This is a genomic window from Ruminococcus sp. MCC718 (assembly GCF_018783905.1).
Lineage (GTDB): Bacteria > Bacillota > Clostridia > Lachnospirales > Lachnospiraceae > Hominisplanchenecus > Hominisplanchenecus faecis.
Genome location: NZ_WQNP01000032.1, coordinates 1 through 57,671 on the forward strand (window position 1 = coordinate 1; position 57,671 = coordinate 57,671).

49 protein-coding genes and 1 tRNA gene (1 of these 50 running past the window's edge) are annotated in these 57,671 nt (G+C 46.2%); 4 read left to right on the plus strand and 46 right to left on the minus strand.

Annotated features, from left to right (window positions below):
• Positions 1 to 188: 188 nt before the first annotated feature.
• The 29 genes from GPK60_RS03975 to GPK60_RS04115 all read right to left on the minus strand — a co-directional run bounded on the left by GPK60_RS03975 (position 189) and on the right by GPK60_RS04115 (position 31,348).
• The gene (locus GPK60_RS03975; protein ID WP_215658896.1) at positions 189 to 1,091 is read right to left on the minus strand and encodes an SH3 domain-containing protein; all 903 of its coding nucleotides are present in this window, start codon (positions 1,089 to 1,091) and stop codon (positions 189 to 191) included.
• Between the two features lie 45 nt (positions 1,092 to 1,136).
• Positions 1,137 to 1,209 (minus strand) — tRNA-Arg (locus GPK60_RS03980).
• A 119-nt stretch (positions 1,210 to 1,328) separates the two neighbouring features.
• Positions 1,329 to 2,225, minus strand: coding sequence for a DUF5688 family protein (locus tag GPK60_RS03985; RefSeq protein WP_173865624.1), 897 nt, complete (start codon positions 2,223 to 2,225; stop codon positions 1,329 to 1,331).
• 645 nt (positions 2,226 to 2,870) lie between these two features.
• A complete protein-coding gene (locus GPK60_RS03990; protein WP_215658897.1) occupies positions 2,871 to 3,662 on the minus strand; it encodes a PPC domain-containing protein in 792 nt (263 codons plus the stop codon).
• 194 nt (positions 3,663 to 3,856) lie between these two features.
• Positions 3,857 to 4,414: an elongation factor P gene (gene efp, locus GPK60_RS03995; protein WP_022119940.1), complete on the minus strand. Its 558-nt coding sequence runs from the start codon at positions 4,412 to 4,414 to the stop codon at positions 3,857 to 3,859.
• A gap of 120 nt (positions 4,415 to 4,534) precedes the next feature.
• Positions 4,535 to 5,602, minus strand: coding sequence for an aminopeptidase P family protein (locus GPK60_RS04000; protein WP_022119941.1), 1,068 nt, complete (start codon positions 5,600 to 5,602; stop codon positions 4,535 to 4,537).
• Entirely contained in the window at positions 5,599 to 6,117 is a 519-nt protein-coding gene (locus GPK60_RS04005; protein WP_248835794.1) for a YqeG family HAD IIIA-type phosphatase, read from the minus strand. Before GPK60_RS04005 ends, GPK60_RS04000 begins: the two co-directional genes overlap by 4 nt.
• A gap of 58 nt (positions 6,118 to 6,175) precedes the next feature.
• A complete protein-coding gene (locus tag GPK60_RS04010; RefSeq protein ID WP_147631733.1) occupies positions 6,176 to 7,027 on the minus strand; it encodes a patatin family protein in 852 nt (283 codons plus the stop codon).
• Between the two features lie 192 nt (positions 7,028 to 7,219).
• The gene (locus tag GPK60_RS04015) at positions 7,220 to 7,624 is read right to left on the minus strand and encodes a hypothetical protein (protein WP_215658898.1); all 405 of its coding nucleotides are present in this window, start codon (positions 7,622 to 7,624) and stop codon (positions 7,220 to 7,222) included.
• 42 nt (positions 7,625 to 7,666) lie between these two features.
• Entirely contained in the window at positions 7,667 to 9,049 is a 1,383-nt protein-coding gene (locus GPK60_RS04020) for an RNA-binding domain-containing protein (protein WP_215658899.1), read from the minus strand.
• Between the two features lie 11 nt (positions 9,050 to 9,060).
• Complete coding sequence (locus tag GPK60_RS04025; RefSeq protein ID WP_022119946.1) at positions 9,061 to 9,984, minus strand: amidohydrolase family protein; 924 nt, start codon at positions 9,982 to 9,984, stop codon at positions 9,061 to 9,063.
• A gap of 24 nt (positions 9,985 to 10,008) precedes the next feature.
• Positions 10,009 to 11,463: a TrkH family potassium uptake protein gene (locus GPK60_RS04030; protein ID WP_147631729.1), complete on the minus strand. Its 1,455-nt coding sequence runs from the start codon at positions 11,461 to 11,463 to the stop codon at positions 10,009 to 10,011.
• A gap of 10 nt (positions 11,464 to 11,473) precedes the next feature.
• Entirely contained in the window at positions 11,474 to 12,919 is a 1,446-nt protein-coding gene (gene trkA / locus GPK60_RS04035; protein ID WP_330592699.1) for a Trk system potassium transporter TrkA, read from the minus strand.
• Positions 12,920 to 12,967: 48 nt separating this feature from the next.
• The gene (locus GPK60_RS04040) at positions 12,968 to 13,390 is read right to left on the minus strand and encodes a C-GCAxxG-C-C family protein (protein WP_215658900.1); all 423 of its coding nucleotides are present in this window, start codon (positions 13,388 to 13,390) and stop codon (positions 12,968 to 12,970) included.
• A 68-nt stretch (positions 13,391 to 13,458) separates the two neighbouring features.
• Positions 13,459 to 14,733, minus strand: a complete 1,275-nt coding sequence (locus GPK60_RS04045) for an ATP-binding protein (RefSeq protein ID WP_215658901.1) — start codon at positions 14,731 to 14,733, stop codon at positions 13,459 to 13,461.
• Positions 14,724 to 15,434 (minus strand): LytTR family DNA-binding domain-containing protein, encoded by a 711-nt coding sequence (locus tag GPK60_RS04050; protein ID WP_022119951.1) that lies wholly within the window; start codon positions 15,432 to 15,434, stop codon positions 14,724 to 14,726. The genes GPK60_RS04045 and GPK60_RS04050 overlap by 10 nt, the downstream gene beginning before the upstream one ends.
• A 471-nt stretch (positions 15,435 to 15,905) precedes the next feature.
• The gene (gatB, locus tag GPK60_RS04055; RefSeq protein WP_215658902.1) at positions 15,906 to 17,345 is read right to left on the minus strand and encodes an Asp-tRNA(Asn)/Glu-tRNA(Gln) amidotransferase subunit GatB; all 1,440 of its coding nucleotides are present in this window, start codon (positions 17,343 to 17,345) and stop codon (positions 15,906 to 15,908) included.
• A 1-nt stretch (position 17,346) separates the two neighbouring features.
• Positions 17,347 to 18,831: an Asp-tRNA(Asn)/Glu-tRNA(Gln) amidotransferase subunit GatA gene (gene gatA, locus GPK60_RS04060; RefSeq protein WP_173865634.1), complete on the minus strand. Its 1,485-nt coding sequence runs from the start codon at positions 18,829 to 18,831 to the stop codon at positions 17,347 to 17,349.
• A 10-nt stretch (positions 18,832 to 18,841) separates the two neighbouring features.
• Positions 18,842 to 19,135: an Asp-tRNA(Asn)/Glu-tRNA(Gln) amidotransferase subunit GatC gene (gene gatC, locus GPK60_RS04065; RefSeq protein ID WP_147631723.1), complete on the minus strand. Its 294-nt coding sequence runs from the start codon at positions 19,133 to 19,135 to the stop codon at positions 18,842 to 18,844.
• Positions 19,136 to 19,217: 82 nt separating this feature from the next.
• Entirely contained in the window at positions 19,218 to 20,546 is a 1,329-nt protein-coding gene (aspS, locus tag GPK60_RS04070) for an aspartate--tRNA(Asn) ligase (protein WP_173865672.1), read from the minus strand.
• A gap of 479 nt (positions 20,547 to 21,025) precedes the next feature.
• A complete protein-coding gene (locus GPK60_RS04075) occupies positions 21,026 to 22,240 on the minus strand; it encodes an LL-diaminopimelate aminotransferase (protein WP_022119956.1) in 1,215 nt (404 codons plus the stop codon).
• 115 nt (positions 22,241 to 22,355) lie between these two features.
• On the minus strand, positions 22,356 to 23,195 hold the full coding sequence (gene dapF / locus GPK60_RS04080; RefSeq protein WP_022119957.1) for a diaminopimelate epimerase: 840 nt from the start codon (positions 23,193 to 23,195) through the stop codon (positions 22,356 to 22,358).
• 37 nt (positions 23,196 to 23,232) lie between these two features.
• Entirely contained in the window at positions 23,233 to 23,781 is a 549-nt protein-coding gene (locus GPK60_RS04085) for a response regulator (protein WP_173895998.1), read from the minus strand.
• 58 nt (positions 23,782 to 23,839) lie between these two features.
• Complete coding sequence (gene glnA, locus GPK60_RS04090; RefSeq protein WP_022119959.1) at positions 23,840 to 25,168, minus strand: type I glutamate--ammonia ligase; 1,329 nt, start codon at positions 25,166 to 25,168, stop codon at positions 23,840 to 23,842.
• A gap of 310 nt (positions 25,169 to 25,478) precedes the next feature.
• Positions 25,479 to 27,113, minus strand: coding sequence for an NlpC/P60 family protein (locus GPK60_RS04095; protein ID WP_215658903.1), 1,635 nt, complete (start codon positions 27,111 to 27,113; stop codon positions 25,479 to 25,481).
• Positions 27,114 to 27,449 (minus strand): hypothetical protein, encoded by a 336-nt coding sequence (locus GPK60_RS04100; RefSeq protein ID WP_215658904.1) that lies wholly within the window; start codon positions 27,447 to 27,449, stop codon positions 27,114 to 27,116.
• Positions 27,450 to 27,526: 77 nt separating this feature from the next.
• A complete protein-coding gene (gene galE / locus GPK60_RS04105; protein WP_022119961.1) occupies positions 27,527 to 28,543 on the minus strand; it encodes a UDP-glucose 4-epimerase GalE in 1,017 nt (338 codons plus the stop codon).
• Positions 28,544 to 28,669: 126 nt separating this feature from the next.
• Entirely contained in the window at positions 28,670 to 30,166 is a 1,497-nt protein-coding gene (gene galT / locus GPK60_RS04110) for a UDP-glucose--hexose-1-phosphate uridylyltransferase (protein WP_022119962.1), read from the minus strand.
• A 15-nt stretch (positions 30,167 to 30,181) separates the two neighbouring features.
• Positions 30,182 to 31,348 (minus strand): galactokinase, encoded by a 1,167-nt coding sequence (locus GPK60_RS04115; protein ID WP_147632031.1) that lies wholly within the window; start codon positions 31,346 to 31,348, stop codon positions 30,182 to 30,184.
• 192 nt (positions 31,349 to 31,540) lie between these two features.
• Between GPK60_RS04115 and GPK60_RS04120 the strand changes: the two genes are divergently transcribed.
• Positions 31,541 to 32,455, plus strand: coding sequence for an AraC family transcriptional regulator (locus GPK60_RS04120; RefSeq protein ID WP_173895992.1), 915 nt, complete (start codon positions 31,541 to 31,543; stop codon positions 32,453 to 32,455).
• Here the strand turns inward: GPK60_RS04120 and GPK60_RS04125 are convergent.
• On the minus strand, positions 32,421 to 33,323 hold the full coding sequence (locus tag GPK60_RS04125; protein ID WP_215658905.1) for a DMT family transporter: 903 nt from the start codon (positions 33,321 to 33,323) through the stop codon (positions 32,421 to 32,423). The two genes, GPK60_RS04120 and GPK60_RS04125, sit on opposite strands and share 35 nt — an antisense overlap.
• A 238-nt stretch (positions 33,324 to 33,561) precedes the next feature.
• On the opposite strand from GPK60_RS04125, the gene GPK60_RS04130 reads away from it, so the two are divergent.
• Complete coding sequence (locus tag GPK60_RS04130) at positions 33,562 to 34,452, plus strand: SseB family protein (protein ID WP_022119966.1); 891 nt, start codon at positions 33,562 to 33,564, stop codon at positions 34,450 to 34,452.
• 72 nt (positions 34,453 to 34,524) lie between these two features.
• Here the strand turns inward: GPK60_RS04130 and rpoD are convergent, their stop codons facing one another.
• From rpoD to GPK60_RS04150, 4 genes are all read right to left on the minus strand, one after another.
• On the minus strand, positions 34,525 to 35,652 hold the full coding sequence (gene rpoD, locus GPK60_RS04135) for an RNA polymerase sigma factor RpoD (RefSeq protein WP_022119967.1): 1,128 nt from the start codon (positions 35,650 to 35,652) through the stop codon (positions 34,525 to 34,527).
• 81 nt (positions 35,653 to 35,733) lie between these two features.
• Positions 35,734 to 36,192 carry a signal peptidase II gene (locus GPK60_RS04140; protein ID WP_022119968.1) on the minus strand — a complete coding sequence of 153 codons (459 nt, stop codon included), beginning with the start codon at positions 36,190 to 36,192 and terminating at the stop codon, positions 35,734 to 35,736.
• Position 36,193: 1 nt separating this feature from the next.
• Complete coding sequence (clpX, locus tag GPK60_RS04145) at positions 36,194 to 37,582, minus strand: ATP-dependent Clp protease ATP-binding subunit ClpX (RefSeq protein ID WP_173897399.1); 1,389 nt, start codon at positions 37,580 to 37,582, stop codon at positions 36,194 to 36,196.
• 94 nt (positions 37,583 to 37,676) lie between these two features.
• Positions 37,677 to 38,621: an AEC family transporter gene (locus GPK60_RS04150; protein WP_022119970.1), complete on the minus strand. Its 945-nt coding sequence runs from the start codon at positions 38,619 to 38,621 to the stop codon at positions 37,677 to 37,679.
• 340 nt (positions 38,622 to 38,961) lie between these two features.
• Between GPK60_RS04150 and GPK60_RS04155 the strand changes: the two genes are divergently transcribed.
• The gene (locus GPK60_RS04155) at positions 38,962 to 39,351 is read left to right on the plus strand and encodes a BlaI/MecI/CopY family transcriptional regulator (RefSeq protein ID WP_022119971.1); all 390 of its coding nucleotides are present in this window, start codon (positions 38,962 to 38,964) and stop codon (positions 39,349 to 39,351) included.
• A 172-nt stretch (positions 39,352 to 39,523) separates the two neighbouring features.
• Here the strand turns inward: GPK60_RS04155 and GPK60_RS04160 are convergent, their stop codons facing one another.
• The 6 genes from GPK60_RS04160 to GPK60_RS04185 form a co-directional block, all read right to left on the minus strand.
• Positions 39,524 to 41,410, minus strand: coding sequence for a trypsin-like peptidase domain-containing protein (locus GPK60_RS04160; RefSeq protein ID WP_022119972.1), 1,887 nt, complete (start codon positions 41,408 to 41,410; stop codon positions 39,524 to 39,526).
• A gap of 114 nt (positions 41,411 to 41,524) precedes the next feature.
• Entirely contained in the window at positions 41,525 to 42,472 is a 948-nt protein-coding gene (locus GPK60_RS04165) for a glycosyltransferase family 2 protein (protein ID WP_022119973.1), read from the minus strand.
• A gap of 19 nt (positions 42,473 to 42,491) precedes the next feature.
• Positions 42,492 to 43,796 (minus strand): LCP family protein, encoded by a 1,305-nt coding sequence (locus tag GPK60_RS04170; protein ID WP_215658906.1) that lies wholly within the window; start codon positions 43,794 to 43,796, stop codon positions 42,492 to 42,494.
• A gap of 14 nt (positions 43,797 to 43,810) precedes the next feature.
• Positions 43,811 to 45,211, minus strand: coding sequence for an undecaprenyl-phosphate glucose phosphotransferase (locus GPK60_RS04175; RefSeq protein ID WP_215658907.1), 1,401 nt, complete (start codon positions 45,209 to 45,211; stop codon positions 43,811 to 43,813).
• 126 nt (positions 45,212 to 45,337) lie between these two features.
• Positions 45,338 to 46,294 (minus strand): glycosyltransferase family 2 protein, encoded by a 957-nt coding sequence (locus GPK60_RS04180; RefSeq protein WP_215658908.1) that lies wholly within the window; start codon positions 46,292 to 46,294, stop codon positions 45,338 to 45,340.
• A 12-nt stretch (positions 46,295 to 46,306) separates the two neighbouring features.
• Entirely contained in the window at positions 46,307 to 48,109 is a 1,803-nt protein-coding gene (locus GPK60_RS04185; protein ID WP_215658909.1) for a glycosyltransferase family 2 protein, read from the minus strand.
• Positions 48,110 to 48,516: 407 nt separating this feature from the next.
• Here GPK60_RS04185 and GPK60_RS04190 point away from each other — a divergent pair, with 407 nt between their 5' ends.
• Entirely contained in the window at positions 48,517 to 49,545 is a 1,029-nt protein-coding gene (locus GPK60_RS04190; protein WP_215658910.1) for a YfhO family protein, read from the plus strand.
• A 61-nt stretch (positions 49,546 to 49,606) separates the two neighbouring features.
• Here the strand turns inward: GPK60_RS04190 and GPK60_RS04195 are convergent, their stop codons facing one another.
• The 6 genes in view from GPK60_RS04195 to rfbB are tightly spaced (at most 21 nt apart) and all read right to left on the minus strand, a layout consistent with a single transcriptional unit that may run on beyond the window.
• Positions 49,607 to 52,300 carry a glycosyltransferase gene (locus GPK60_RS04195; protein WP_215658911.1) on the minus strand — a complete coding sequence of 898 codons (2,694 nt, stop codon included), beginning with the start codon at positions 52,298 to 52,300 and terminating at the stop codon, positions 49,607 to 49,609.
• Positions 52,301 to 54,388 carry a class I SAM-dependent methyltransferase gene (locus GPK60_RS04200; protein WP_215658912.1) on the minus strand — a complete coding sequence of 696 codons (2,088 nt, stop codon included), beginning with the start codon at positions 54,386 to 54,388 and terminating at the stop codon, positions 52,301 to 52,303.
• A gap of 13 nt (positions 54,389 to 54,401) precedes the next feature.
• Positions 54,402 to 55,661, minus strand: a complete 1,260-nt coding sequence (locus GPK60_RS04205) for an ABC transporter ATP-binding protein (RefSeq protein WP_215658913.1) — start codon at positions 55,659 to 55,661, stop codon at positions 54,402 to 54,404.
• 21 nt (positions 55,662 to 55,682) lie between these two features.
• Positions 55,683 to 56,486 carry an ABC transporter permease gene (locus GPK60_RS04210; RefSeq protein ID WP_022119982.1) on the minus strand — a complete coding sequence of 268 codons (804 nt, stop codon included), beginning with the start codon at positions 56,484 to 56,486 and terminating at the stop codon, positions 55,683 to 55,685.
• A 15-nt stretch (positions 56,487 to 56,501) separates the two neighbouring features.
• Complete coding sequence (gene rfbA, locus GPK60_RS04215) at positions 56,502 to 57,371, minus strand: glucose-1-phosphate thymidylyltransferase RfbA (protein ID WP_022119983.1); 870 nt, start codon at positions 57,369 to 57,371, stop codon at positions 56,502 to 56,504.
• A gap of 14 nt (positions 57,372 to 57,385) precedes the next feature.
• Positions 57,386 to 57,671, minus strand: partial view of a dTDP-glucose 4,6-dehydratase gene (rfbB, locus tag GPK60_RS04220; protein WP_022119984.1) — the final stretch only. Its footprint extends 794 nt past the window's final position; only the last 286 of its 1,080 coding nucleotides appear in the window; its start codon lies beyond the right edge, outside the window; the stop codon is at positions 57,386 to 57,388.

Consider the following 57,671-nt stretch of genomic DNA (forward strand, 5'->3'; position numbering starts at 1 on the left):
TGAGTATACTATAATTTCTGATTTTTGGCTACCTTAACCCACCGTCTAAAGCCAGTGGGATTGCGGTAGCCTTATTTCAAGTCGAACGCACGTGAGACTTAGCACGCGATTCTGGTCAGCTTTGCTGACATTCACAATCCGCTTCTCTGCGTTCAAAAAAACATCCTCCCCGCAGGAAGGATGTTTCTTTACTTCACATCTTTCAGATATTTGTTTAATACATAGCCGGTCGCTTCGCCATATTTGATTTCTGCCCATCCATTATCCAGAACTCTGACTCTGGTCACTTTGTCACCTTTGTCGAGCATACCGATAATCTCTGCATCTTCGGAAGAATCTGCACGGACATTCAGCACATCTTTTGCTTTCATGACTTTATTGGCTTCCACACCGCTATCTTCTGCATCCGGAATCGCAATCTCTGTCTCCGGCTGATCCATCTCCTGGACAATCTTCTGAAGCTCATCGTTGCCGGAAACGATCTCCTGATACTTGTCATTTACATCTTTGATAAGAGCCTGTACATCGGAATTCTGGATTACTTTCTCGATATAATCGTTGGTGTCCTGATCAGACTTCCAGTCAGCAACACACAATCCGCCGTTCTCATCTGGTTTCAGATACAGACAGACCACACTCGGAACCAGTTCCTCGACATCGCCTACTTTTGCTTCATAATAAGCAAATACAACATAGGAATTGTCCACCGGACCTTTCTTGGAATACACAGCAATATTATTATAGCTCTGTATGATAGAACTCTCAATTTTCTGCTTATCGCTGTCACTTAAGGACTCTGTCATGCCTGACAGCGTATCCAGGTCTTTGTTGCCCATTGCTGTATAATATTTCTGCACAGTCTCAAGAACGGTCAGATCATTTTCTGTCAAAGCCTCTTCCGTCTCTGTCTGAGCCTGTGTCTCTGTGCCGGTCTCAATCGTCTGGCTTCCTGTCTCAGAATCTGATGTTTTCTTTCCGGAACCACCGGTCAGTTTCACTGCAAACACAATGACGATACCGACCAGTACGATTGCCAGTCCGATCAGGATATATCTGAGGTTATCTGACAGCCATTCTTTTAAACCACCCAAATTTCTACCTCCATTTGCTGTTGCGGTTTTTTCAAATATAAAAAACGCACCTGGAGGGATTCGAACCCCCGCCACATGGTACCGGAAACCATTGCTCTATCCCCTGAGCTACAGGTGCACATTTTATACATGAATGCTTCCGCACATACTCATGTAAAATCTTTCTTTTGGAAAAATTCTTTTTTACTATAACATGTTTTTTTCAAAAAGTAAAGCAAAATGGAGATTTTTCAGTAATCAGTGGGGGAAAGCCATCGTTAAATGATGCGTTTTGGCATCGTAGTGGTAGACCTGATCTGATAAAACCTCTTCCAAAGGCACCTGTGTGAGATTGATCTCACGCACCATGGAAAGCAACTCTGCGGCCTCCGGTGCTGCTTCTTCCGGAACCAGAATGCACTCGTGAACGCTGCTTGGCAGCACATAGAACGATCCCTCTAACAGTCTGGCTGCTTCCTGAAGAATATGGTCATACAAAATGCCGCATGCCCCAAGACAGCGTTTCTCATTCGTCATCACGTACATCGGAATCTCTTCCTTCAGAAAATCCAGTTTTTCCCCTTCCGGAAGCATCTCCCTGATCAGCTCTGACATTTTATATACATGCATCGGCTGCTTTTCTCTGGTGTTTTCCCTGGCATATTCCCACAGTTCTTCTTTTGTGACCTCCCAGAAATCCAGATGCTCCTGACGGATCAGGATACTTCCGCTGCCAAACATCTCATTCTCAAGCACGTAATAAAAGACAACCGCAAGATCTAGATAAGGAATATACGGTACTTCCGCAAGCAGTTTTTCGTTTCGCCCTCTGCCGATAATTTTGCAGAAGATCTCGGTCTTTATATTATCAAATTTCAGAAAATGTCCTGCATCCAGCGATGTATTGTTTCTGCACTCCTGATAGATATGCTGAACTTTCTCCGCAAGCTCCGGAATCGTCGCACCATCTCTGAACGCATGATAGTAATCTTCAAGATAAACAGAAGGGGATACATCATAATCGTTCTCCCGGATCAGAAAACAGTCTTTGGTAACTCCATTATTTTTCGTAACTTTATGAAACAGAATCGTCGCTTCCCCAATGCGGCTTTCTATTTCCTTTTGAAGATTTTCGATAAATTCTTTGTAACTCATACACAGTCCTTTCCTGCCATGCAGAAAAGCCCGGTTGAATGGATTTTTCTTTGTAAATTTACCGTTACATATTAGCATAATTTTTATCATATTGCAAGTTAGTTTTAAATATTTTTTTGATACATAAAAAATATGACTAATCAGAACGCACTATGTAAAATAAAAAAATACCGTGCAAAATAGAAAAAGCAGTACATAGAAAACAGAACGCCATAACAATACGAAAACAATCTGCTGACACGCTGCGTTTCCTGTTCGGTTCGCTCGCCGATTAGCCGCCCTTCCGCCTAAACTCGCAGCTTTGCTGCTCAAACAGCGGCTCTTCGGGGCGGCAGCATCGCAAACCTCACGACGGAAGCCTTGCTACCGTCAGTGCGATTTGTTTTCGTATCGTTATGGCTGTGCTGTTTCACATGCACTGTTCATCGGATTCCGGCCGGAAATATCTTTCTGCGTAAATGCCCCCGGCCAGCCAGGAACTTTGGTCAATGTGCAAAATGAACAATTCCCAAGAAGGTACTCGAACATGGCCGGTACTTTGCGACCGTATTTTGGTCGCTTACGTACCGCTGCCAATGTGAGGTAGCGAGAGCGTGCCTTCGGGGAATTCGTTCATTTGCACATTCATATTTTTCTATGCAGCTGCTACTGCATACTCCATCGCACATCATAAAATCCGGATGCATTGCTTTTCTTTGACGCACGCACCACTTTGATATAGTAAGTCCCTTTCTTCAAAGCAACCTTTTTCTGAAAATCTTTTGCGTCATTTTTCAGGGAAGCCATGCATATTCCATTTCTGCAACCCGGTCCGTAAAGATAGAATCGAAATGCATCGGTACCGATTGCTGCCAGCTCGATCTTGACTTTTCTGTTTTTTGCAAGCTTGAACTTGAACCAGTCTGCACTTCCTGCTTTTTCGCCTGCTGTCACAAGTCCGGATACTCTTTTCTTATGAGCAATCTGATACGCTGTCTTTTTACTGTCTCCTCCAAGGTCTTTTACTTTCTTTACTCCTGCCGAAAGAGAATAATAACTCTGATTCTTTACCTCAATATAATAAGTGCCCGGATTCACTCCGTAAACGATAAACTCTTCCGTGCTGACATAGCTTCTTTTATATGGCTCGAGAGACCGTTTCTTACTGTCACACAGGCGAACTGCCATACCATACGGCGTTCCGTCTTCTGCGATCGCCGCCCCTGCAACGATCAGGATGCCTTTTTTCTTTACTTTTACCCTGTGGTAAACAGTTCCTTTTCCACGTTTCATAGTGCCGATATGGATATACATACCGGATCCGACACTTTCCATATTGACGGTTTTTGTCGACGCAGCATACGTCGTTGTCTTCATGCACAGGATCAGTACAAAGGCTGCCATCAGCATAAACATTTTACGGATCCATACATGTTCTCTTTTTTTACTCTCTTTCATTCCTTTTTTCTCCTTTCCGCCTGTTTTTTCTCTTTTCCCTTTTTTGCCTGCGAAACACTTCATCGCAAGGCAATTTTGGTGTTTTCATCATACCATATTTCAAAGCCCCGCACAATAAAAAAAGCTGCCGCAGCATATCTTTCGATACACTGCAGCAGCCGGTTCAATCCAAACACACTTCAGCTAAAACAGCCTTATACTCTGGACAGATATTCGCCTGTTCTTGTGTCAATTTTGATCTTGTCGCCACGTTCTACGAACAGCGGTACGTTTACGTTAGCACCTGTCTCAACCGTTGCCGGTTTTGTTGCTCCCTGAGCTGTATCACCTTTGAATCCAGGTTCTGTCTCTGTGATTTCCAGTTCTACAAACAGTGGCGGTTCTACTGCAAATACATCACCGTTGATGGAACATACTTTTACCATTTCGTTGTCTTTAACAAATTTCAGTGCATCACCGATCGTGTCTTCGTTCAGTGCAACCTGGTCATATGTCTCAACGTTCATGAAATAGAACAGATCTCCGTCATTGTACAGATACTGCATATCTACTCTGTCGATACGTGCCTGTGGGAATTTTTCTGTCGGACGGAATGTTTTTTCTACTACACCTCCGTTGACAATGTTTTTCAGCTTTGTGCGGACAAAAGCTGCTCCCTTACCTGGTTTAACATGCTGGAACTCCAGAATCTGATATACGGTTCCATCAATTTCCAGTGTAATACCATTTTTAAAATCTCCTGCTGATACCATCTGATCTTCCTCCTTATTTTCGAAACGGACATCGCAATCCGCTTATAGCACTTCTGTTATCGGCTGTCCGCATAGTCTCGTCTTATTTTATAATAAAACCTGCACTTTTTCAACTGTTTTTTACAGTTCTATCAGTTCTTTTGGTGAATGTGCAAGATTTCGGCACCCCTTTTCTGTGATCACGACCAGATCTTCGATCCTGACACCGCCAAATTCCGGGATATAGATGCCCGGTTCTACTGTCATCGTCATATTTTTCTGCAATACACTGTGGCATTTTGGTGACAGTCTCGGTTCTTCATGGATAAAAAGTCCGACGCTGTGCCCAAGTCCATGTCCGAAATACTCGCCATAACCTGCTTCTGCAATGAGCCCTCTTGCCACCTGATCGACTTCCGATCCCGTCTTTCCGGCACAGATCTGCTCCAGTGCCGCCATCTGGGCTTTCAGAACGATCCCGTAGATTTCCTTCTGTTTTGAAGAGGCTTCTCCAAGCACTACGGTACGTGTCATATCCGAACAATAGCCGTCATATCGGCATCCGAAATCCATGGTGATAAAATCACCCTTTTCCAGTTTTTTTGCGGTCGGTACGGCATGCGGCATGGCAGAATGAAGTCCGGATGCCACGATCGTATCGAAACTGTTGCCTTCAGCCCCAAGTTCCCGCATATAATAATCCAGCTTTGCCGCGATCGTAAGTTCGGTCACACCCGGTTTGATGTCTCCTAAGATTTTCTGAAATGCCTGATCTCCGATCGCCTCTGCTTTTGCGACTTTTTCAAGCTCTTCTTCTGTCTTGATGCAGCGAAGAAGATTGACTTCTTCGCCAAGCTCCATCCACGTTGCTTCGTCTTTTGTCGGACTGCTGATCTTTTTAAAGTCTGCACAGATCATCTGCTGATCTTCAAAACCGATCGTTTTTGCCTGATCTTTTCGGATACATTCTGTGATCAGCTCCCGGTAACCCTTCTCAGTGCTAACTTCCACAACGGCAAACTTCGGTGCCTCCTGTTTTGCCTGCGTGGTATAACGCGAATCGGTCATCAGCACTTTCTGATCGGCAGATATATAAAGATAACCGGTCGCACCGCCAAAACCACTTAAATATCGCATATTATATCCATCGGATATCAGAATCGCATCCAGATTTTTCTTTTTTAACAGCTCTGTCACTTTTTCTGTCATTCTTTTTCCCTGTCTTTCTTATAAAAATACAGAACAATCTTCTCCAGATAACGTTTGAGCACGATCTGAATCTCTTCTTTTGGATGGATCGGCTTAACCAGAATGGTATGCATCCCTGCTCTTTTGGCACCCCAGACATCGGTAAAGAGCTGATCCCCCACAAACAGGCTGTCTTTTTCGGTGCAGCCCATCATCTGCATTGCTTTCCGATAATTTTTCGTGGATGGTTTGTGGGCATCTTCGATGTATTTCCCTCCGATGGCATCCGCAAACGGTTTCACACGCGGAAGCTGATTGTTGGAAATCAGACAGTAATCCATGCCAAGCTCCCTCAAATGTGCAAACAGGGCTTTTGCTTTCTGATCTGCCGGTGCTCCGTGCGGAACCAGTGTATTGTCGATATCAAAGAGTACTCCCCGATAGCCTTTCTTTGCCAGTTCGGCAAAATCAATGCTGTATGTTGAGTCCAGATATTCATCCGGATAAAAACGTTCCACTAACATAAATTCTCCCATGTTCTTACAGTCTTTGCAATACATGCCTGAACCTGTAAGAATCGTTCCATTTTCTCTGTTATTTTTCCAGGAAATCCTGCATTGCCCCGAAATGTTCTTTCATCTGCTCTATACCGTGCTGATAGAAATCTTCCAGAACTTCCGGTTTGGATTCCAGTCTTGAGACGGTCTTGCCCTGCGGCCGGATCACAAAAATCCTTCCTTCTTCCTCCCAGCGTTCCACCAGTTCCATGACTTCATTGTACTGACGTGCCCGGCGGCAAAGTGCCCTTGCCAGATTCGGATAATCCTTAAAAACCGTCTGATACATCAGAATATCCCGTTTGGATATGGTCTTGCGGTATCCTTTGCTTCTGGTCAGGATCAGAACGTTTTTGCGATAACCGCTTCGCATGCTGTGGATCAGCGGAATAGAATCTGCAATGCCTCCATCCAGGTACGGCACCCCGTCGATCTCTACCATCGGTGTTACAAGCGGCATACTGCTTGAGGCTCTGCAAAGCTGCATCAGCCGGTCTCCATCTTCTTTTTCGCTGTAATATTCTGCCTGACCGCTCTCGCAGTTTGTCACCACGATCTCACAGGTCATATCGGATGCAAAGTAAGTATCAAAATCAAAAGGATGCAGTTCTTTCGGATCTCGCTCAAAGATCAGATCCATGTCCAGCAGACTTTTCGTCTGGAAAAAGTTGTGAAAATTGATTATTTTCCCGTCCTCGCCGGAACGGATCATACATGCCTTTGTCCTCCCGGGCTGCCTTGAAACATAGTCCACTGCATTGCAGGAACCGGCAGAAACTCCGATCACATGCGGAATATAGTACTCCTGCTCCATCAGATAATCCAGCACGCCGGATGTGAAAACCCCTCTTTTTGCTCCTCCCTCAAGGATCAATGCTGCCTTCTGCATTTCTTTCGCCTCCTCATCGGTTTCTAAGTTGAGAGTATAGCTCAAAACTTTTCATCCCGCAAGTATATCTGTCATTTTTCTGTACATACTGAATTCAGAAATGTCTCTGGCATTCTTGCTGCGAGGTGTACATCATGCATCGCATAACCTGTTTTTGAAAGGAGCAAGCCCGTGAAAACAGAATTTCTTTTATTATCCCTGATTTTTTCCTTCACAGCCGATGTTCTTTTTCTGAAGACTCCCTTTGAACTTACGGCAATCTTGTTTTTTATTGCAGTGCAGTACTGCCATCGCCGTCTGCAAAACGGTTCTTTGCTCTCTTTTACTGCCGGCGGCTTTTCTGGCATGTTCTTCCTGCTTTTTCTCTCTTATTTCTGGCATATAAAAAGCAGCCTCCTTACGGCGGCCGCCTTTTTCTATATCGCACTGCTGACCTGGAATCTGTGCAGTTCTTTTACGGTGAAACGACAAAATACGCCCACTCTGCTGCGAATCTGCCTTGTCATGCTTCTTGCCTGCGATCTGAACGTCGGATTTTTCAATCTGCCCCGCTTCTGTGGTGATCTTCCGCATTCTCTTGCTTTTTACTGCACGCACATCGCCGGAAAGCTGATCTGGCTTTTCTATCTTCCAAGCCAGTTAATCCTGCTTTACCTGTTCTTTCGCTTCCCCAAGAAGAATCCATCTTCCGTTCTTCTCTGATCCTTCTCTTTTAAGCCAGCCCTGCTTTTTCATTTTGTCGATATCACGCAGAATGGTACGCTTTGTGACCTGAAGCTCCTGCACCATAGCACTGATCGTGATGCGTTCGTTCTCTGCCATCATTTTCAGGATCTGCATCTGACGCTCCTGCGGCGTGAAACGTTCACCGTCAGCACTTTCTTTTTCCTGCGGATCACTTACATCCGTTTTTGAAAATGCTCTGTTTTCCGCTGCCAAAGGTGTCTTTACCACAGCTTCTTTTACCGGTTCCTGTCTTGTTTTGCCGGATTTTTCTTTCTGCCAGGTCATCCGGCAGATGCCGTCGTGTTCTTCTTTTGTCAGTCCATAGCTGTCCTCTTCTGATGCAATACCAAACTCACAGAAATATTTCTTCAGCATCGGATTTCCAAAACGTCCCATGCTGACTGCAAACTCTGCGGTAAGCTTCTGCGATGATGCCGTGATTTTTGCCGGATACGCACTCGTATATTCTCTGGACAAAAGAAATTCACTGACAAATGCTTTCGCCGTCTCTTCTTCGGCTGCCGGCTGCAGAAAACGGATCAGTTTTTCTGCCTCATCCAGAAGATTCGTCTCCATATTCAGACGCTGCGTTTCTCCGTCCACCTGCCGCTCACAGGTAACTGCCGTATTGGCGAAAAGATTGCGAAGCGTCATATCTTTTCCGAACAGAAGGCCTGCCAGAAGGCGAAGACCACGTTCTCCCGTCTCATAATTGATACCGGAAAGATTCATTTCTTTTAAAAGGGCATGATTTTCCAGCCTGCCAAACGGATGCTCTTCGTTTTTCATCAGCAGCAGTGCTTTTGCCCTCTCGATCAGACTGTCTGAAAGATCGTTTTCCCGCATAAACGGATAGATTTTGCGTTCTGTGTAAATCTCCTGTTTCTGCACATAAAGTCTTGTCAGCTCTTCTTTTCGTTCCACACGGATATTTTCTGTTCCTCTTCTTACAAAAACCTTTCCGCGAAGAGCATGGACATTCGCACTTTCCGGAACATTCAACACCAGGACATATTTGCCGTCCACGATCTCACGCACCGGTTCCATCTCAAACGGCGGCTGGAAGGTGTCTGCATTCTGAGTTGCCATCTTCAGTGCCTGGATGATATCCGGGATTGCCCGTTCTTTAAATCCATATACTTCACCGCTTTCATCTACTCCCAGCAGAAGTGTTCCTCCTCTGGTATTCAGAAATGCACAGATTGTCTCAAACACATTTGTATGGATTCCATCCTTGCAGCTTCTGAACACGGTATTTTCATTCTCTCCAACTGTGATCAATTTCTGTGCTATCATATTTTCCTCCTTCATGACGCACTTGCTGCGTCAATAATGGTAGATTTGGAAGTTAACTTCCAAACTTTTTCCGCCTGAAATTTCCGGCGGATCACAGATTCGCCTTCTTTAAGACGGTTTTTCAGTTCCTCTGTCTCACCAAATAAATCGCAAAATATCTGATATTCATCCACCAGCCCCTGACCGTGCAGCACCCTGTAGGCTCCGGCATCGCTTCCGGCTGCAAGCAGCACGCCCTTTTCCCAGGCACAGCTTACATTCGCCCTGGCAGAATCAAAAATCTTTTCCAGTTCTTCCTGAGGATATCTTCCACAGCCAAGCAGGTTGCCGGTCGTCACAAGCGTCGGTACCCAGACCGTCCCCTTCTCTTTCATGGCATCGATGCAGTCCCGGTCGATATAATTGCCATGTTCTATGCTGTCAGCCCCCGCAAGAGCTGCGGCACGTACGGCATCCGCCCCATTGACATGAGCCATGACCGCCATCCCCTCTTCGTGGGCAATGTGGATCAGTTCTCGGATTTCTTCCGGTGCAAGCGGCTCTTCTGACATCTGCCCGAACTGTTCATAAACCATGATCCCGGAGATCATGATCTTGATAAAATCTCCGCCGAGATCTTTTACTTTCTTTACCAGATCTCGGTATTCTTCCAGATCTTCCCAGGCACATCCGACGATCCTGCCGTAATGCCCTTTGCGATGAATGGCAAACATCGGGCTGCGGTAATCGATCCCATACTGTGGTGCGATCTTTGACGCATATTCGGACACATGCAGGGCATCTCCGCCATCTCTTACAAATGTAATCCCACGTTTCCGATACTCTGCAAATGCCTGCCGGATCGCCTCTTCGCTGACATGATTTTTATGCAGTGCCACTGCTTCTTTATAATTTCTGCCATTTAGAAAGATGTGAGCATGACATTCTCCAAACATTCGGTTCACCTCATTACATGCATCTTATTTTTTCTTTCTCTTCACACTCCATACGGACGGTACAAAAATCATCAGCATCGGGATCAGCTCCAGTCTTCCAGCCAGCATATCAAAGCTTAAAACCAGTTTGGACAAATTGGAAAATCCTGAGAAATTGCCGGCCGGTCCGACCAGTCCAAGTCCCGGTCCGACGTTGTTCAAAGTCGCTGCCACGGCCGTAAAGTTGGTAACCAGGTCTTTCTCATCCAGTGAAACGATCAGAACCGATGCCACAAAAATAATCATGTATAATGCAAGATATGCATTTACGGAACGGATAACTTCGGTCTCCACCGTTCTTCCTTCCATACGCACACGCTTGACGCTTCTTGGATGCAGTGCCAGTGAAATCTCACGTCCGATGCCCTTTAACAAAAGCAGGATACGTGACACTTTGATACCGCCTCCGGTACTTCCCGCACAGGCTCCGACAAACATCAGTGTCACCAGGATCGTTCTGGAAAAACCCGGCCACTGGTTGAAATCCACCGTACTGAATCCGGTGGTCGTGATGATCGATCCAACCTGAAATGCTGCATGGTGAAATGCCTGAAACAGACTCGAAAATCCCCCGGAAATATTGAAGGTGATCGCCAGGATGGAAGCCGCTATGATCGCCAGATATGCCCAGACTTCCGTCATACTGGAAACCTGCTTGATCTTTTTCTTCAAAATGCAGAAGTAGAAGGTAAAGTTGACACCAAACAGGATCATAAACGTAGTGATGATGCCCTGCTGCAGCATCGTATAGCCTGCACACCCATCACTTTTTATCGAAAATCCACCGGTACCGGCCGTACCGAATGTAATGCAGAGGGTATCAAACAGCGGCATTTTGCTGATCAACAGCAAAATGATCTGAATCAGCGTCATACCAAAATAAATAGCATAAAGAATTGCTGCCGTATAGCGGATCTTTGGCACGAGTTTGCTCACGTTCGGTCCCGGACTTTCTGCTTTCATCAGGTGTACGATTGTTCCATTTCCTTTATTTGGAATAAAAGCAAGGATAAAGACCAGAATTCCCATACCTCCTACCCAGTGGGTAAAACTTCTCCAGAACAGACTGGCACGTGAAAGTGCCTCTACATTGGTCAGAATACTGGCTCCTGTAGTTGTAAAACCGGAACTCACCTCAAAAAATGCATCGAAAAAATTCGGGATTTCTCCTGTCAGCATAAACGGAACTGCCCCAAATACTGAAAACCAGATCCATACAAGTGCAACTGCTACCAGACCTTCTTTTGTATACAGAGTAATCTTTTTCGGCTTGCGAAGTGTGCTGACCCCGCAGAATAATGCACAGATCCCGCAGGAGATCAGATAAGAAGAGAGAACACTTTCCCCGTAGATCAGCGAAACCAGGATCGGAAGCAGCAGAAAGAGTGCTTCGAACCCGCTCGCCATGCCAAGTATGTAAAAAATCATTCCATAATTCATGTTTTCACCCTTACCGTTCTTTCACAATATCGGATATATCATCCAGTCCCTGATTGGTCGTGACAACGATCACCTTATCCCCGATGCTCATCACGTCCTGACCGTTCGGCATGATCAGCACACCGTCACGGTAAATCGATGCGATCAGCAGATTTTTTTTCAGAGACAGTTTCTCAAGCGGAATGTCAAGGATCGGAGACGACTGCCGGATCACAAATTCCAGTGCTTCCACACGGTTGTTTACCAGGCGGTAAAGTGTCTCTACATTACTGCCGATGGTATTTTTCATGGCACGTACATAACGCACGATGTATTCTGCCGTCACATACTTCGGATAAATGATACTGTCAAGATCCAGTTTGTTGATGACTTCATCGAACGTGGTATTGTTTACTTTTGTGATACTCTTGATCTTCGGTGCATGCTCTTTTGCAAAGAGTGAGAGCAGGATATTTTCTTCGTCCACATCCGTCAGCGTCACAAAGGAGTCCATCCAGTTCACGCCTTCTTCCATGAGGACATCCTGATCCGTTCCCTCACCGCAGATGATCGTCGCCTTCGGCAGAAGGTCGCTTAATTCTTCGCATCGCTCACGGTTTTTGTCGATGATCTTGACATCAATGCCCATGGTCAGAAGCTGTTTTGCCAGATAATAGGCTGTTGTACTGCCGCCTATGATCAGGGTATCACGAACCTGATCCGTCTGGACTTTGATCTTTTTAAAGAACTGGCTCGCCATTTTCGGCGGTGCCACGATCGACACGATATCACGCTCCTGCAACACGACATTTCCATCCGGAATGATAACCTGATCTCCGCGGACAACGGTGCATACCAGCACTTCGCAGTGAAGCTTTGCCCCCATATCTGCGATCCGCATGTTATTCAAAACAGAGTTTGCCCCGATACGGAACTGCAAAAGCTCAATGTGTCCGTTTGCAAAAGTCTCGATCTTGATGGCAGATGGGAAACGTAAGATCCTTGCCATCTCGGAAGCTGCCGCCTGTTCCGGATTGATGACCATCGCCATACCAAGCTCTTCCCGGATAAAGCGGACTTCCTGACTGTACTCCGGATTCCGCACGCGGGCGATCGTCTGACAGCCGTTTCCGGCTTTTTTGGCGATCAGACAGCACAGCAGGTTCAGCTCATCTGAACCAGTCACGGCGATCAGCAGATTTGCCTCCCGGATGCCTGCCTCCAGCTGGACATTATGGCTGCTTCCGCTTCCTACCACGCCCATAATATCACACGCATTTGATATATCCTGCACTTTTTCGGCATCTTTATCTACAATAACAATATCGTTTCCTTCATTACTCAACTGTTCTGCCAAGGTTGCTCCTACTTTTCCGCAGCCCACGATAATGATCTTCATTTCTTTTTCCTCACCTTGAATTTTCTGTTTTTCGATTTCCTTTCTCTGTCCAAATACAGGTAAGCCGAAAACGGCCACTGAGCTTTGTATCTGCTCTATGGCCGCATCTTCTGTCGGAAATTCCCTTTATTCTTCTGTTGTTTTTATATCCATAACCTGTTCCAAGATCTGTGCTGCGTCTTTGATACATCCGTCACAGGACCGCAGAACCTTGCCTGTCCCGATCCCTTTCAGATCCTTGCAGACCACGGAACCGTTCTTCTCTCCAAATTTCTGAACGATCTCTCTGCTGACACGATATGTCGCACCTTTTGTGACCGGTTCTTTTGTATTGCGGCTGCTCTTTAAAAGTCCTGTCACCATACAGGCTCCCGAAACGGCTCCGCAGGTACACTGCATACCGCCCATACCGGCTCCGAATCCTTCTCCTGCCGCAAAAATAAGATTTTCATCCACTCCCACCAGATCTGCATAGGCACATGCCACTGCCTGACAGCAGTTGTAACCCTTCCCATGATTCTCCAGCGCTTTTTCTACTCTGCTGCTCATTTTGATTCCTCCATTGTAAAACCACGTTTCTCACGCCGAATAATATTGCAATTTTACACTACTTTCGCTCAAATTACAAGAGGTATCAGGATTTTCACATAGAAATTCTCCCCTCTTGAGCCGTATTGAAACTGACCGCCATGGTTTTTGACTGTTTTTCTTACATTGTGAATCCCATATCCATGCATTCTGTCGTCTTTTTTAGTCGTCCGGAAGATTCCCTTTCTTACCTGTGCATGTGCTTCGCAGCTGTTCTCCACGATCAGCATAAACATCGAATGATGTTTTCGTACTTCAATCTTTACCATGCGTTTTTCTTCTTCCAGCTTTTCACATGCCTCTATTGCATTGTCCAGAAGATTTCCAAGCAGAATGCACAGTTCTTTATCTGCAAGAGCGATCTCTCCGATCATATCCGTCTTAATTTCATATAAAATTTTCTTTTTTTCCATGGCAAGCAGCTTATATTCCAGGATCATGTCAAGGATCAGATTCTGCGTCCACTGCCTGTGCCGGTCTTTTTCCAGCGGCCGCAGTTTTCCGATATATTTATGGAGACGCTCATACTCTCCTTTTTCTGCCAGCTTCCACATCACCAGGTTGTGATTGTTCATATCATGATATAAACGACGGTTTTTTTCGTATTCCATCGCCAGCTCTTCATACTGATGCTCTGCCATATCCACCCGCATCTGCAAAATCTCTTCTTTTTGTTTCATATCGTGGTAGATCAGATAAATCATGCACAGAATCCCCAGAAATACAACCATTGCCCAGATACTGCTCTTGAACACGATTTTACTGCTGCTCCCGAGCAGAACATTCTGGAAATAGAATACGGCAGAAGATCCGATCAGAAACAGCAGCGAAACGAGCATCCAGTTGACTTCGATCTCATGGCTTTTCTGCCATTCACAGATCCTCAATACCAGAATACAGACCATGATCCTGCTGATATTCAATGCCAGTATGCTGACCATCCCAACGTCTGCATACTCTGCTCCGATGCAGAACAGCAGTACAATCCAGGTGCGACCCAGTTCCTCCAGTACCTGAAAACAGCCAAACACCAGAAATGCCTGCCAGATGGAAACTCTTCTTACTGCCCACAGAAACAATGCCAGAATGCCGCTTTTGAATATAAAAATCTCAGCTGCCGAAACACCTGCTTTACCCAGGCATCTGAAAAAGACATTCATCCCCACCGAAGCACACAGATAGATCAGGCTTTCTTTTCGCTCTACCATTTCCGGCTTCAGACCTCTGGCAGACACATCACATATCAGAAACACTTCCAAAACCACGATCAGATACTCTGCAATTGCAAAACCGGTCATCTCCATCCTCTTTCCATATATTCACTCATTTTCTGCATGATCTCTCTGTTATGTCCTCTTCCTACCTTGATCAAATCCCCATTGTCCATCGTAAGCATTCCCTTTTCCAGGCGTTCCACATGAAGCAGATTCACAATATATCCCCTCTCTGCCATGACAAACTGCTCTTTCGGGAGTTTTCCGGCAACCTCTTTTAAAGATTCCCTGTTTGCCTTTTTTCCCTGAAGTGTCACAAAAATGGAATTCTTCTGTTCTTTATAAATATAACAGATCTCACGCAGTGCTACTTTTTCGAACACGCCTGCTCTTTTTACCAGATACTGTCCTTTGACATGTATGCCGATCTCCCGGCAGATCTGCCGCATCGTCTGTACCAGTTTCTTTTCCATATTTTCTTTGATAATATAATGAAATGCCCGGACTTCGTACCCGGAAAGTGCATATTTTTCGTATGCAGTCAGGAACACGATGTATGCCCTCTCCTGTATTTTTCTGATCTCTTTTGCAAGCTCCAGTCCATTCCCGTCCGGAAGTTCAATATCCAGAATATAAACCGTGAACAATTCCTGCGACAGCTCACTTTGCAGCTGACTGAATGTAGAAAAACACTCAACTTGAAAATTTTCCTCTTTGAAATTCCGTTCTATCACTGCCTTCGTGCTTTCTCTGACCATATAGTCATCATCTACAATCGCTATTCGGTACATAACCAATTCTCCTGTATTTTTAAGTACATTCTCCTTATAGAATATATAGGAATTATCAGAAAAAATCAATTACTTTTGTGCCTCAGTCGAAAACAGGGAGCTCTTTTTCAGAGCTCCCTGTGCATAAGCTAGGCGGATACAACTCACACTCGTTTACTGACTCACACTTCAATCCCATATTCTAAAAGCCCACCTACCTAAGATGATTATATGGTTTTTTGTCTATTTTGTACGCTTTTGTCCGTAAATTGTCTTTTTTTGTCCGTAAATTGCAAAGATGCCAGGGTCATAAGCCTGAAACCACGATGTGCTTGCACAGGAGTGGTTTACGACTTAATGACCCGCCCCGACATGAGCATAAAAGTGAAGCGTAAACTTCACGATATGCGAATGTCGGACAGAATTGTGAGAGTACGAAGTACGGAACAATTCGTATGGCATCTTTTGTCTATACTATCTTGCAAAGATATGTTATTCCTGATCCAGAATTTCTTTCAGAATTTTGTTGACACTCGCCGGATCTGCTTTTCCTTTCATGGCTTTCATGGTCTGTCCCACCAGAAATCCGATCGCTTTTTTCTTGCCGCCTTTGTAATCGGCTACCGACTGTGGATTCTCAGAAACAATCTGCTCGATAGTGGCCTTAAGTGCACCTTCATCGTTCACCGTTTTCAGTCCATGTTCTTCGATGTAAACTTCCGGATCAACATTCTCTTTGAAAATCTGCTCAAAGACTTCTTTCGCCACCGAACTGTTGACCGTTCCGGCATCTGCAAGATCTACCAGTTTTGCCAGATTTTCCGGTGCAAAAGAAAGATCTTCCGGATCCATGTTGTTTTCTTTTAACAGTCGCAGGGTCTCACCCATCAGCCAGTTGGATACTTTTTTCGGCTTTTTGCAGATTGCAGTTGCCGCCTCAAACAGATCCGCCATATGTTTGGAATTTGTGATGATCTGTGCATCATAATCCGGAATATCAAATTCTTTTTTATAACGTTCCAGTTTCTCGCTGCGAAGTTCCGGCTGGCGTGCCTTCACCTCTGCGATCCATTCGTCACTGATCACAACCGGTGTCAGATCCGGGTCCGGGAAATAACGGTAATCCTGGGCATCTTCCTTGGAACGCATGGTAAAGGAACTTTCTTTGTTGTCATCCCATCTTCTGGTCTCCTGAATGACCTTTCTGCCCGCCTCGATCAGCTCGATCTGACGCTCTCTTTCGCCTTCGATCGCATGTGCAATGGCTTTGAAGGAGTTCAGATTCTTCATCTCGGTTCTGGTGCCAAACTTTTCTGCTCCGACTTCGCACACGGATAAGTTGACATCGGCACGCATCGAGCCTTCCTGCAGTTTGCAGTCTGATGCTCCGAGATACTGGATGATCTGACGAAGTTTTTCCAGATAGGCAATGACTTCTTCTGCACTTCGCATATCCGGCTCGGACACGATCTCGATCAGCGGCACACCGCTTCGGTTGTAGTCTACCAGGGAGCAGTCTTCCCACTCATCGTGCACCAGTTTTCCGGCATCCTCTTCCATATGGATTTCGTGAATCCCGATGATCTTTTTGCCTCCGGCTGTCTCGATCTCCACACCGCCGTCATGACAGATCGGCAGATACAGCTGTGAGATCTGATAGTTCTGCGGGTTATCCGGATAGAAATAATTTTTACGGTCGAACTTACAGTACTGATGGATCTGGCAGTTTGTTGCAAGTCCCACCGCAAGGGCATACTCAACCACCTGTTTGTTCAGTACCGGAAGGGAACCCGGCATACCGGTGCAGACCGGGCAGGTATGGGTATTTGGTGCTCCTCCGAAAGCAGTGGAGCAGGCACAGAATATTTTTGTTTTGGTCGCAAGCTCTACATGGACTTCCAGACCGATCACGGTTTCATACTGTTTACTCATCTTATTTTGCCTCCCCTTCTGCTGTTTTTGCAAGCTTTGGTGCTTCGTATTTCCTCGTCTGTTCATAAGCATACGCCGCACGGATGATATTCTTTTCTTTGAAGCAGTCCCCGATCAACTGCAGACCGATCGGCAGCCCTTTTGCATCTCTTCCGCACGGAACGCTCATGCCTGGAAGTCCTGCCAGATTAACAGAAATCGTATAAATATCACCGAGATACATTTTCAACGGATCACTTAAAGAATCTCCGATCTTCGGTGCGGTATTCGGAGCCGCCGGTCCTAAGATCACATCATATTTTTCAAAAGCTTTGTCAAATGCTTTTTTGATCAAAGCTTTTGTGCGAAGTGCCTTCAGATAATATGCATCGTAATATCCGGAACTCAGTACAAAGGAGCCAAGCATGATACGACGTTTTACTTCCGCTCCGAAGCCCTCAGAACGTGTCTTTTTGTACATGTTGTGCAGTCCTTCGTAATCTTTTGCACGATAGCCATATTTCACGCCGTCAAATCTTGCCAGGTTGGAGCTGGCCTCCGCACAGGCGATGACATAGTAAGCCGGGATTGCATATTCTACAAGGCTTAAATCAAACTCTTCCACAATAGCTCCCTTTTCTTCCAGCACTTTTGCCGCAGCCAGAATTGCCTCTTTGACTTCCGGATCCAGTCCTTCTCCGAAATAATCTCTCGGAATGCCGATCCGCATGCCCTTCACATCATCCACAAGAGCAGAAGTGAAATCATAATCTTCCCGTTTTACGGAAGTGCTGTCCTTTTTATCGTAAGATGCGATCGCCTCCAGGATTGTCGCACAGTCTGTCACATCTTTTGCCACCGGTCCGATCTGATCTAAGGAAGAACCATAAGCGATCAATCCGTAACGGGAAACGGTTCCGTAAGTCGGTTTTAATCCTGTCACACCGCAGAAAGAACTCGGCTGACGGATCGATCCTCCGGTATCGCTTCCAAGTGCAAAGAGACATTCACCTGCTGCCACAGCTGCACAGGAACCGCCGGAAGAGCCGCCCGGTACGTGTTCCAGATCCCATGGATTTCTGGTCACACCATAGGCTGATGTCTCAGTCGTACTTCCCATCGCAAATTCATCCATGTTGGTCTTTCCGATGATTACCGCTCCGGCTTTTTCCAGATTTTTGACTGCCTCCGCTGTGTAAGTCGGTTTGAAGTTTGAAAGGATTTTCGAACTGCAGGTAGTTAAAACTCCCTCTGTACACATATTGTCTTTGACAGCTACCGGAACACCTGCCAGCGGACCGTCAAGCTCTCCTGCATCGATCTTTGCCTGGATCTCTTCCGCTTTTTTCAGGACTTTTTCTTTGTCTTTCAGTGTCACATAGGCGTGAACGTCTCCTTCCACTGCCTCAATCTGTTCGAGTACGGCACTTACAGCTTCTGCAACTGTAATCTCTTTCGCTTTGATCTTTTTGCCAAGCGTCACTGCTGTCAATTCTGTTATCTTCACTGTGTGCCTCCTATTCTACCGTTCGCGGTACTTTATATGTTCCGTCTTTTTCTGCCGGTGCATTTTTCAGCATATTGTCTCTGTCATCGCCGTTTGTGACCACATCCTCACGAAATACATTGTACACCGGGAAAATATGGGACATCGGCTCTACACCTGCTGTATCCAGTTCATTTAATTTATCAATATAATCCAGCATGCGTTCCATATCTTTCCTGGCTGCTTTCTGCTCTTCTTTTGAAAGTTCCAGCTTTGCCAGAATGCCCACATACTCCATTGTCTCATCTGAGATCACATTTGCCATGTTCTTTCTCCTCTCTTTGCCGCCATATAAAATATCTTTTCTTTGCAATTCTTATTCTATTATCTGTCTTATTTTTGTTTTTCTATGGCTCCAGTCTGCTCAAGTCTCTCGGGAAGAGAGTTGTCTCTCTTACGTTGTCCTCGCTGATCAGCTGCATGGTCAGTCGCTCCAGCCCGATACCAAGTCCTCCGTGAGGCGGCATGCCATGACGGAACGTATCAAGATACTGCTCCAGTCCTTCCGTTGTCATTTTCTTCGCTTCAATCTTGTCAAGCAGCTGCTGATAACTGTGGATACGCTGTCCTCCGGTTGTAATCTCCAGTCCGCGAAACAGAAGGTCAAAACTTAAGGTAAATCTTGCATCCTGCGGATCATCCATTGCATAGAACGGACGCTTTTTGCTCGGATAATGTGTGATAAACACAAAATCTGCACCATAATCTTCTTTGAACAGCTCCCCGATCAGATGCTCTTCTTCCGGCTCCAGGTCGTATGGATTGCGGATCGTACGGTTGTATTTCTCTGCAACCATCTCTTTTGCTTTGTCAAAACGGACCGCCGGAATTTTCGATACATCCGGAAGTGTGATGCCAAGCATATCCAGCTCTTTCTGATAATCCTTTGCCAGAAGTTTCATCGTGTACTGTAAAAATCCGGTCTCCATCGCCATGATATCTTCAAATCCGTCGATGTATCCCATCTCAAAATCAAGAGATGTATACTCGTTCAGGTGACGTTTTGTGTTGTGTTTCTCTGCACGGAACACCGGTCCTGTCTCAAATACCCGGTCAAACACACCAACCATCATCTGTTTATAAAGCTGCGGGCTCTGCTGCAGGATCGCCGGTCTGTGAAAATACTCCAGTTTGAAGAGGTTTGCACCGCCCTCTGCACTTTTGGCCCCAAGCTTCGGTGTGTGGATCTCCGTAAATCCCTGCTCATAGAGGAAATCGCGGAAACCGCGGACCAGACCTTCCTGGATCTTGAATTTCGCACGTTCTCTGACATTTCGAAGAGAGATCGGACGCATGTTCAGTTTCGCTTCCAGTGAAGTATTCAGCTTCCATTTGGAAATCGGCAGCGGCAGTGGTTCATCCGGCTCGCTCAGCACTTTGATCTCTTTCAATCGAATCTCAATGCCGTGTGCGGCACGTTCTTCTTTGCGGATCGTACCGAGTACTTCCACCGCAGATGCCTCTTTGAGTTCTTTTAAGTCAAAGGCTGTCACACCTTCTTCAAACACGCACTGCACCAGACCGTCACGCTTACGCAGGATCACAAATGCCACATTTCCCATATCACGGATCGTATGCACGGCTCCGTTTACTTTTACCTCTGTGCCTTCTGCCTGCACCAGTAATTCACCAATCTCCAATGTTTTTGCTTTTTTTACGCCTTCTAAATACTCCATCATAGTCTTTCGTCTCCTTTCAACTTTTCGCTGTCCGGGAAAAGAATGGAATAAAAAAATCCCGAAACAGCACTGAACTGTTTCGGGACGGATAAACTTTATCCGCGGTACCACCCGCCTTGCAGATGAATCATCTGCCTCTCTTGACGTTTAACGCACGCTCACGTACCGCCCTACCTGTATCTCCTTCGAACGGTCTGCTCCGAAGTGTTCCCATCTTGCCGCTTCCGCCAAAAAGTGCTCTCAGTCGGTGACACTTTATTCCTGTCGGCTTTCACGATCATGAGTCTTCATCTCAGCATTTGCATGATGCCAGGGGCAAAAGCCTGAAACCACGATGTGCTCGCACAAGAGTGGTTTTATGGCATCTCTTAATCGTTTTATCATTTTTATGATTCAAAATCATAGCACAAGTTTTTTCTGTTTGCAAGTATTTTTTATAAAAAATATCGTGTATTTTTTAACAAACGCAATAGTTTTTAAAGTTTTTTAATCCGATCGATTGCTTTTACAGTATTCTCGTAAGTACCGAATGCAGTCAGACGGAAATAACCTTCTCCGCTTGGTCCGAATCCGGAACCCGGTGTTCCGACCACGTTTGCTTTTTCCAGCAGATAATCAAAGAATTCCCAGGAATTCATCTGCTCCGGCGTCTTCAGCCATACATACGGGGAGTTCACGCCGCCCGCAACGGTATAGCCGGCTTCTTTGAGTCCGTTGAAGATATAAGATGCATTCTTGTGATAATATGCGATCTGTTCTGCGATCTGAGCCTTTCCAGCCTCGGAATATACCGCTTCTCCGGCTCTCTGGATGATGTAAGGTGCACCGTTGTATTTTGTGCCGTGTCTTCTTGCCCAGAGTGCATGCAGCTGTACATCGCCGCATTTGAGCTCTTTCGGGATAACCGTGTATGCAAGACGCAGTCCGGTAAATCCGGCTGTCTTGGAAAAGCTGCAAAGCTCAATGGCACAGGTTTTTGCACCTTCACACTGATAAATAGACACCGGGATATCTTTTTCTGTGATATAAGCTTTGTAAGCAGCATCGTAGATGATGACTGCACCTGCTTTATTGGCATAATCTACCCATACCTGAAGCTGTTCTTTTGTGATCGCCTCGCCGGTCGGGTTGTTCGGGAAGCACAGATAGATAATATCCGGAGTCTCTTTCGGCAGTTCCGGGCAGAAATTGTTTTCTGCGGTACAAGGCATGTAGATCACATCACTCCAGGTCTCACTTTTCGGATCGTAAGTGCCGGTTCTGCCTGCCATAACGTTGGAATCCACATAAACCGGGTAAACCGGATCACATACCGCAATTTTATTGTCCAGAGAGAAAATCTCCTGAATATTTGCAGAATCGCTCTTTGCACCGTCGGATACAAAAATCTCATCTGCTGCGATGTCACATCCGTAAGCTTCATAATCATTCTTTGCGATCGTCTCACGCAGAAATGCATAGCCAAGATCCGGTGCATAACCTTTGAATCCCTCTGTTGTGGTCTGCTCATCAACTGCTTTGTGCAGTGCTTCGATCACGGCCGGTGCGATCGGCTGTGTCACATCACCGATACCCAGACGGATGATCTCTGCCTGTGGATTAGCCGCTGTAAATGCATTGACTTTTTTCGCGATTGTAGAAAAAAGATAGCTTCCCGGTAACTTCAGATAATTATCATTTACTTTAAACATATGTGCCTCCTGTGATTCTCATTTCTGCCGGCAGTTCCGGCATTTTTATAAAGTGGATCTTCATCGCCCGCTTTTGCTTTTACTCATGGCAGTCTTTTTCATCTGCCTTGTATCGTTACAATTTAATTTCGCCGTCGAAGACGACTTCTGCAGGGCCCGTCATAAAGACAGTATTCTTCTGCTGATCCCAGAAAATCTCCAGATCTCCGCCAAGCAGTTTTATGGTCACCGGCTGATCTTTTACCACATAGCCATTCAGAATGGATGCCACTGCCACCGCACATGCACCGGTTCCGCAGGCAAGTGTCTCACCGGCTCCGCGTTCCCATACACGCATCTCAACAGTATGATCGTCCAGCACTCTGGAAAATTCTGTGTTGACACGATCCGGAAAACACGGATGCGTCTCAAAAAGCGGTCCGATTTTTTCAATATCCAGACCTTTTACATCGTCTATATAAACAACTGCATGCGGATTTCCCATAGAAACACCGGTCATGCGATATTCCCTGCCGCCTGCCGTGATCGCTTCATTGATGACCTGCGGATTCTCCGATACGATCGGAATCAGGCCTGCATTTAAGATCGGTGCCCCCATATCCACACGGACCGTCTTCACTTTTCCGTTTTCCACCTGCAGTTTCACGTATTTGATGCCGCTCTTTGTCGCAATGCTGATTTCATCTTTATCTGTAAGTCCATAGTCATAAACATACTTTGCCACGCAGCGGATCCCATTTCCGCACATTGCTCCCTGAGAACCGTCGGAATTATACATATCCATCTCAAAGTCTGCTTCCAGCGAAGGTTTGATCAGGATCAGTCCGTCCGAGCCGATCCCAAAGTGGCGGTCGCTGACCTTTCTGGCAACTTCTCCCGGATTTTCAACCGTCTCTTCCAGACAGTTGACATAGACATAGTCATTTCCTATGCCCTGCATTTTTGTAAATTTCATCTGTTCGCCATCCTTTCCTGGTCTGCCTGACGACAGTTTAATACTTCATCAGGGCAAAAATCATTTTTGCTGTCTCTACCATATTGTTTCCACTATCCATACTACATTTCTGCATATAACGATGTGCTTCTTCTTCTGACATATGGTTTCGCTCCATCAGTAACTTTTTCGCATCCAGAATCACTTTTTTCTCTGCTTCGGAACGTTCCTTCGGCTGTGACTTCTGTCTCCGCCTGCGTCGATACATTCCGGCCGCCATCATCTCCAGCGTATTGGCAAGATCTCCGATACGCAGCGGCAGCGGCAGAGATACAATATCCCTGTGGTCGCAGGACTCCAAAATATGCATAGATGCTACCAAAAGCATCTGGAACGAAGATGCCAGACTTTCCCTCAAATCCGCATACATCATATCGTTAAAACGGTATCCGCAGATCACAATGCCGTCTTCCAGATTGTCTATAATCTGCAATACCTGTGCACCGGTACAGCATACACCGATCACGCTGTATCCATTTCTCGCCAGAAGGTTACGGATATTTTTCGCATCTTCCAGCTTTGGAAATACAACTATTATGTTTACCACTATAACCCTCCTCCTCTTGTACAATCTTAAAAATCAAGATCCATCTCGGGAGGAAAATTTATATGCGGTAAAGATACTGATCCAGTTCCCATCCGGAAACCTGGCGGGAATATTCTGCCCATTCTTTCTTTTTCGCCTTGATATAACGCCGGCTGGTGTGTGTTCCAAGCACCTCTTTTACCAGCTCGTCCTTTTCCATTTCATAGACTGCTTCCAGAAGATTGTTCGGCAGGACATCAATACCCTCTTCCTGGATCTCTTCTTCTGTCATATTGAAAATATTTCTATCAACAGCTGCCGGAGGCATGATCTGCTTCTGGATGCCGTCCAGTCCTGCTGCCAGGCAGACTGCCAGCACCAGGTATGGATTTGCCGACGGATCCGGACAACGCAGTTCTATTCTCGTGCCCTCCCCACGTTCTGCCGGAATGCGGATCAGCGGGCTGCGGTTTGTGCCTGACCAGGCAATGTAAACCGGTGCCTCAAATCCCGGAACCAAACGTTTGTAAGAATTGACCAGCGGATTGGTGATCGCACACATTCCCTTGACATGCCGCATCAGACCGCCAATAAAATAGTATGCTTCCTGACTCAGGCCATTTGGATCACAGTCATCCGCAAAAATATTTTTTCCATCCTTTGACAGGGACATATTGATGTGCATGCCGGAGCCATTGATACCGGTCTTTGGCTTTGGCATAAAGCTTGCATGCAGTCCATGGCGTTTGGCGATCGTCTTGACTGCCAGCTTGAATGTCATGATATTGTCTGCCGTCGTCAGTGCCTCGTCATAACGAAAATCGATCTCGTGCTGTGCCGGTGCCATCTCGTGATGAGATGCCTCGATCTCAAATCCCATATCTTCCAGCGTCAGAACCATATCACGCCTTGCATTCTCACCAAGATCCATCGGACCTAAGTCAAAATAGCCTGCACGTTCATGTGTAATCGTCGTCGGCTGTCCATTGTCATCCGTATGATACAAGAAAAACTCACATTCCGGTCCGACATCAAACTGATAACCAAGCTCTGCCGCCTGCTTTACCACTTTTTTCAGAATATATCTCGGATCCCCCTCAAACGGCTCCCGATTCGGACGGTACACATCACAGATCAGTCGTGCCACCTTTCCCTGCTGCGGCCGCCACGGAAAAACATTTAACGTATCCAGATCCGGATAAAGATACATGTCTGACTCCTCGATCCGCACAAAACCTTCAATCGAAGATCCGTCAAACATACAGTTGTTATCCAGTGCCTTTTCCAGCTGGCTGGAAGTGATCGCCACATTCTTCATCGTTCCGAAAATATCCGTAAACTGAAGGCGTATAAATTCTACATCTTCCTCCTGCACAAGACGCAGGACATCCTGTTTTGTATACTTCATATATTCTCCTTTTATGATTCCCATTAGAAAAAGCCTGATAATATGCAAGTCTGCGAAGCAGACATTTTCATTTTCGAATCTCTGCACAATTATTTCATTCTTCTTTTTTATTTACAAGGGATTTTCCTTGTAAATAGAAAAGAAGGGTGCACTGAATAAATCAGAACACCCTTGTTCCAGTCAAATTAGTTTGCATTTTCAGCATCCGCTCATGACGAAGTCACAAGTGCTCTGCTTTTTCATAAAAGCCTTTCTTTTATATGATAGCAGTGCCGCCTTTATTTGTCAACCGCACGGTTTTCATTTTTTATCATTCCAGCCCCAGCGGACTTCTCACATACTGGAATCCGGCTGACCATGCTTCTCCTGTCATAACTCCGTTCTGGCTTGAGGAGCAGTGTACGACCAGCAGGCTTCCGTTGTCATTGACTCCGACTACGATGCCGACGTGGTTGTCGTCTCCTGCACTTGCCGGATGATAAAAGACAAGATCACCAGGTTTGGCACTCTGGCTGTCCACCATCTCGCTTGCATTCCACTGTGTTGTGGTATGATTGCCGATACCGGCATCCTTGCCGCCAAGTCCGTTATAGTAAGACCAGGCAACAAATCCACTGCAGTCCAGACCATAGGAACGCACCGTTCCACTGCTCTTGCTGCCCTCTGCGGACACGGTCATCGGACTTCCCCAGCTGTCATCCCAGCCGATTGCATAGGACTTGCCGCCCCAGAAATAGCCGACTTTTCCGATCAGGCTGCACGCTGCTGCCACGATGGAAACACGTTCTTCACTGACATCGCTGCCTGCCTCGGAACGCACAAATCCTTTGGATGCCGTAACGATTGCACAGAGCTGTCTGCATTTTGTGGACGTGTATTTCTCCAGTATAGCTGTCTGCTCTTCATCTGCACCGTAAAGTGCTATGTAATCCTGAACCGACAGTGCACGGTATTCTTTTGCATCTGTTTCTGCCACTTTTTTTGTTTCTGTTGATTCTTCCGCATCGGCTGCCTTTTCTGTTTCTGTTGATTCTTCCGCATCGGCTGCCTTTTCTGTTTCTGTTGATTCTTCTGCTTCTGCCGCCTTTTCTGTTTCGGCTGATCTGCCTTCGGTTTCAGAGACTTCCTCTTTCTGGATTTTCTCCAGTTTGCGTAAAATTGCAGAATTGCTTCTGACATTCATCAGGAAAAAAATCTGCTCCAGATCATCCCTGCAGGACTTGTCCATCTTTATGCCGGCGTCCTGTCCGTACTTCATTACATAAACAGCCAGCACATCCTGCCAGTTTTCTGCCAGAAAATCTTCCGGTTTGTCCAGAAACTCTTTATAATCTGCTTCGATCTTGTCCATTGTCTTTTCGAACTCTTCATCAAACGAAATACCATACTCACTGGAAAGTTCACCTAAATAAACACTGTTTCCGGCAATGATATTGGAAGCATAATCGGCTGCCGCATCAGAATGATCCACCTGTTCGCTCTCATCATCCGGTTTCTGAATGTCACCTTTCTGACTGTCCTTGTCATCCGCATTGTCTTTTTTATTCCTATCGTCCTTGCTGTCACCGTCTGGCTTCTTGTCGCCGTCTTTTTTATCCGAACCATCGTCTTTTTTATCGCTGTCCGATGTCCCATCCTCTTTGGATGCATCCGTATCCCCTGTCTGAGATGCATTTGTTTCTGTTTCGGCTGCCGCCGTCTCAGTCTGCCGCGTTTCCAGTTCCGGCTTCGTCTCCGGCTGACTGGTCTCAGTCTCCGTTGCCGGTGTCTCGCTCTGGCTCGTCTCCGGCTGACTGGTTTCTGTCTGAGAGCCTTCCGTGTTACTCTCCGCCTCTTTCTGAAGCTCCGTCTGCAAACTCGATGCATAAGCCACCGGTGCTGTACTCATCAGCATACTCCCCGCCAGCATCATGCAGCCTAATTTATATAAATATCTGTTTTTCATTCATCTTGCCTTTCTTCTATAACCTGAACACCTTTTACCCCTGACATTATAATTTTTAATTATAGAAGTTTTTGGATGAATTTTCAAGTAGTGACACAGAATTTTCACAGATGACCTTTCATTGCTCTCATATTTTTCTATTACACATTGATACTTTTTACTGCTTTTATCATAATTAATGCCTTCTTCTATGTGAACACTTTCCCTTATTTTTGCTGATACCAACGATCGACCTCCTGCCAAAAAAAGACCAGGCTTCCACCTCTTGGTTTCTGCCTGATCTTTCTGATATACTATGTATTGGATGCGATATGATTTTTCAACTCCCACTGACATAAGCATCCTCCTCACCCACTGCTTAGTGCTCTGCAGACTTGAAGCGGGGGGAATGCTTCTCTGCGTTCAATCTGTGATCAGTCGTTGTATCCGTTTGGATTCTGGCTCTGCCATCTCCAGGAATCTGCACACATATCTTCGATGCCGTATTCTGCTTCCCAGCCAAGCTCTTTCTTTGCTTTTTCCGGTGCACAGTAGCATTTTGCGATATCGCCAGGTCTTCTCGGTTTGATCTGGTATTTGATCGGATGTCCGCATGCTTTTTCAAATGCATGTACGACCTGCAGAACGCTGTAGCCGTTTCCGGTACCTAAGTTGTAGATGCTTACGCCTTCTTTGTCAGCCAGTTTCTGGATTGCTTTTACATGGCCGCGTGCCAGGTCTACCACGTGGATGTAGTCACGTACGCCTGTTCCGTCCGGTGTATCGTAGTCATCACCAAATACACCGAGGCATTCCAGTTTGCCGATCGCTACCTGTGCAACATACGGAAGCAGGTTGTTCGGGATACCTTTCGGATCTTCTCCGATCATGCCGCTCTTGTGTGCTCCGATCGGGTTGAAGTAACGAAGCAGGATCACATTCCATTCCGGATCTGCTTTCTGGATATCGGTCAGGATCTGTTCCAGCATCCATTTTGTCCAGCCGTATGGGTTGGTGCAGGTGCCCTTCGGGCATTCTTCTGTGATCGGGATCATCGCCGGATCACCGTATACGGTTGCGGATGAACTGAAGATGATGTTCTTTACGCCATGGTTTCTCATAACATCGCACAGTGTCAGTGTACCTGCGATGTTGTTCTGGTAATATTCCAGAGGTTTTACGGTAGATTCTCCTACTGCTTTCAGTCCTGCGAAATGAATGACTGCCTGTACATCTTCTTTATCAAAGATAGCATCCATTGCTTCTTTGTCGCAGATGTCTGCTTCGTAGAATGTTACTTTTTTGCCTGTGATCTCTTCTACACGATCTACTGCTTTTTTATTTGCATTGTACAGATTGTCTACGATGACTACTTCATAGCCTTCATTCAGCAGTTCCACACAGGTGTGGCTTCCAATATATCCAGCTCCGCCGGTTACCAAAATTCTCATAGTATTTACCTCCTAATCAATTTGATAAATAATTTCTTTATATTTATATTTTCGTGATAACAAGGTTAAAAGATGCCATACGAATTGTTCTGTACTTCGTACTCTCACAATTCTGTCATCACCGTTTTACAGTGTTGCGATAAATCTCATGAAGGCTTCTCTTCCTTCCGGTGTGCATTTGTATACACCGGCATCTTCCAGAACGCCTACAAATACATGTCCAACTTCTTCTTTGAGGATATCCATCACATTATCTTTGTTCAGTTCCGGATGTTTCGGCAGGAAGGATTCTACCCAGTCTGCATGTTTTTCCAGAGCTTCGTTGGAACGGATGTCTTTCTTCTCGATGATATAATCTGCCAGATCCTGAAGCTCTGTTTTCAGTCGTGCCGGCAGGATTGCCAGACCCATAACTTCGATCAGACCGATGTTTTCTTTTTTGATGTTATGTTTCTCTGCATGCGGATGATATACGCCAAGCGGATACTCATCTGTCGTCAGGTTGTTTCTCAGAGCCAGATCCAGTTCAAACATATCGCCGACTTTTCTTGCGATCGGTGTGATCGTGTTATGTGGCTCTCCATCTGTCTCAGCAAAGATGTTTGCATCGGCGTCGGTATAGCCTCTCCATGCACCAAGTACATGGTCAGCCAGATCGATCAGACGTTTCTCGTCTTTGCAGCGAATACGCAGTACGGACAGCGGCCATTTTACGATGCCGGCTTCCACATCCTCGTATCCCGGGATCTCAACGTGTTTCTCGATCGGTGCTTTTGCCATTGCAAACTGGTAATTGCCGCCCTGATAGTGGTCATGGCTTAAGATAGAGCCGCCTACGATTGGCAGGTCTGCATTGGATCCGAGGAAGTAGTGTGGGAACAGTTTGATAAAGTCAAACAGTTTCACGAACGTTGCTTTCTCGATCTTCATCGGGATATGCTCTCCGTTGAATACGATACAGTGCTCATTATAATATACATACGGTGAATACTGAAATCCCCACTGTGTTCCGTTCACTGTGATCGGGATGATCCTGTGGTTCTGTCTTGCCGGATGGTTGACACGTCCTGCATAACCTTCGTTCTGACGGCAGAGCAGACATTTTGGATAACCGCTCTGTTTTGCCAGTTTTGCTGCTGCGATCGCTTTCGGATCTTTTTCCGGTTTGGATAAGTTGATGGAAATATCAATGTCTCCGTACTGACTTGGCACTTTCCAGCGAATATCCTTTTTGATACGATAACGGCGGATGTAGTTGGTGTCCTGGCTTAATTTATAATAGTAGTCTGTTGCTTTTACCGGTGACTCTTTGTACAGCTCTTTGAACGTTCCGATCACCTGTGCCGGACGCGGAACCAGGCAGTTCATGATCTTTGTGTCAAACAGGTCACGGTAAACAACACTGTTCTCTTTTAATACGCCTTTTTCAACTGCATAGTCCAGCAGCTCTTCCAGAACTTCTTCCAGATCCACATCTTTGAACTCTGTCTCCGGCTCGGTATATTCTTCTTCCCCAAACAGCTCCAGCAGCTGGTTGGTGGTATAAATACGTTCTTCTTCCGGTACCAGTCCGCTCTCTATGCCATACTGTACCAGACGTTTTACATTTTCATCAAATGTCATGACGTTTCCTCCTGCTTAAATTTCTTTTGCTCCGTCTCCGATTTCCACTACATAGAATTCAGCTTCATGTCCTGTCTTTTCTTTGTAAGCTTTGCCCAGTTTGTCGATGAAGTGATCTACTGCATCATTCTTTACGATACTTACGGTGCAGCCGCCGAATCCGCCGCCTGTGATACGGGAACCGATCACGCCTTCGGTCTCCCATGCCAGATCTACCAGTACGTCGATCTCTTCGCAGGATACTTCATAGTCATCTCTCAGAGATACATGGGAAGCATTCATCAGTTTACCGAATTTCTCTACGTCACCTGCATTCAGTGCTGCTACAGCCTGGATAGTTCTCTGGTTTTCGTATACGGCATGATGTGCTCTCTTCTGGCGAACCGGATCTTTGATGGCATCTTTATATTTTTCGAATTCTTCTTCGCTTAAATCGCCAAGTCCTTTGATATCTACAACTGTCTGCAGCTCTTTTAATGCTGTTTCGCATTCGTTTCTTCTGTCATTGTAAGCAGAATCTACCAGGCTGTGTTTTACTTTACTGTTTGTGATAACGATCTTTGCATTTTCCAGTTTTACACTTGCATATTCATAGCTAAGATCGCTGGTATCCAGGAAGATCGCATGGTCTTTTTTGCCCATTGCCACTGCGAACTGATCCATGATACCGCAGTTGCATCCGTTGAAGTTGTTCTCAGAATACTGTCCGATCAGTGCCAGATCGATCATGCTGATTCCTTCGAATCCAAACAGATCACGTACTGCAAGTCCTGTCAGTACTTCCAGAGATGCGGAAGAAGAAAGTCCGGAACCGTTCGGGATCGTGCCGTAGATCAGGATATCCATACCGGTCGGGATCTTGTATCCTCTGCCTTCCATTGCCCACATAACTCCCTTCGGATAGTTGGTCCATCCTGCTTTTTCAGAATATACCAGATCATCCAGGCTTGTCTCGATCACGCCCAGTTTGCTGAAGTTTTCAGAATAGAAACGGATCGTACGGTCTTCACGTTTGCGGACGATCATGTAAGTTCCGATGCTCAGTGCACATGGGAAAACGTGTCCTCCGTTGTAGTCTGTATGCTCTCCGATCAGGTTTACACGTCCCGGTGAAAAGAATGAACGGATTTCTCCACCTTCCCCATAGATGGATACAAATTTTTCAATCAGTTTTGCTTTCATGTCACTTCTCCTTTTTCTTATTAAATGTATACTGTCACGAACTGCTTCTTCTGTAAAAATCGCAGCTCAAAAACATTCCCGGTTACGTCCGGCTCTGTGTCCTTGACGTTCACGCTAATATAAGTATAATGAGACTTACAGAAAAAATCAACAAGTATCATAATAAAAACTATAATTATATTGAGGTATTCTATGCAAATCCAGACCAATCAGAAACAACGTGAACTAAAAGACCACGGAACGTTTGCTTTTCCGGTAAATGTAAGCCATGAAAACCTGTTTTCTTATGAGCGAAGTTCCTTTTTCTGGCACTGGCATCCGGAGATTGAGCTGACTTTGATCGTATCCGGAGACATCAATTATCAGGTAAATGACAAAACTTATCATCTCACCACCGGCGAGGGACTTTTCTGCAATGCCAACATGCCGCACACCGGACACATGTATAATAAGGAAGACTGTGTTTATATTTCCACGACCTTTGACCCACGTATCATTTATGGTTTCGAATCCAGCCGCATTCAAACAGCCTATGTCACACCGCTGACACTGGACGACCGTTTTTCTTCCATCAAATTTTCCCCGGATGTCGCATGGCAGGCAGAAATCCTTGCAAACCTGACAAAAATCTGGGAAATTTCTTCTTCCAAGGCTCCGTGCTGGGATTTTCAGATTCAAATCCTGCTCTCCAGGATCTGGCTGACCCTGTATCAGAATACTGAGCCACAGACCGAAACACTTCCTGCGGTACAGCGTGACCGGGAACGTCTGCTGGTGCTGCTCTCCTACCTGCACGACCATTATCAGGAAAAAATCCTGCTCGAGCAGGTTGCCGCTCAGATCAATATCTGTAAAAGCGAATGCTGCCGCTTTTTCAAAAGTCATATGAACGAATCGCTTTTTGACTACCTGCTGCATTACCGCATACAGAAAAGCCTGCCGCTTCTGCAAAACACCAACAAAAGTATCACTGATATTTCACTGCTGACAGGCTTTTCCAGTCCCTGCTATTTTTCTAAAATTTTCAAATCCGAAATGGGATGCACGCCGCGGGAGTATCGCAAAAATGCACTCAAGACTCCTTCGCCGGAAGCTGAGCCAGAATGATCGCCGCAAACATGGCAACACAGCCAAGTCCTTCCCGTATACTTAAGGTCTGGCCAAGCAGCAGCCAGCCAGCCAGCACAGAAATACAGGACTCTAGGCTGAGGATCAGCGATGCAATGGTCGGATCCATCCCTTTCTGACCGACGATCTGAAGGGTATAACCGACACCGCAGGACATGATACCGGCATAAGCGATTGGTTTCCACGCCAGAAGCACTGCGGATAACTGCGGCTGTTCCGCAAAGAGCATCGCAATGCCGGATAACAGACCGCACACCAGAAACTGGATGCAGGACATCTTCACACCGTCCACCTTCGGCGAAAAATAATCCACGATCAGGATATGTACTGAAAACAGAATCGCACAGACAAATACCAGAATATCTCCGTATCCGATTGAAAACTGTTCGTTTATGCAGAGCAGATACAAACCCACAACTGCCAGAAGCACCGACAGCCAGATCATCGGACTGCATTTCTTCTTCATAAAAAGTCCGATCACCGGAACGATCACAATATAACACGCTGTAATGAAACCGGCTTTTCCGACGGTTGTATATTGGATGCCGATCTGCTGGAAATTGCTTGCCAGGCACAGGGCGACACCACAGCAGATCCCGCCGGCCAGCAGTGTTTTTCGCTGTGCTTTTTTTTCCTCTTCGCTGACTTTTTCTGCCTTTGCCTTTTTTTCCCGCTTCAGGAAAAAAATACACGGGATCAGCACCAGTCCTCCCAGAATACTTCTCACAAAGTTGAAGGTAAACGGTCCGACATACTCCATCCCCACGCTCTGGGCAACAAACGCCACGCCCCAGATGCATGCCGTCAGTAAAAGCAATGCGGAACTTCTCAGATTTCCTTTTTTCATTTTTACAATTCCTTCCTTATTTCATTAGCTTTCATCATATTCTTTTCTTTTTCGAAAGTCAATGGCGGATTTCTTTATGTTTTTCAACGAAATATCATAAATTTTTATATTTTCTTTTATTGGGAAATATGGTACAATGACTGTCAGTAGGGTCTCAATAATTGTGAAAGTTGCATAAATACCGGCATCTTTCACATCCCAAAATCACTATAACAGAAAGAATATGAGGTGTACACAAATGGCAATAGATAACAGCTTTATCATCAAAAAACTTCAGGGACTTCCAGAGATGTTCGTTATTTTCTCCCAGTCCACCAAGCATCCTTATGTAACCTGTAACGAAGAATCTTTCGATGACCAGATACATATCTTCTCAGACGCTGAGGCAGCACATGCTTATGTTGTTGCAAAAAATGAGCAGGAAAAAATCCCGGTGGTATCCGTAAGAGTAGCAGCAGAGCAGTTCCTTCATTTCTACGGTACACTCTACGCTCTCGGTGTCAACGGCGTGGTACTGCATGACAATGATACGGAAACCTCTCTCGCTCTTGAAGCGATCGTTCACAGAAGACATAATCCGGACGAACTTCCGGAAAAACAGCGTCCTGTCATCAATCCGGAGCTGATGCTCACTTCCCTGTATTTCCTGCAGGAGATGCGTCGTCCGGTCAGCGAGGAAGAAAAAGAAAAAGCTGATCTGCGGGCAATGGACGAAGAACTGGTTGCCAATCTGGTACGCGGCCGTTTCTTAAGCGGTATTATTGTAGACGAAAGCGAAAAAGATGCTGACAGTAAAGCAGAAAATCCTGACGGCAACACGGAAGACGGAAACATCGAAGAAGCCAAAGAATCAGAAACAGAAGAAGAACAGCCAAAGAAAAAAAATAACATCCGTGTTCCGTATGTCAACAATCAGAACGGCGAGATGTATCAGGCTATCTTCACAGACGGATACGAGCTTCAGAGGTTTGATCCGAAGAAAAGACTTCGTCCGGTTGTCGTGAAATTTGATGATCTGGAGAAGTTCCTGGTGAAAGATGCAAAAGGTTTTTTGTTAAATCCGACCAGTACTGCCCTGCCGCTTCGCCGTGAGCAGCTGCCTGCTTTCAAAAAACGTATTGATGGTTAACTGAAAAAGGCACAGGAGTAAAATCCTGTGCCCTCTTTTATTTCCTGTCTGCGGTTTGCCGGACTTCAGCTCTCAGATCAGAAAATCTTTTAATCGCTTACTTCTGGACGGGTGACGCAGTTTCCGCAAAGCCTTGGCTTCGATCTGACGGATACGCTCACGTGTTACGTTGAACTCTTTTCCGACTTCTTCGAGTGTTCTTGCTCTTCCGTCTTCCAGACCAAATCTCAGTTTAACAACCTGACGCTCTCTGTCTGTCAGAGACTCCAGTGCTGTTGCAAGCTCTGCTCTGAGCATGGAAAATGCTGCGGAATCTGCCGGTGAAAGTGCGGAATCATCCTCGATAAAGTCTCCCAGATGACTGTCATCCTCTTCTCCGATCGGAGTATCCAGTGATACCGGATCTCTGGAGATCTTGAGAACTTCTCTTACACGTGACACAGAGACATTCAATCTCTCTGCAACTTCTTCCGGGGTCGGTTCACGGCCAAGCTCCTGAAGCAGCGTTCTGGTCATACGAAGTGTCTTGTTGATGGTCTCTACCATATGTACCGGCACACGGATCGTTCTTCCGGTATCTGCGATACCTCTGGTGATCGCCTGACGGATCCACCATGTCGCATAGGTACTGAACTTATAACCTTTGGTATAGTCAAACTTGTCAACGGCTTTCATCAGTCCCATATTTCCTTCCTGGATCAGATCCAGAAACGGCATTCCACGACCGACATATTTTTTGGCAATGCTGACTACCAGACGAAGATTGGCTTCCGTCAGCTGTTTCTTTGCTTCTTCATCTCCTGCTTCCACACGCTTTGCAAGCTCTACCTCCTGCTCGGTGGTCAGCAGCGGCACGTTTCCAATCTCTTTCAGATACATACGCACCGGATCTTCTGTGCTGACACCTTCCAGCACGTCCACATCATCGATGATCTCAACCTCGTCCTCGTCATCCAGAATGATATCATCATTGTCGAGGATCAGATCTTCTGCATTGTCCACGCCAACTTCGGCATTTACAATATCAATCTTCTGCTTTTCCAGATACTCCAGTACCAGATCCATCTTATCTTCGGTAAGTTCCAGCCCTTTAAAGGCATCATTAATCTCACCGTACTGTAAGACATTTTTCTTTGTCTTTGCTAAATCTACAAGTCCAAGCAATGCTTTTGTAAACTGTTCCTGCTGTAATTCATCCATACTACAATTTCTCCTAATGCTCTTGCCTTCTGGCAACTCATTTTGCTGCATTTAATAAGATACCATTTTTGACATCTTCTGTCAACTTTTCCGGAGCATATTCCAGAAAATCACAAGAAATCCTCCCAAAAAGATAAACATATCTGCCAGATTAAACACTACACGTTCCAGTTTTCTGCACTTTGTGTGGAAGCTGAAATAGTCAACCACATATTTTCGTGTGATACGATCCCAAACGTTACTCCATGCTCCTCCAAGGATCATCCCAACACCTGTCTTCAAAAACAGCTGTTTTGGTTTCTTTATAAGATAAGCGTAAAACGCCGTCATTCCTGCTGTAACAACTGTTGTAACACCTGTGAGCAGTTTTGGAGTTTTCTCCATGAAGCTCAGTGCAGCTCCCCGGTTATGCAGCTTCTGAAGGATGATATGCCCTCCGAGCATTTTTTCTGGCGCCTCCTCCTCATTCCAGCTTTCCGCTCTCTTCTTCATAATATAATCCGCCGTAAAAATGCCTGCCGGCAATAGCATCCACTTCATACTATTCCTCCAGTGCCGGCACACCTCTCATCTCAATCAGAGGTCCGCCTTTATGTTCAATATAATCTCTTGTGATCGTAACTTTGCCGATGCTGTCATCTTTCGGGATCTCATACATGATATCCAGCATGAAATCTTCGATGATCGCTCGCAGTGCCCTCGCTCCGGTTTTTTTCTCCAGAGCTTTCTCTGCGATCGCCTCCAGTGCTCCATCCTCAAAAACAAGCTGCACTTCATCAAGTGCCAGCAGTTTCTGATACTGCTTGAGGATGGCATTTTTCGGCTCTTTTAAGATCTTGACCAGCATCTCTTTTGTCAGTCCCCTCAGTGTAAAGACGATCGGCAGTCTTCCGATAAATTCCGGGATCATGCCGAAATTGCGGATATCTTCCAGTGTCACTTTTTCGAGGATATCCGGATCGTTGTCATACTTGTCCTTTAAATCTGCACGAAATCCGATGGATGCCTGTTTGTTCAGACGCTCCTTAATAATATCCTCCAGTCCCGGGAAAGCTCCGCCGCAGATAAAAAGAATATTTCTGGTATTTACTGTGGCCAGCGGCACCATCGCATTTTTGCTGTTGGCTCCGACCGGTACTTCCACATTGGCACCTTCTAAAAGCTTTAACATACCCTGCTGGACAGACTCTCCGCTGACGTCTCTCTGATTGGTGTTCTTTTTCTTTGCGATCTTGTCGATCTCATCTATAAAAATAATGCCCTGTTCTGCTTTTTCCACATCGTTGTCTGCAGCTGCAAGCAGCTTGCTGACAACGCTCTCGATATCGTCTCCTATGTAACCTGCCTCTGTGAGCGAAGTCGCATCGGCGATCGCCAGCGGCACATCCAGAAGTTTTGCAAGGGTCTTGACCAGATAGGTTTTACCGCTTCCGGTCGGTCCGATCATCAGCATATTGGACTTTTCAATCTCAATATCATCCATCGTGCCGGTCGCCACACGTTTATAGTGATTGTAAACGGCAACAGAAACCACTTTCTTTGCATAGTCCTGACCGATCACATACTCATCAAGTTTTGCCTTGATCTTATGCGGTGCCGGGACAGATTTCAGATCAAATGTCGGTTTTGCCTCTTCTTTGCTCTTCTTTTTGCGAATCTTCTGTTTCTGTGGAATGTGATCCTGCAGATCCGACAGATTGATCATGCTGATATTCGGCATATTTGACATATCCTGGAAATTCATACCGCCTTTTCCCATGGAATCAAAAACCTTCTGCATACAATTCTGACAGATATGGATATCGTTCGGCAAATGTACCATCTTTCCTACTTTGCTCTCCGGTCTGCGGCACAGAAAGCAAATATCTTCAAAATCTTCTTTCTTTTCTTCGTCTACTACATCAACATCAATGTTTTTTTCATCTGGCATTGTCATAAACCTCCAGTAATTTTACTGTTCATCATTATAGCTCATATGTTCGCAAGAAACAAGTAAACTTTTTCGAAAGAAAATGGAAAAACAATTATACCAGTCCCTGTACTTTCAGAAGATAGAGCCATCCGGTCAGTGTAAATGCACTGAGCAGCGTCGTCAGCATGACAACACTGGAAGTGAGCACTCCTTTATGCCCCATATTTCTTGCCATAACATAGGAACTGACCGTTGTCGCCGAGCCGAGCATCACAAGGATTGCGATCAGCTTTTCCGTCCGGAAACCAAGTGTCACTGCGATCGGCAGAAATACGCCCGCCAGGATCACCAGCTTTAAGAGAACGGCCAGGATCACCGGCCGCATATTTTCGAAAGCTCCTTTGAACTCGATCGATGCTCCCATCGCCATCAGTCCGAGCGGTGTTGCAAGCACTGCTACATTTTTTACTGTTTTTTCAAGGATCACCGGCATCGGAAGTTTTAAAACAGACCACACAACGCCCGTCAGGATCCCGACAATGATCGGATTGGTGATGATCCCGTGTAACGTTTTGCGTATCAGTGCTCCGTTTACCCTGCCGCGTTCCGGCCGCATTACGGTCAGTACTACAACCGCCATAATGTTATAAAGCGGCACACTTGCCACAATCATCAAAGGTCCCATGCCTGCCTCACCGTAAATGTTCTGGATAAAGGCAATTCCGAAGATCGCCGCACTGCTCCGGTAAGATGCCTGGATAAACTCACCCTGCAGGCTCTTATCTTTCAAAAGAAAGGACAGTAATGTTACCGCTGTAATACTGATTAACGTAGCAAGGAAACAAAACACTACAAATTTCCAGTCCCAGGCTTCAAAAAAATCAACGGTCGCCAGATCCTGGAATACCAGCACCGGAAGTGCCACCTTAAATACAAAGCTGTTCATCTTATCGACAAACGATCCGTCCATGATATGCCACTTTCGAAATGCATATCCGAGCATCATCGTCAGGAAGATCGGCATCGTTGCATTCAGGCAAAACATCAAATTACTCATAAAACAAAACTCCAATCTCTGCAGTTTTTTCATGACAGCCTGTTCAAGAAAACCTGCTGCTCACCGCCTGCAGAAGCGGGGCATCTCACGTCTGATGTATACTATACCATGTCCCTTCGCTTTTTTCCAGTGCATATCAGCGATTGCGTTCCAGACCAGCCTGCGGATCGCTCCTTCTTCCATTTTTATTTTACATTTTGCCCCCGATCTCCATATGCTATAAATCCTATAGCAATGCTTCTTTTTTGTACACAATTTCAAAAATTTTTCACAAAAATTGTAAATTATACTTGCATTTCCCTTATCAGAATAGTAGTATAGGGATATAAAATTTTAGGAGGTGATTTCTATTTCTACTTACAATCTTACTGCTACAACCAAGCTGATCATGGATTATCTGTGGGATTTCCCAGAAGGTACTTCTTTCCGTGAAATTTACAAACATTTCACAGAAGTGAAAGGAAGAGACTGGAAACGCCAGACTCTTTACACTTACCTGACGATCTTGATGGAGCAGGGTTTCCTGAGAACAGAAGGCTCCCGTCGCAGAACTACTTACATCCCGGCAATTTCCCGCGATGCTTACCGTGAGTTCCATGCAAAGGAGATTCTGGAGGATGCTTATGACAATTCTCTTGTAAAATTTGTAACAGCTTATGCAAAGAGCGATAATATCACAAAAGAAGATGCTGACGCAATTATCGCTATTCTGAATGATACTGTAAAATAGCCATTCAGAGGGGAGTGCAAGAGTACGTATGAATATTACAAATTACTATAGTTGTGTGGTACACTTGTGTATGCGTCAGCTTTTCTTCTGGAAAAGCCTGACGGACACAGGAAAAGGAGTTCACTTGAATGTGAGCTCCTTTTCTTTTTACATATTTTCTGTCGGCTTAAGATTACTGCTGGAACTGACGGAAGAAATCTTCAAGAGAATCGTAACTGTCGCTTCCGCTGTTTCCTCCGTTTCCACTGTATCCATCGCTTCCATTGCCGTCATATTCATAATACTGACGCGGCTGGCTCTGTCCATTATCCTGTCCCTGACTGTTATCCTGGCTGTTTCCCTGATCCTGACTCTGTGAACCTGAAGAATCTGAGCTACCATCTGAGGAAGAAGTGTACTCACTCTTCTTTGCCAGTGTGACAGAGAAGGTATTCTCTACATATTCTCCGCCCTGTGCTGTCTTGACAACCACATCGATCGTCTCACCTGCTTTGTAATACTCCATGCGTGAAAACAGTTCATTTCTGGAAGAAATCGTGATGCCATCCAGTTTTGTGATGATGTCACCTTTCTTGATGCCTGCTTTTTCTGCCGGAGAACCTTCTACTACGCTGTATACAAATGCACCTGCCGGCAGATTGTAGATCTGACGTGCTTCTTCGGATACATCTCTTGCATCAACACCGAGGAAACCAAGTTCTTCGCTGTCCGTTACTTTTGCTCTGGTCGTACGGTTCATCAGCTCATCCAGGATCGGAGAAGCTGTATTGATCGGGATCGCATATCCCATACCCTCCACGCCGGTATCTGCTGCCTTTGCGGAATTGATACCGATCAGATTGCCGTTCGCATCGAGCAGTGCACCGCCGCTGTTACCAAAGTTGATCGCTGCATCCGTCTGGATCATATTGTTGCTGACATTATCGATCGTCACTTCCCGGTTCAGGGCACTGATGTAACCTACCGTCAGAGACTGTCCGTATCCGAGTGCATTACCGATCGCGATCACCTGATTGCCGATTTTCAGTTTATCGGAGTCACCCATAACAGCAACTTTCAGTTTGCTCTGTACATCTTCGGAAATATCAGAAAGACTGACTGCCACAACGGCCAGGTCATGGTCCGAATCCGTACCTTTTACCTGTGCTTTTACGACGGCATCATCGGTGTTTTCCGTATCCACGGTAAAGCAGACGCTCAGTTCTTCTGCTCCGTCCACCACATGGTTGTTGGTAGCGATCAGAAGCTCTTTATCTGTCTTGGCAATGATCACACCGGAACCGGCACTTTCTGTTTCCTGATACTGTGTTGTTCCGAAAAACATGCTCTGTACTTCTTCTACGCCTTTGTTTGTGATCGCTACGATGGATGGCATCGCATTCTCTGCGATCTCAGAAACATCGCCGGCTGCTGAGACGCTCTGTGTGACACTCTGGCTGTTATCTGCATCACCGGCTGCCTGTGTCTGCAGCTCTGCTCTCTGCTCAGTCTCACCGGATGAGATAGTCTCGCTTTCTGCCACAAGACTGCTCACGGATTTTTTGGAATCGATCGTTCCGAACGTCACACCAAGCACCAGACCGAATACGGCTGCACATCCGAAAGCAACTGCGATCTTCTTGCCTGTGCCAAACGGCTTTTTCCCGCCGCTTTCCAGCGAATGTTTCTGCTGCGGATGATTTTGGTAAACGCCGTCATGCCATCCGTCTTCTCTCTGGTGATACTCGCCATTCTGATAGTACTGACGGTATCCTTTCTTTTCTTCGTTAATATGCTCTTCTGCATGATGCTCTGATGAACCATACTGCTGTGAGTTCTGTGTGCTGCCTGTCGGCTCTGCCTGTTCGCCTCTTTCGTAGCTGTAATGGTAAACAGATGACTGCTCCCCGGATTCTGCGGATGCTTCGGTTTCTTCCGCTGTCGATGCCTGTACCTCTTCGGTTTCTGACAGCTGATCTTCTTCCCCGTACATCTGCCCGGTTTTCACTTCATCCTCTGCGGATGGCTGCTTTGGATCGTAGCGGTCTTCATTTTCTTTATTATCAAATTCATCATACATGACCAAATCCTCCTCTTATCGCTATTTTGCGTCTGACTTTTCTATCAGGCCACATTTTTTCTGTATGGTATGAAAGTATAGCAGTCGTTTGTGTTCAAAGTGTGACAAAATCGCTTAATTTTTACATCTTGACTGGAGTTTCTTTTTCTTCTCCCAATAACTCTTATTTCCTGTAAGGTGTAAAACTATGTTTTCCGGCAGTTTCTGATAGGACCTGCCAAGCCTATAACCGAGCAGTTTGCTTGCACTTCGCATCCCCAGAACCGGAATGAGATACGGCTTTCTCTGTGAGATCAGATACGCTGCGGTCGCCTTCACCATGCGAATCCCTTCACTTTCTGATTTTGCCATGGCAAAAATCTCCGGGTGATCCGCCTGGGACACTGCCAGATCAAAGTTCCGGTGCAGCTGCTGGCGATTTGTATAGTTGTGGGAATGAACCACTCTTGCTTCTGCAACATAGGCAATGGCATAACCTTCCTGGATCAGTTTTCCCGCAAATATCATATCTTCATTGAAAATAGTGTGCTTTACGAAACCTCCCAGCTTTTCGTAAATGTTTCTGCGGTACATCGCACAGACATTCGAACAGAAAAACGTTTTGATCCCCAGACGGTCTAAGTCTGCTTTTGTTTTTACGCTGCTCTCTTTCGGATAATTAAAACTTCTCGTATAACGCTCGATGATATCGCAGTCTTTGTCCGGCAGCTGTCTTGCATAGGCTGCCGCCACCTTTTCCTTTTCAAAAGCGGATACCAGTTTTTCCACCAGATAAACATCTGCCGGGACGGCATCCTGCGTCATAAATAAGATCAGATCCCCGTCAAGCAGGGAGGCGGCACCATCTCTGGTACCGCCGTGGTCAAAATCTTCTGTCTCTATATGCCGGATCTGTACATTCTGCCACGTTTCATATCCTTTTTCCGGAAAGAACTTTTCTTCCGTATTTACGATCAGGATCGTCCCGATCGGATAAGTCTGTTTCTGAAGCATATGCATCAGCCGGTCAAATTTATGATCCGGTTTATAGCTCGGAATCACAACATCTACCGTTTTTTTCACATTCTCCCTACTTTCTTGTTTACTGTATTCCTGTATCGTTGATGATCTGCCAGCTGATCTCCTGCACGGAATCGGACGGCTCATAACTGCCGTCATCGAACAGCCACTGGTGAAGCTGACGTACATTGTCTGCCAGATCGACTGCCACCACGCAGTCTCCTGCCTGAAGATTTGCTGCCGTTAAATTAAATGGAAATCCTGTCTGGTCTGTCAGGTTATAAGAAGAAACATCTTTTGCCAGGGAGAGCAGCTCCGTGTTGCCAAGGCTTGTCATCATATTGCCGGCCACGTTGTCGATCAGATTGTTCAGTGTCAGAAGATCGGCACTTTTTGCCTTCTCCAGGATCTTCTGAAGAACGGTACGCTGTCTTTCGGTACGTTTGAAATCGCTTCCTTCCGTGTAACGGATACGGCAGTAAGACAGTGCCTGAAGTCCGTTTAAGGTCTGAAGTCCTGCATATTCGACCGGAATGATCTCTTTGCCGGTCACCTGGGAACCCTCTACCTGATAATTGTTCAGATGTACAATCTCATCCTCCTGCACATCGATGTCAATGCCGCCAAGTGCATCGACCACATCGGCAACTGCCGTGAAATCTACGGTGACAAAATCTGTGATATCCAGATCCAGGTTTTTGTTCAGCATGCTGATCGCACGGGAAGGTCCGCCGAAATAATAACATTCGGTCGCCTTGCGGTACTCTCCGTTTGTATTGTCCAGGTAAGTATCGCGGTAAACAGACACCAGTTTGACATCTTTTGTCTTGTTGTTGATGCTTGCGATCAGAATGGTATCACTGTGAGCCTCTTTGTCAAGGCTTCCCTCTCTGGAGTCCACACCGAACAGTGCAATGTTTGTATAGCCTTTCAGGTTGACATTGTCATTGATCACAATGTCACCTTTTGATACATCGGCACGTTTGATCTTGCCGACCTTTGCAGCAACAAACAGTCCGGCTGCCAGAAGTACAAGGATCAGGATTTCAATGATAAACGTGATCCGTTTTCTCTTCTTTTTCTTTGCTGCACGTTTTCTTCTGTCATTCTGTTCATAGTACCGGTCGTCATAGCCGCCGCCCGGATAACCCTGACGGTAGCCGCCGTCTCTTCCGTATCCGTCCTGACGGTATCCCTGCTCGTAACGTCGGTCATACTGTCTGCCGTAATCCCGGCGGTATTCTTCCTGCTGATAGCCTCTGTTCTCTTCGCTGCGGTAGTTTCCCCTGCTCTGACGGCGGTAATCGTCCCGGTAATATGGATCCCGTCGGTACTCTCTGTCATCAAACCTGCGGTCATCTGACTCTCTTTTGCTTTTTCTTGCCATCTCAAATCCCCCTTCTAGTATGCATTCTTGTTGATAAAGCCCTTAAAAATTGTAAGAATCAAAATCTTGATATCCAGTCCCACGGTCCAGTTCTCTATATAGTACAGGTCAAACTCGATCCTGCGTTTGATGGATGTATCTCCCCGGTATCCGTTTATCTGTGCCCATCCGGTCATCCCCGGACGCACCTGATGTTTTACCATATAACGTGGGATCTCCTCCCGGAACTTCTCCACAAACTGAGGCCGCTCCGGTCTCGGACCGACCAGGCTCATATCTCCTTTCAGGACGTTGAACAGCTGCGGCAGTTCATCAATACTCGTCTTTCGCATGATCTTGCCGATGCCTGTCACTCTCGGATCGTTCTTTGTCGTCCAGGCTGCCTTTTCATCCTTTATCTCCTGCACCGCCATCGAGCGGAATTTATACATATAGAACGGCTTGTTGTGCAGTCCGACACGTTCCTGCCTGAAGATCAGCGGTCCTTTCGAAGTTGTTTTCACCAGGATTGCAGAAATCAGCATGATCGGTGAAAACAGGATAATGGCCACCAGTGCCCCGAAAATATCGATGCTGCGTTTGACCATGCTGTTGAAAGTATTGGTCAGCGGCACATGACGGATGTTGATCACCGGAAGTCCGAGCAAATCCTCGGTGTAAGGTCTGGTCGGAATAATGTTGTTGTAGTCCGGGATAAATTTGGTGTGCACTCCGGACTTTTCGCACAGTGCAACGATGTGCTGCAGTTTCTCGTATTCCCCAAGTCCCAGCGTGATCGCAATCTCATCCAGACAGTTTTCCGGCAGGATCACGACCAGATTGTCGATCCTTCCGATCACTTTGATGCCTTTGTACATCGTCCCGCGTGCCACATTGTCATCTAAGATGCCCCGGACACAGTAACCCCACTGCGGATTCGCAATGATACGGTCGATATACTGCTCTGCCGCCCGGCTGTAGCCGACAAGCAGGATCTGTTTCTGGTTCAGCCCGCGTCTGCGAAGGCTCATCAGCACCATGCGGATCAGATTCCGCACCAGCGTTTCCGCAACGATGTTCAGTGCATAGAAAATGCAGAGCATCTTTCTGGAAAAGTCGATTTCATGCTGCATATATGCAATCGTAAAAAACAGCAGCAGTGCTATGGTGTTTGCCTTTACGATGTTGCCAAACTCAAGTCTTCGTCCCTGCACCCGTTTTGGCGTGTACAGGCTGAATGCATGATAGAGCAACAGCAGCCCCGGTATCAGAATGACCAGGGCTGACATATACGTCTCAAGCGGAAGTTTTCCGGCAACATCCGGTGCGAAAAACTCAAACTGAATAAACCAGGCTGCGATATAGGTACATGCGATCACCAGTGCGTCTACCACCACATGGATGCGGTTCAGAAGCGTTTGATTGTCTTTGATCATGGTTATCCTCTCCCTGTTTGCTTGCCTTATCATAACGCATACGCCGAAAAAGGGCAATTCTTTTTTGCCCGTTTTGGCAGCGTTTTACAAATAATTTACGTTTTGTATTTCTATTTTTTATCTTTATTACATCACAAATCTTCGAACGACATTCACCCAGAGCTGCACCTGAATTCTCACATAATTCCACAGATGCCGCTTCTGAAACGGAACTTTTTTCTCTTTGTCTGACATGGCAATGCCGTTAAAAATACCGTTTGCATATTCTTTCCCAAAGCCTTTCCGGACAAAGAACAGCCACTTGACCACAAACCCGGGAATCAGAAGCGGCAGATTCAGTATGATCTGCAGAAACGGCATATTCTTATAGATCATATAAACATTGTTTCTCGAAGAATGGCGTACTTTAAACTCATTGTATCTTGATCCGCTCGTCCCGCTTCCGACATGCCATACGACTGCCCGCGGACAGTACCAGTTCTCATAGCCATAGATCTGGGCACGGTAGCCGACATCAATATCCTCAAGATAGGCAAAATGTGCCTCATCAAACCGTCCGATCTTCTCAAATACGCTTCTGCGGTACATGGAAGCTCCGCCACAGGCTGCAAACACTTTTCTCGGCTTGAGATAATCTTTCCACGGCCTGTCTTTTCCAAGTGCATATGCCCATCCAAGGGCACAGTAATAATCCCCGGCATCATCCAGTTTGTCCGGCTCGTGCATTTTGATCATTCTTGACGAGCAGGAAAAGCAGTGCGGATGCTGCCGCATCATGATCAACAGCTCCTCAATGCAGTCTTCATGCAGCTTTGTGTCATTGTTCAGAAGAAATACATAAGAAGACTCTGCTGCCCGGATTCCCGCATTGACCGCATGGCAAAAACCATAATTCCGGTCAAGTGCCAGGATCTTTACCCACGGATAATGTTCTTTTACAAACGCAAGGCTTCCGTCCGTCGAACCATTATCCACAAGGACTGTCTCATAATTTTTACAGGTCTGCTCTCTTAATGTATCCAGACAGTCCTTTAAATATCCGATTCCATTATAATTCGGTATCACTACCGTAACTTCTGCCATATGCATTCCTTCCTAACGCTTTCTCAATGTATAATTGCAGGTGTTGAGTGAGAAATTCTCGTTGTAATAAGGATCGCCCTTCGTAAGGATCTCACTCCAGTGTGCTTTCATATAGTTAATTTCACTTAAGAAACGTTTCTGTTTTTCCGGTGTGTCTTCGTAACCGCGGCTCTTGGATTCATAGTGATACAGCTCGACATTCGGCTCATAAACTACAAGATAGCCTTCTCTTCTTACCTTCAGGCAGAAATCAATGTCATTGAATGCAACGGCAAGGTCTTCGTTGAATCCGCCTGCCCCCTCCCATGCTTTGCGGTCCACCATCATGCAGGCAGCCGTCACGGCACTTAAATCCTGCTGAAGGATTGCTTTTCTAAGATAACCGCTGCGTTCTCTTGCCATACCGACAAACATCGCCCCGGCAACACCGCCGATACCGATGATCACGCCCGCATGCTGGATCGTATCATCCGGATAATACAGTTTCACTCCCACAATGCCGACCTCTTTTCGCTGACACTGTCCGATCATCCGCTCCAGCCAGTCCGGTGTGATCACCGTCACATCGTTATTCAGGCAGAGAATATAATCGCCTTTTGCAAATGTAAACCCGAAATTGTTCAGAGCAGAATAATTAAAGCCCGACTTCCAGTAAACGACCCGGATGCCGTCCCTGCCGTCAATCTCTTTGTAATAATCAAAAATCTCCTGCCCGGTGCTGTTATTCTCCACAATAATGATCTCATAATTACGATAGGTTGATTTCTCTTTGATGGAATCCAGACACTTTTTGAGTGTCTCTTTTTCATCCTTGTTCGGAATGATGATCGAGACGAGCGGTTCGCCCGTCACCTGATATTTCGCCCGGTAAAATCCAGGGAACAGCGTATCAGTCACTTCTGCCTCTTCCCCGCAGCGGCGGATGTGCTCTGTCACTGCCCGTTTTCCGGCATCGTAGGCATACTTTTTGCTGAGCGGATTGTCCGCTGTGGAAGCCTTGTGCACCCGCCAGTGGTACAGCACCTTCGGAATATGCTCGATCCCTTTTGCTTTTTCAACGCAGCGGAACAGAAACTCGTGATCCTGTGCTCCGTCAAATTCTTTTTTCTGACCGCCCACTTCCTGCACCAGTGTCTTTTTCACAACCAGCAGATGGCAGATATAATTGTTGGAACGCAGCAGATCAAGATTGAAATCCGGCTTGAAATTTGGCTGATAACGCTCGGAAAGATCACTTGTCACCTTGTCCTCATCTGTGTAAACAATCTCCGCCCCTGTTTTGCAGATCCGATCCGCCACTTCATAGAGGGCATTTTCAGAAAGCAGATCATCATGGTCAAACAGAGCAATATAATCGCCGTCCGCCAGTTCCATCGCTGCATTCGTGTTGTCTGCGATGCCCAGATTTTCCGCAAGGATCTTATATTTGATACGTTTATCAGAAAGATAACTGTCAACGATCCGTTTTGTCCCTGCGGTATCTCCACTTCCGTCTGCAATGCACAGCTGCCAGTGCGGATAGGTCTGTGCCGTCACCGATTCGATCATCTGCCGCAGAAAAACTTCCGGTGTTTTGTAAATCGGAACCACAACACTGATCAGCGGCGGATACTCCCAGATCCGTTCTCTCTGTGCTTTTCGCTCCTCATCCGTCAGAATATCATTCTTACACCACTCATTATAATCGACTTCTTCTTTTTCAAATCGCTCTGATAATCGCACTTTAAATTCCTGAAAACCATACTGCTTCAAATAAGAAAATCCCTTTTTGATCGTGTAGGGATTCAGGCTTTTTGCCAGTTTCGAAAAATCCATACGTTTCCTCTCTTACTTTTCTGCTCTTCCGGAAAGCATTTCCATCCGGGGCATTTATCTTAACTTTTTCTCTGTTTCACCTGAAAAGACTCTTTGTACACTATAGTATAGAGGAAGCTTTTCTGTCAAGTGTCGGATTTTCTCCCGCATTTTTGATTGCAGGATTTCCGGCAGATGTGATATGATGAGTCAAGGGACAAATGGACACAAAACGGATGCTTGCATACGTATTTGTGTCTATGAGGACCGCTAAAACATGAGAAAGCAGCCATTTTTTGTAAAAAAATGAGCGAATTTCGAATGTTTGCGTGATTTTGGGAGTGCAGAGCACGAAAAAATCACGTATGACTCATAAAGATTTCCAGTTATTGAGACGCTTATCATATAGAAAGGACAAAGTGAAAACGATGATTTCAGATAAAACAGATTCCAGTTCGGATAAAAACACAAAAAAAGCAAAAAACAAAGTCTTCGGACATTTGCTCTCGCTTTTTTTCGGCATACTGCTTGGCGGCCTGCTCTGCCTGCTTCTGGTTGTGGCCGCACGCCACATGGGTCTGATCTCTTTTGGAGAAGCAGATTCTTTTTACGATACCGCCGTTTCCTATTACAGTGAGCAGTTCGGCGATGCCGCTTCCGCCCAGAGTCAGGCCCCGCCCTCTTTTGCACGTTTTTATACGCGTGCGGCAGATACCTCCATCTTAAACAGCGATGTCTCCCTCGATCTGGAGCGGATCCTTCAGGAGAATGTTCTGCTGGAAGGGGAAGGATCGGAGGATGCCGATACTGCTGATTCCGACGCTGCGGATTCGGAAAGTGCGACCGCTTCCCTTGCAAAAGAGATCACCGGAAAGAAGATACGTCCGGCATCAAAACTTCAGGAAAGCTGCACCTTGGACGGCATTTCCCGAGACTTTACGGATCTTACGGTAAATCCCTCCTCTCCGGCAGCTATCCAGCTTGATACCGCCACATCAAGACTTTACCAGCGAGTTTATCTTGTTTTTGCTCTGACAGCCGATTCTGGCGGCACGCTGACCGTCTCACAGAATTCGGACATGGTATATCAGATCCCGTTTACGGCCGGCGAGAAGAAAAACGTGCAAATCGCCATTTCCATCTCGTCCGACTCGGTAAACTTTTCCTGTGAAAAGGAAAGCTGTCGGATCACAGACCTTGCACTGCTTGGCTCCGTCAAAACCATATCCGCCTACACCGGTGCTCAGATTGCTTTCGATGAGAATACCGAAAAGGACCAGATCTCCGGTACCGTGACGACAGAAAATGCCGGTTTTCTCTTTCTGCCAATCCCATACAGCAAGAATGTAAAAGCTTATGTAGACGACATCAAGACCGATGTTTTACGTGCCGATGCCTGCTTCGTCTGTGTTCCGGTCGGCTCAGGAGAACACACCTTTGCATTTTACCAGAAGTGAGCATTTTCTATAAAAAGCAGCCGGAAACCACCGGGTCTCCGACTGCTCATTTTCTGCTACTCTATTTTCGATGAAGGAATCGTTTCATCTGCTCTTTAAATGGTATTTTCGCATCCGAAATTTTCCTTGCCATTTTATAAGAAATCGTTCCTTTTGTTACTTCGATCGACGCTTTCAGTGCCGCATTCTCGTTTTTCAGTCGGTTCATCGCCGCGATGCCGCCGCTGCCGCCAACGGATGGATCGCCAAGAGCCAGTCCCTGGAAAATGAAATCCCGGTCGATCTTGTCTTCCGGCAGTTCTTTTTCCGTAAACTCCAGAAGTTCCCGGTAGAAGCTGCGGTACTCTTCGCACATCTGCTCCACCGTTTTCATCTCCATGTCATCCACGATCTCTTTCTTTGCCTGATATTCTTCCGGATGATCGATGATATGATGCAACAGCTGCATCACCTCATCCGGGCTGGCATCCGGCTTCACCAGCCAGCCGCCGCCTGTCTTTCTGATACGCTCCCCGACTGCCCCGATGTCGGTTGCAACAATCGGAATCCCATTAAGCCATGCTTCTGAGACGGTATAACTGAATGTCTCCGGCCAGATCGGCAGAATGCAGATAATATCAATCTCATTATCTTCAAGAAGCTGCGGAAGTTCCTCTTTTTTGTAAGTGGAGCTGAAGAAACAGTTCTCCTGTGAAATTTCCAGAATATTCTTATCACCGATCGCACCCAGTACAAACCAGTTGATCCCGCCTTTGTCCATCGGAATCAGCTCTCTTGCCATCAGACTTCCTTTCTGCGGAACCATTCCTCCAAGGAATGCCACATTGAGCCTTCCTCGTTTTCCGAAGCGATGATGATATTCTCCTTTGGTACTTTGATTATCCGTGTAGAACACGCCGTCATGCTTGACATAGACACGGATCTTCACCGGTCCGTCGGCAAGTTTTCTGGTACTGATACGAAGATCCAGACCGCACATCAATGCTTCTGTTGCACCAAATGCATCGACAATATCCGGTCTTGGTACTTTGTTTGCCAGAAAACAGTCCTTTTTGCCTTTGCTGTCCGTAAATTCCACATAAATCTTCGTCTCTTCGTTTGGCACGCCTTCCAGATAAGCCCAGCCTTTGATGTCATTGAGCCCCTGATCGGCTCCCGGCACACGATCCAGCTTCACGTGCAGGTGCTCGCTCTTCTGATGCTTCTCCGGTGACGGCACATGGATGATATCACGCTCCAGTTTGTCTTCTCCGTGTTCGATGACCATGCATTTTTCTTTCAGAGAAGGGAAATATTCAAGCAGAATATCCCTCGCACTTTCGGATGGGAAGATCAGTTTCCGGCAAATGGAAAGTGCCTTTTTATTTTCCCTTCTCCAGATGCGAAGATAATCAACCTGGCTTGCAATGTCTTTTTTCTGACGCAGACATTCCCGGCAGCGTTTCTGCCTCTCTTCAAAGGAAAGCTTTACATCCTCTTTCTGACAGAACTGATTTTCGTTATCCAGAAGAATGATCGTCGGGCAGGCATAATAGAAATCATGAATGGTTGCGATCACCGGGATTCCGAAACGCTCTGCCGCAAAATAAAGCTCCAGAGAAAGATCCTGCGAATGCTGGATATGCACCATATCAATGTCAAATGCCAGCAGGATCTGTTCATAGATCTTTCGCATCTTTTCATCACGGAAAACCGGAAACTTCGGTGCTTCGCCAATTTCAAATTTCAGGGAGACCACATCTTTGTCTGTGTAGATCGTCAGTCTTAAATATTCTTCATCTCTTGCCGCCACGAAGACATTGTATTCATCCCTCAGTGCCATCGTCAGCTCTTTGACATGAATCTGTGTGCCGCCGATGTTGTTGAATGCCCCTTCCTGGAAATCCAGATGCAGCAGATAGAGAATGTTCTGCTTTCCGTTGTGCAGCTTTGTATACATATTGATATTGTCGCGGATCTCCTGATCCGGATTTTCCATACAGTACCGATGGTTCATCCGCATCTGGGCAGCGTAACGGTCATTTAAGATTGCCTCATGTTCTTCAAGAAGCTTTTTCTTTTCTTCGGTGTCAAACGAAGCGGTCCCTTTATGGTATACAAAGGTGTCATCGCACATTACATGATGATAACCTGCCTGCTCTGCACGGTTGCAGAAATCATTTTCCTCCCCGTAGCCTCTGCCGAACGTTTCAGCGTCAAAAACACCGATGTCATCGATCACACTGCGTTTGATATACATACAGAAACCAACCGCAACGGTGATCCTTGGATAACGTCTGAGGCTGCACGTTTCAATCAGTCCGGCATATTCATCTACCGTGACATTTTCCGGCATCGGATTGTCCTGGCACATGACCGGAACCGAACATAAAGTAGCACTGTTTGAGAGCGGTGTCACCGTTCCGATGCTCTCCTCCCGGTATGCACAGGCGATGATCTTGTCCAGCCACCCTGCGGTAACGATTGTATCAGAATTTAAAAGAAGGACATCTCGATCCTCTGACTGTGCCATTCCTTTATTTACGTTTGCGGAGAATCCCAGATTTTTTTCATTGTGCAGTACCAGAATATGTTCCCCGGCAAAGCTATCCAGATAAGGTGCAATCCGTTCATCCGGACTGCAGTCGTTGATCAGGATCAGCCGGTGCTTCGTAAAATCTGTATGCTTTAACACACTCGGCATACAAAGCTGCAAATCATCGTAACCATTGTACACCGGTATAATAATATCTACTGCCTCTGTCCTTTTTTTCATTTATTTCCTCCAAAATGCAAGACCATTTTTTTTACCAAGCAGCCAGTTTGCACGCTCCAGTGCCTCTTCCATGGAGAGTACCGCAATCATGCCGCTGATCTTTACCTGATCCTTGTTTTCTTCCATTTTGACCAGATAAACCGGATCGGTCGTTAAAAACAGATCTCCATGCTCCACTTTTCCGGAAGCGTTGGCCGCTTTTAACTTCGCATTGGTTCCGGCATGGTCGATCCGGCAGATACATGGTTTTCCTTCCAGCGGATCAAAACGCAGTGCCTTCCAGTCCTTAAAATTTTTCAGATCAAAAGTCACGCGGAACGCTCCGTCCTGCAGAACCGTTTCCGCCTGGATTTTCTCCTCTTCCCGGAACCCGTTTCCGGTGTCCACAAAGAGCTGGCAGTTCAGCAGATCCTTCTCCTGGTGGCGTTTGCGGAACTCTTCCAGAGAAATACCGATCTCCGGGATGCTGTAGTGCAATACGCGGTTCGCTCCGACGTAGTGTTCTGCAAAATAGGTGCCCCACTTGTGGAAAGTCTCGGACATCTCCTGCGTAATCTGATATTCTTCTAAAAGCTCCTGCATCCTGCAGTCTTGTTCCAGCTGTGGATAGCTGCTGTACAGCTCATTGATGGCACGCCAGATGATAAATGCCACCGGAACCGGAAAATCAAAGATCCATTCGCAGTCAATGACACGGTATTTTCCGTCTTTTTCAAAAATATTGTCGAGGATCAGATCGATGTTCGCCGGGGCAATGCACGGCAGTTCCGGGCAGATCTGTGAAGTTCCAAAAACCTGGGCAAACTCCGTCCGCTCTCTTCCGGACATCTCCCGGCTTACGATATGACGGTTCCCAGTTGCTGCGGATTCTTTTTCACACAGCATACTGACCGTGGAAATCAAATTTTTCACTTTTTCCACGTTATGTTCATAAATGGCCTGCTTTGCCTGTTGTCCAAGGCTTTTTTCCTGAAGAAACGGTGTCACGACAGCATCGCCTTTTGCTTTCACGCCAAGGCTGCTCCAGCTTCCGTAATCTTTCTGTTTGTTCTGCATATTCTGCAGGTGACGTTTTGCCTCGTTTGTCATCGGCTGCTTGACAACCACTTTTTCTCCGTTTTGCTCTTCAATCGTGGTAGCAATGGAGAAATGACGGTCGCGGTCGGTGCTCATCTTCGCATAAAGCACTTTTTTATCAGCACGGATCTGATTTCTGCTCATCTCGATCAGAAAAGAATTGGCAAAATAATCCATTCTGCCATCCTGCTGAATCGTCTCCGCCACCTGTCCCTCCCGGAACAGTGCCATGCGGTATTTTGTGAAATTCCAGGTTGGAAGACCATATTTCTGCTCTTTTAAAGACTCATCCGTAAAGACTTCCCGCGGAAACTTGTAATCCGGATACGGATAATAAAAACGGTGATAAGAAAAACCACAGGCTTCCATCAGACGTTCCCACTCTCCTTTGGAGAATGTCCGCACGGAATGATTGTCCGGATACCCGGCAATGCCGTCAAAATAGCCGTTGGTATGATCTTCCGGTGCACCCGCAAAATACTTGAGTCCAAAGCGGTTCTCAATTGCAATCAACAGGATCCCCTCCGGCTTGAGCAGCCGTTTGATATTCTTAAGAAACGTCTCGCACGGCTGATCCCCCTCGGTAAAGCCCGGTGCATACTCAAACACGCCGTTGAGCACGATGTAATCAAACTGCTCACCGAACACCATATCATTTAAATTGCCGACCCAGATCTCCAGATTCGGCACACGCTCATGCCTTGCCATGTTGATGTCCGCTCTCTGCTTGGAAAGCTCCACCGACACGACCTTTTTCATCCGCTCACAGAGCAGGCCGCTGATCGCCCCGCAGCCGGAGCCAATCTCCAGACAGGTCGCATCCTCCTGAAACGGATACCAGTTCAGGATGTTCTCGCGGACTCTGGAAAGATGGTAAAGTACCGGAAACGGAACATTCTCCATACTCTCGTAACTGCCCTGTGTTTTGACGATCTTCAGTATTTCCTTTTCAATATCTCCGTCGGAGTAAAAATTCTCTCCGCTGTAATAATCCAGATTAAACTTTGCCATAATTCCCCCCGCTTCAGGATAGTGTTACTTTTGAATTCATATCGTAATAACCGACGGTATTGCGGTCTGAGATCACCGTCAGGCTGCATACATCATACAATCTGTGAAATACCACAAACTCTCCGTTGCGGTAACCGGTACATCCAAGAGAAATCAGATATTCTCCGCCCTGCAGATCCAGTTTCTGCGTGAAGGTGATCTCCTGACTCTCGCCCTCTTTTTTACCTTTGACATCTGCCTTTTCATACATGGTGTTCGTTCCGGTAATCTCAATCCCCTGCAGATTCTTGATCGTAAACGCATAGATCGGCTCTTTGATCTCCTCGTGGAAATCCACCTTCATGCGAACAGAAAAGGTGTTGCCCTTCATCAGGGTATTGGTGATCAGCCCTTTGTCATCGAGGATCGCATAGTCTGTGATCTCCGCAATCTTCTCTCCATACTCGATCAGCTTCGGATTGACCACGACCGAATCCTTCCAGTTTGCACTGACATCCTCGACATCGTTCATCCGGCTGTCTGTCTCCAGTTCAGACGGATCAAACTGATGCACCAGAACCTTCTTATAAATATCAACCGCTTCTTTCGGCGTTCCCTCAAAGATCTTCTCGCCCTGGTTGAGCAGGATCGCACGGTCACAGTATTTTGTGATGCTTCCAAGATCGTGGCTGACAAACAGGATCGTCTTGCCTTCTTTTTTGAAATCCTCAAATTTGCGGTAACATTTTGCCTGAAAAAAAACGTCTCCGACCGACAGTGCCTCATCCACGATCAGGATCTCCGGATCGATATTGATGGCAACGGCAAATGCCAGCCGCACAAACATACCGCTTGAGTACGATTTGACCGGCTGATTAACAAAATCACCGATGTCCGCAAACTCCAGAATATTGTCCAGTCGCTCATCGATCTCTTCTTTTGTAAATCCAAGCATCGTTCCGTTCAGATAGACATTCTCGATCCCGGTGTATTCCATGTTGAATCCGGCTCCAAGCTCCAGAAGTGCCGAGATACGTCCATCCACGTTCACTTCGCCTCCGGTCGGATTCAGAACACCGGTGATGATCTTCAGAATCGTCGATTTACCGGAACCGTTCGTCCCGATGATGCCGACCGTCTCGCCTTTTCTGATCTCAAAATTAACATGTTTCAACGCATAATGCTCCCTCGCATCCACATGAAATCCAAGCGTCTCCTTCAGACGGTCAGACGGTTTGTTATATAATTTATATACTTTACTCAGGTCTTTTACCTGAATTGCCATTTCACTCATAGATTTCGATTCCTCATAAATTTACAGAACATCCGCAAAATGTATCTTTAACTTCCGGAACAGTCTCGTGCCGATCAGCCAGAACACCAGAGTAAATGCCCAGAAATACAGAGTCATGCCCGGACGCTGCCAGAACCATATCTTGTAAATAAAGGCATCACGATATCCCTGGACAATATAAAACATCGGATTTAATTTCAAGATGGACGCAAGGATGCCGGTAATGCCGAGATCCTCCATCGACCACATGATCGGAGTCATCCAGACTCCCACCTGAAGTGCAATGTTGATCACCTGTGTCAGGTCACGAAAAAAGACAACGACCGAACTGGTCATATAAGTGATCCCGAGCACGAGCACAAAGATACAAAACGTATAATAAATCACCTGGATCGTATAAACAGTCGGATAACATCCCATCGCCGTGTACAGGATCAGAGCAACCAGAATAAAAAACAGGTGTACAAAAACAGCGGACACAACTTTGACCATCGGCAGGATATCAATCCGAAATACCACCTTTTTGACCAGATAATTGTATTCCAGCAGTGCATTCGTTCCGTTGATCAGTCCGTCCTGAAAAAAGAACCAGGGAATCAGTCCGGCGATCAGCCACAGCACGAACGGTACCGGTCTTGGTGATGAACTCCTTATCATACCAAAAACAAACCAGTAAACCATGACCGTCACAACCGGCTGTACAAACGCCCAGACGATCCCCAGGTAGGAACCGGCGTATTTCTTTTTAAAATCATTTTTCGCAAGCTGAAAAATCAGTGTTCTGCCCGCAAAAAGCTCTGCGGGCAGTGACCGGGTTTCTTTCATAGATTCCTTTTCCTCCTAAAGTCCCTCTGCAATTTCCAGTAAATACCGGCCATATGCAGTCTTCAGCAGAGGCTGTGCCAGCTCAACGAGCTGTTCTTTTGTGATAAATCCTCTCTTATATGCAATTTCTTCGATGCAGGAAATATAAAGTCCCTGTCTCTTCTGGAAGGCAGCTACGAAATCTGCCGCATCGAGCAGTGCATCGTGTGTGCCGGTATCCAGCCATGCAAAACCTCTGCCAAGTGTCTCCACCTTCAGGGTTCCTCTCCTTAAATATTCATTGTTGATACTGGTGATCTCGATCTCACCGCGTGCGGAAGGTTTGACATTCTTTGCGATCTCTACCACATCATTATCATAGAAATACAGTCCCGGAACAGCGTAGTTGGACTTCGGATGCTCCGGTTTCTCCTCGATGGAGAGTGCCTTTCCGTTCTCATCAAACTCTACGACACCATATTCTCTCGGGTCACGCACATAATATCCGAAAATAGTCGCTCCCTTTTCAATCTTGGCTGCACGCATCAGAACCTGTGAAAAGCTCTGTCCGTAGAAAATATTGTCACCGAGCACCAGTGCCACACTGTCATCTCCGATGAAATCGGCTCCGATAATAAACGCATCTGCCAGTCCCCGAGGTTTGTCCTGAACAGCATAAGACATCTGAAGCCCCAGCTGCTCACCGGTGCCAAACAATTCTTTAAATACCGGAAGATCACGCTCTGTAGAGATGATCAGGATCTCTCGGATCCCTGCCAGCATCAGTGTGGACAACGGATAGTAGATCATCGGCTTATCATAAACCGGCATGATCTGTTTTGAAATCGCTTTGGTCAGCGGGTACAGTCTGGTACCGGAACCGCCTGCTAAAATAATCCCCTTCATATATCGATCCTTTCTTATTTGCGGTACATCTCTTCGTAATATTTCTGATAGTCACCGCTTGTCACATTTGCCATCCAGTCTTCGTGTTCAAAATACCATTTGATTGTTTTCTTGATGCCTTCTGCAAACATCGTCTCCGGATACCAGCCAATCTCAGCTTTGATCTTGTCCGGTGCGATCGCATATCTGCGGTCATGGCCCTTGCGGTCTTCCACATAAGTGATCAGTTCTTCATTGATATGTGCTTTTCTCGGGTCTTCGTCCGGAAGCATCTCGTTTAACGTATCGAGAATGATATGG

What these genes read in the sequence shown, in the direction of transcription:
- GPK60_RS03985 (WP_173865624.1), bottom strand. Translation starts at nt 2,225, where the DNA reads ATGAGTTACAAAGAATTTATCGAAAATCTTCAAAAGGAAATAGAAAGC.
- GPK60_RS03990 (WP_215658897.1), bottom strand. Translation starts at nt 3,662, where the DNA reads ATGAAAGAGAGTAAAAAAAGAGAACATGTATGGATCCGTAAAATGTTT.
- efp (WP_022119940.1), bottom strand. Translation starts at nt 4,414, where the DNA reads ATGGTATCAGCAGGAGATTTTAAAAATGGTATTACACTGGAAATTGAT.
- GPK60_RS04000 (WP_022119941.1), bottom strand. Translation starts at nt 5,602, where the DNA reads ATGACAGAAAAAGTGACAGAGCTGTTAAAAAAGAAAAATCTGGATGCG.
- GPK60_RS04005 (WP_248835794.1), bottom strand. Translation starts at nt 6,117, where the DNA reads ATGGGAGAATTTATGTTAGTGGAACGTTTTTATCCGGATGAATATCTG.
- GPK60_RS04010 (WP_147631733.1), bottom strand. Translation starts at nt 7,027, where the DNA reads ATGCAGAAGGCAGCATTGATCCTTGAGGGAGGAGCAAAAAGAGGGGTT.
- GPK60_RS04020 (WP_215658899.1), bottom strand. Translation starts at nt 9,049, where the DNA reads ATGATAGCACAGAAATTGATCACAGTTGGAGAGAATGAAAATACCGTG.
- GPK60_RS04025 (WP_022119946.1), bottom strand. Translation starts at nt 9,984, where the DNA reads ATGTTTGGAGAATGTCATGCTCACATCTTTCTAAATGGCAGAAATTAT.
- GPK60_RS04030 (WP_147631729.1), bottom strand. Translation starts at nt 11,463, where the DNA reads ATGAATTATGGAATGATTTTTTACATACTTGGCATGGCGAGCGGGTTC.
- GPK60_RS04040 (WP_215658900.1), bottom strand. Translation starts at nt 13,390, where the DNA reads ATGAGCAGCAGAGTAGAAAAAGCGCTGGAGAATCATGGGAAGGGTTAC.
- GPK60_RS04045 (WP_215658901.1), bottom strand. Translation starts at nt 14,733, where the DNA reads ATGGAGATGACCGGTTTTGCAATTGCAGAGTATCTGATCGTGGTTTTG.
- GPK60_RS04050 (WP_022119951.1), bottom strand. Translation starts at nt 15,434, where the DNA reads ATGTACCGAATAGCGATTGTAGATGATGACTATATGGTCAGAGAAAGC.
- gatB (WP_215658902.1), bottom strand. Translation starts at nt 17,345, where the DNA reads ATGAGTAAACAGTATGAAACCGTGATCGGTCTGGAAGTCCATGTAGAG.
- gatC (WP_147631723.1), bottom strand. Translation starts at nt 19,135, where the DNA reads ATGGCAAATGTGATCTCAGATGAGACAATGGAGTATGTGGGCATTCTG.
- aspS (WP_173865672.1), bottom strand. Translation starts at nt 20,546, where the DNA reads ATGGAGTATTTAGAAGGCGTAAAAAAAGCAAAAACATTGGAGATTGGT.
- GPK60_RS04075 (WP_022119956.1), bottom strand. Translation starts at nt 22,240, where the DNA reads ATGTTTAAAGTAAATGATAATTATCTGAAGTTACCGGGAAGCTATCTT.
- dapF (WP_022119957.1), bottom strand. Translation starts at nt 23,195, where the DNA reads ATGAAATTTACAAAAATGCAGGGCATAGGAAATGACTATGTCTATGTC.
- glnA (WP_022119959.1), bottom strand. Translation starts at nt 25,168, where the DNA reads ATGAAGTATACAAAACAGGATGTCCTGCGTCTTGTGCAGGAGGAAGAT.
- GPK60_RS04095 (WP_215658903.1), bottom strand. Translation starts at nt 27,113, where the DNA reads ATGAAAAACAGATATTTATATAAATTAGGCTGCATGATGCTGGCGGGG.
- GPK60_RS04100 (WP_215658904.1), bottom strand. Translation starts at nt 27,449, where the DNA reads ATGTCAGTGGGAGTTGAAAAATCATATCGCATCCAATACATAGTATAT.
- galE (WP_022119961.1), bottom strand. Translation starts at nt 28,543, where the DNA reads ATGAGAATTTTGGTAACCGGCGGAGCTGGATATATTGGAAGCCACACC.
- galT (WP_022119962.1), bottom strand. Translation starts at nt 30,166, where the DNA reads ATGACATTTGATGAAAATGTAAAACGTCTGGTACAGTATGGCATAGAG.
- GPK60_RS04115 (WP_147632031.1), bottom strand. Translation starts at nt 31,348, where the DNA reads ATGAAAGCAAAACTGATTGAAAAATTTGTATCCATCTATGGGGAAGGT.
- GPK60_RS04120 (WP_173895992.1), top strand. Translation starts at nt 31,541, where the DNA reads ATGCAAATCCAGACCAATCAGAAACAACGTGAACTAAAAGACCACGGA.
- GPK60_RS04125 (WP_215658905.1), bottom strand. Translation starts at nt 33,323, where the DNA reads ATGAAAAAAGGAAATCTGAGAAGTTCCGCATTGCTTTTACTGACGGCA.
- GPK60_RS04130 (WP_022119966.1), top strand. Translation starts at nt 33,562, where the DNA reads ATGGCAATAGATAACAGCTTTATCATCAAAAAACTTCAGGGACTTCCA.
- rpoD (WP_022119967.1), bottom strand. Translation starts at nt 35,652, where the DNA reads ATGGATGAATTACAGCAGGAACAGTTTACAAAAGCATTGCTTGGACTT.
- GPK60_RS04140 (WP_022119968.1), bottom strand. Translation starts at nt 36,192, where the DNA reads ATGAAGTGGATGCTATTGCCGGCAGGCATTTTTACGGCGGATTATATT.
- clpX (WP_173897399.1), bottom strand. Translation starts at nt 37,582, where the DNA reads ATGCCAGATGAAAAAAACATTGATGTTGATGTAGTAGACGAAGAAAAG.
- GPK60_RS04150 (WP_022119970.1), bottom strand. Translation starts at nt 38,621, where the DNA reads ATGAGTAATTTGATGTTTTGCCTGAATGCAACGATGCCGATCTTCCTG.
- GPK60_RS04160 (WP_022119972.1), bottom strand. Translation starts at nt 41,410, where the DNA reads ATGTATGATGAATTTGATAATAAAGAAAATGAAGACCGCTACGATCCA.
- GPK60_RS04170 (WP_215658906.1), bottom strand. Translation starts at nt 43,796, where the DNA reads ATGGCAAGAAAAAGCAAAAGAGAGTCAGATGACCGCAGGTTTGATGAC.
- GPK60_RS04175 (WP_215658907.1), bottom strand. Translation starts at nt 45,211, where the DNA reads ATGATCAAAGACAATCAAACGCTTCTGAACCGCATCCATGTGGTGGTA.
- GPK60_RS04180 (WP_215658908.1), bottom strand. Translation starts at nt 46,294, where the DNA reads ATGGCAGAAGTTACGGTAGTGATACCGAATTATAATGGAATCGGATAT.
- GPK60_RS04185 (WP_215658909.1), bottom strand. Translation starts at nt 48,109, where the DNA reads ATGGATTTTTCGAAACTGGCAAAAAGCCTGAATCCCTACACGATCAAA.
- GPK60_RS04190 (WP_215658910.1), top strand. Translation starts at nt 48,517, where the DNA reads ATGATTTCAGATAAAACAGATTCCAGTTCGGATAAAAACACAAAAAAA.
- GPK60_RS04195 (WP_215658911.1), bottom strand. Translation starts at nt 52,300, where the DNA reads ATGAAAAAAAGGACAGAGGCAGTAGATATTATTATACCGGTGTACAAT.
- GPK60_RS04200 (WP_215658912.1), bottom strand. Translation starts at nt 54,388, where the DNA reads ATGGCAAAGTTTAATCTGGATTATTACAGCGGAGAGAATTTTTACTCC.
- GPK60_RS04205 (WP_215658913.1), bottom strand. Translation starts at nt 55,661, where the DNA reads ATGAGTGAAATGGCAATTCAGGTAAAAGACCTGAGTAAAGTATATAAA.
- GPK60_RS04210 (WP_022119982.1), bottom strand. Translation starts at nt 56,486, where the DNA reads ATGAAAGAAACCCGGTCACTGCCCGCAGAGCTTTTTGCGGGCAGAACA.
- rfbA (WP_022119983.1), bottom strand. Translation starts at nt 57,371, where the DNA reads ATGAAGGGGATTATTTTAGCAGGCGGTTCCGGTACCAGACTGTACCCG.